Origin of the sequence: Cupriavidus sp. L7L, assembly GCF_004353535.1 — a bacterium.
Taxonomy (GTDB): domain Bacteria; phylum Pseudomonadota; class Gammaproteobacteria; order Burkholderiales; family Burkholderiaceae; genus Cupriavidus; species Cupriavidus oxalaticus_A.
In genome coordinates, this window is sequence record NZ_SMNY01000039.1 from 1 (window position 1) to 51,416 (window position 51,416).

Consider the following 51,416-nt stretch of genomic DNA (forward strand, 5'->3'; position numbering starts at 1 on the left):
TGCGGTCGAGTGCGCTCAGGCCGTCGCTGCGCAGCGGTGCGCGCGCCGTGCCGCGCGGCTGCGCGGCGCCGGGCTGGCTGGCGCCGCCGGCCCCGGGCCGTGCCGCCAGGGTCTGGCCGCCCTGCGCCGCCAGCAGGCTGCCCCCCACCAGCAAGCCCATCAGGCCCAGCATCTCGTTGAGTACCTGTCTGCGGCTGCGGGCGGCGGGGCGCGTCATGGCGGGAACCTCTCGGCTCAGACGGTTTCGCGAGGCCGGGCCGGCAAGGGCGGGACGTCGTCCGTGCGGGTGCCGGCCGTGCCAGCCTGGGCGGCGGCGCTTTCAGCGTCGGCGGCATCGTCCGCCTGGAGCTGGCGCCACAGCCGCCCCAGATAGGGGTCATCGACGCCGTTGGTGGCCAGCCCCAGCAGGGTTTGCTGCAGGTATTCGCGCGCCGGGCCGTACAGTCCGGCGGCGTGGCGTAGCCGCTCGACCACGCTGGTGTCCGGCAGCCGGCCGGCGTAGGACTCGTGCGTGCGGTTCATGACGAAGGCCAGGGCGCGTTGCCCGGGGCCCTGATCGCCATCGGCGCCGGTGCGGATGCGCAGCCAGCGCGGGTGGTACGCGCCGGTCAGCATCTCGCGGCGCCACAGCACGCGGAATTCCTGCTCGACCACGTGGCTGGGGATGCGGAACACCATGCCGTGGCAGCAGCCACCGCGATCCAGGCCCAGTACCAGCCCCGGATTGTCCCAGGTGCCGCGGTTGATGCGGGAGTAGAGGTAGAAGCCGCGGTGGTAGCCATGCACGGTCGCGCGCCGGCGCTCGGTGTGCACCACCATCGGGTTCCAGATCAGGGAGCCATAGCCGAACACCCAGACATCGCCGCCGAGCGCGGGATCTTCGGGCTTGCATGCCAGCGCGTCGCAGAGGGACTGCTCCAGCACGTGCTCGGGCAACAGCGAGGACGCGACCGGGGTACTGCACAGCGAGGTGCGCAGCCGGTCGGATTCGAGGTCCTGTCGCGTAATGGCCATGCTGCAAGCATAAATCAAAGCTGCGTCCCGGGCAGGTGGGGAAAATGACATAACTGCCAGTTTTTCCCGGAAATGCCTGAGCCGGCGGCAGCGGTGTGGGCGCTGGACAACGGTCGCGGCCGCGTGGCGGCCTTGCTACCCGGCGTGATGCCGGATCGATGCATGCACGCGCACGCTTGTCCGCCGTCAGCCCGGAGCGTTTTACTGGCCCGCGGTGGCGGCCAGTCTTTACAATGGGAGCCTCAATCCGACCAGGAGGAACCTGCGATGGCGCGTACGCTTACGGTGGTGTTCGGCAGCGGCAAGGAGTATGACTTCACGATCGGCGCGGACGAGCTGGCCGCGGTCGGCGAGGATGCGGCGTGGCGCTGGTTCGACCGGGAGTACACCGAACTCGATTGCCAGGCGTCGAGCCCGGTCGGCAAGGTGCTGGTGATCGACAAGATCCTGAACGTCGCCAAGTTTTCCGGAGAAGCGCGCTTCTCCGGCGATCCTGCCTGGGCGCAGGACTATGCGCGCCATGCGGCGCGTCTGCTGGACCGCGACAAGGTCCGCGTCGATGTCGGCAACGCCGCCATCGGTTTCTGAGTCCGCTAACGAGGCGCGCGGCGCGCGCGCCCGTTTTGCCGCTCCCGCCCGCGCGGGAGCGACGTGGCGGCGATCAGACCGCCAGCAGTTCCACTTCAAACAGCAGCGTCGCGTTAGGCGGGATCACGCCGCCGGCGCCGCGCGCACCGTAGCCGAGGTCCGCCGGGATCACCAGGCGGCGCACGCCGCCGACCTTCATGCCCTGCACGCCTTCGTCCCAGCCGCGGATCACATGGCCGGCGCCCAGCGGGAACACGAACGGGTCATTGCGGTCCTTGCTCGAATCGAACTTGCGGCCGGCCTGGCCGTTCTCGTACAGCCAGCCGGTGTAGTGCACGGTGACGTGCTTGCCGGCGGTGGCTTCGGCGCCGGAGCCGACGGTGGTGTCTTCGTATTGCAGGCCAGAGGGCGTGGTTTGCATGGTGATTTCCTTCCGATGAAAACTGGCAGGGACCAGTCGAGGTGAATCGGGAGCGCGGCGGTGGCCGCCTCGTTCAATCCTGGGCGCGCTGCAGCACGTCCAGTTGCAGTTGCACGTTGCGGTCGTCGTCGGCGACCCAGATATCGCCGTCCTGGATCGTCACCGACAGGCGCATCGCGCGCTGCGCCAGGGCGGCGAGCGCGTCGACCGCTTCTGTCGGGACATTGTAGACGGTGACGTTGCGCAGCTTGCCGGCCTTGCCCGCCATGCCCTTCCACCACTCGCGCGCGCTGGCGCCGCTGTAGGTGTACACGGTCACGCGCTCGGCGCGGGCGGCGGCGCGCTTCAGGCGCGCTTCGTCGGGCTGGCCCAGCTCGACCCAGTGGGCGATATCGCCGGTCAGGCGCTTGTCCCACAGGTCGGGCTCGTCGGGCTCATCCAGGCCGCGGGTGAAGGCCAGCGTCTCGGTGGCTTCGCAGGCGAAGGCGAGCACGCGCACCATCATGCGTGCGTCATTCTCGGACGGATGCTGGGCGATGGTGAGGCTGTGGCTGCCGTAGTAGGGCCGGTCCATGTCGGAGACGGCCAGCTCGGCTTTGAAGATGGTGGACTTGAGCGCCATGAAGTGAGGTGTGCGGCTGCGTCCGGGCGCGGTGGCGCGGTACGCGAAAGGCCGCATCATACGCGATTCGGCGGCGCCGCCGTATGCGCGTGGGCAGGGCAAGGTGGGCCAGCCGGCACAAATGGCCGGCCAGGGACGCGGCTGGGGAACGACCTCAGCGCTTGCGGTATTCCTTCAGGTAGAAGCGCAGCAGCGCCGACAGCAGCAGCGTGGCCAGGAAGCCGGCTGCCACCACCAGCGCCTGGCCGGCATCGGTATCGAGCTGGCCGGCCACGCCGAGGCGGAACAGCCAGGTGCCGACCATCATCGCCAGGAACGGCATCAGCAGGGCGCCGCGGCCGTAGGTGCGCACCGCCCACAGCGGGAAGCGGCGCAGGAATTCGCCCGGAATGCTGCACAGCAGGCAGGCGCCAGCGGCGGCCAGGGCGGCTGCGACGATGTCGCCGGAATGGATCTCGAACATGGTCTCTGTCTCGCGTTGCCGCACACGCGGCGGCGTGGCAGGGATTGAGCAAAGCGCTGATTCTACAAGAGAAAACTGCGCCGGAGGTGACGCGTTGGGCTAGCGCGCGGGGCTGGCCGCCGGCGATGCCTCTATCGCCACCTGAAGCGTCACGATGTCGCCCGCATCGGGCAGGAAGCGGGTCATGCCGAAGGCACTGCGCGGCACTTCGGCGCGGAAGTCGCCGCCGCACACCTGCCGCGCCACGCCGAACATCGTGACCTCGCCGCAGCGAAAGCGCTCGGCCTGCAGCCGCACCGGTTGGGTGACGCCGTGCAGGCTCAACTCGCCCTCTACCGCCACAAGCCGGCCGCCGTCGCTGATAAAGCGATCGGCACGCAGCCGCGCCACGGGAAACTGCGCGATATCGAAGAACTGTGCCGAGCGCAGCACGCCGTCGAGCGTGCGGTTGCCGGTGTCGACCGAGGCCAGGTCGACGGTCACGTCGACCGCGCCTGCACCGCTGTCGGCATCGTAGACGATGCGGCCGTCGATCTTGCCGAAGCGCCCGCGCACCGAGCTGCGCTCGAAATGGCTGGCGCCGAAATAGACGGTGGTGTGGACCGGGTCGAGCGTGTATTCCACCGGCGCGGCGCCGGCGCCGGCGCTGCCCAGCATGGTGATCGCAACGGCTGCCAGCAGGCGAACGGCTGCCGACATGGCTAGTGCACGAACACCGGCAGCAGGAAAATCCCCACCACCGACAGGTACCCGATGGTCCAGCACAGCGTGCGCAGCGTGGCCCGGTCGGTCAGGTAGCACACGGTATAGAGGATGCGGGTGAGGATGAAGACCATCGACAGTTCGTCGATGCGCGCCTGCGGCGCTTGCAGGAAGCTGGCGGTGAGCACCGCCGCGGCAAAGAAGGGGAAGGCCTCGAAATGGTTGCGGTGCGCCAGGTCGGCGCGCCGCGCGCGCCCGGTCTGCTTGTCGAGCCAGCCGCGCGGGTCATGGTTGTCGAAGCCGGGCGCGCTGGCCTTGGCGATGGCTACCGTGGCGAGCGGCAGCACGCCGGCCAGCAAGACGCACCAGAACGCGATCGGCATGGTTTCGGTCCTTTCCGTTGCAGTGCCGCAGCCGCAGCAGCCGGGGCGGCCGCTGCGGCCGGTAGCGCGGTCAGGCGGCGACCACGCGGATCTCGATGCCCGCCAGGCCCACCACCTGCCCGGCGCGAATCTTCGCAGTCTTGCGCGATTCGGGCGCGCCGTCCACCGAGACTTCGCCGGAGGCGACCAGCGCCTTGCCGGCGCCGCCGCTGTCGCACACGCCAGCCAGCTTGAGCAGGTCGTTAAGGGCGATGAACTCGCCCTCGAGCGGGAAGGTGATGGTCCGCACCGGAGTTGCCTTGCCCATCACTTGCCCCAGCTGTCCTTCAACCCGACGATGCGGTTGAAGACCGGCTTGCCCGGCTGAGAATCATTGCGGTCGGCAACGAAGTAGCCGTGGCGCTCGAACTGGAACCGGTCTTCCGGCTGCGCCTCGCGCAGGCCCGGCTCCAGGTAGGCTGTGACCACCTTCTTGGAATCGGGATTGAGCGCGTCCAGGAAGTTCTTGCCGCCGGCGTCCGGGTTGGGGTCGTTGAACAGGCGGTCATACAGGCGCACCTCGGCCTCGTAGCCGTGCGCGGCGCTGACCCAGTGGATCACGCCCTTGACCTTGACGCTGTCGGCGCCCGGCGTGCCGCTCTTGGTATCGGGCAGGTAGTTGGCATGCACGGCGACGACGTTGCCGTCGGCGTCCTTGTCCACGCCGGTGCACTCGACCACGTAACCGTATTTCAGGCGCACCTTGTTGCCCGGGAACAGGCGGAAATAGCCCTTGGGCGGGGTCTCGTTGAAGTCCTCGCGCTCGATCCACAGTTCGCGCGACAGCGGGAACACGCGCTTGCCCAGTTCCGGCTTCTTCGGATGGACCGGGGCCGAGCATTCCTCGCTCTGGCCTTCGGGGTAGTTGTCGATGACCAGCTTGAGCGGGTCCAGCACGGCCACGCCGCGCGCGGCCCGGCCGTCCAGGTCGTCGCGCACCGCGCCTTCGAGCGTGCTCATGTCGATCCAGCTGTCGGCCTTGGCCACGCCGACGCGGTCGCAGAACAGCTGGATCGATTCCGGCGTATAGCCGCGGCGGCGCACGCCGACCAGCGTGGGCATGCGCGGATCGTCCCAGCCGTCGACACGGTTCTCGTCGACCAGCTGCTTGAGCCTGCGCTTGCTGGTGATGGCGTAGGTCAGGTTCAGGCGCGCGAACTCATACTGGTGCGGCAGCGGGTCGCGGAACACGCCGGCGTCACGCAGGTGCTCCAGCACCCAGTCATACAGCGGGCGGTTGTTCTCGAACTCCAGCGTGCACAGCGAGTGCGAGATATTCTCCAGCGCGTCCGAGATGCAGTGGGTGAAGTCGTACATCGGATAGATGCACCACTTGTCGCCCGTGCGGTGGTGATGCGCGTGGCGGATGCGGTAGAGCACCGGGTCGCGCATCACGATGTTGGGCGCGGTCATGTCGATCTTGGCGCGCAGCACGTGCTCGCCGTCGCCGTACTTGTCGGCGCGCATGTCGCGGAACAGCTGCAGGTTTTCCTCGACGGTGCGGTCGCGGTAGGGCGAGGGCTTGCCCGGCTCGGAGAAGTTGCCGCGGCTGGCGGCGATCTGTTCGGCCGACTGGCTGTCCACGTAGGCGGCGCCGCGCTCGATCAGCGTCTCGGCAAAGGCGTAGAGCTGGTCGAAGTAGTCGCTGGCGTAGTACAGGTGCGGCTGCTTCTGGCCGTCCTTGCATTCGCTGTCCCAGGAGAAGCCGAGCCAGTGCACGGCGTCGATGATCGAATCGACGTATTCGGTGTCTTCCTTGACCGGGTTGGTGTCGTCGAAGCGCAGGTGGCAGCGGCCGCCATAGTCGCGCGCCAGCCCGAAGTTCAGGCAGATGCTCTTGGCATGGCCGATATGCAGATAGCCGTTGGGCTCCGGCGGGAAGCGGGTGATGACGGTCGGCAGCGGCTCGCCTTGCTTGTCCTGGCGGCCGGCATAGGTGCCGGCGGCGAGGTCCTGGTCGATGATGCTCCGCAGGAAGTTGGAGGCGGCTGGGGTGCTGTCGGTAGGCTTGTTGTCGTGGCTCATGGTGGCGCCGGTTGGCCGGCCGGATGGATCGACGGGTTGGATCGATACGGTGGCCGGTCGGGTCGTCAGATTGCGTGGCGGAATGCCAATACCGGGATTTTACCGTGCCGGCGGCGCCGCACGCGGTGAGCATCGGCTCATTTATGGTTTGTCGGTTGCCGGCGCCGGTTGGCCGCACCGAAAGTGACGCGTCGGAGTAGCATGGAGACCCGTGCCGGCCGGCCACGGCCGCCAGTCCTTCACCGCAGCAGGAACGCCCATGAACGCCCACACCGATGCGGCACAAGTGCCGCCCATGCCCCACGATGTCGTTGCCGCGCTGTGGCGCGATGCCGGCCTGCCCGCGGAGGCGCTGGCCCATCTGCGTCTGGACGGCGCCGAGCCGGTGCTGCCTTCAAGCTTTGCAGTAGGGACCGCGGCGCAGGCCAGCCTGGCCGCGTCGGCGCTGGCCGCCGCCACGCTGTGGCAGGGCCGCAGCGGCCGCTGGCAGGACGTCAGCGTCGACATGCGCCACGCGATCACCGAGTTCCGCAGCGAGCGCTACCTGCGCGTCGACGGCGGTCCCGCGCCGGAGCTGTGGGACAAGATTGCCGGCACCTACCGCTGCGGCGACGGCCGCTGGGTCCGGCTGCACACCAATTTCCCGCATCACCGCGATGGCGTGCTGCGCCTGCTGGGCTGCGCCTATGACAAGGCGGCGGTGCAGGCGGCGCTGGAAAAGTGGGAAGCCGAAACGTTCGAAACCGCCGCGTCCGACGCCGGCCTGGTGGTCGCTGCGCTGCGCAGCTTCGACGAATGGGACCGCCATCCGCAGGCCGCGGCGCTGCGCGGCCTGCCGCCGATGACGCTCGAACGCATCGGCGATGCGCCGCCACAGCCATGGCCGGCGCCAACGTCTGCCGATGCGCGGCCGCTGTCGGGCGTGCGCGTGCTCGACTTCACCCGCATCATCGCCGGCCCGGTCGCCGGGCGCACGCTGGCCGCGCATGGCGCGGACGTGCTGCTGGTAACCTCCGCGCACCTGCCGTCGATCGCGCCGCTGGTGATCGACACCGGCCGCGGCAAGCGCAGCTGCCAGCTCGACCTGCGCGACCCTGATGACAAGCGCACGCTGCACAAGCTGCTCCACGGTGCCGACGTGATGGTGCAGGGCTACCGGCCCGGCGGCCTGGCCGAGCTGGGCGTGGGCGCGGAAGCCGCGGCGCGGGCGCGGCCGGGCATCGTCTACGTGTCGCTGAGCGCGTATGGCCACGTCGGGCCGTGGGCGCACAAGCGCGGCTTCGATTCGCTGGTGCAGACCGCCACCGGCTTCAACCACGCCGAGGCCGAAGCGGCCGGCAGCGACACGCCGCGGCCATTGCCAGCGCAGGTGCTGGATCATGCCGCGGGCTACCTGCTGGCATTCGGCGCGATGGCCGCGCTGCACCGGCGCGCGCTGGAAGGCGGCAGCTGGCACGTGCGCGTGTCGCTGGCCCAGGTGGGGCAGTGGCTGCGCGGGCTGGGGCGGGTGCCGCAGGGGCTGAAGGCGCCCGAGCAGAAGATCGACGATGTCGCCGACCTGCTCGAAGCGGTGCCGTCCGGCTTCGGCATGCTGACCGTGGTGCGCCACGCGGCGCTGCTGTCCGGGACGCCGGCGCGCTGGACGCTGCCGTCCGAGCCGCTCGGCACGCACGCGCCGGAGTGGCTGCCGCGCTAGTACAGAGTATTACGCTGCCGTTCGGGCAGCTCGCGGTCATAGGCGGCCCCGTCGATGGCGTTCTCGCTCAGCGTGGCCAGGATCTCGCCGTTGCTCGGCAGCGTCTGCCGTGCGACCTGCGCGTCCGCGGACCACAGGCGCGAGCGGATCAGCGCGCGGGCGCACTGGAAGAACACCGACTGCACCTTGACCACCAGCACTGTGGTCGGCGCCTTGCCGTCGACCACGCACCGCGCGATCAGCGCCGGGTCGACGCTGATCTGCGCGGTGCCGTTGACACGGATGGTCTCGTTGACGCCGGGGATTACGAACAGCAGGCCGACGCGCGGATCGGCCACGATATTGCGCAGGCTGTCGATGCGGTTGTTGCCGCGCCGGTCGGGCAGCAGCAGCGTGCGCTCGTCCAGCACCTGCACGAAACCGGGCATGTCGCCGCGCGGCGAGCATTCGGCCCAGTCGTCGGCGACGGTCGACAGCAGGCAGAACGGTGCGGCCTCGATAAAGGCGCGGTAATGCGGGTGCAGGTAGTCGACTTCCTTGGACAGCGAAGGTGCCGCGGGCTGGGCGTAGAGCGCTTCCAGTTCGGCCAGGGAGGTGATGGCGTGCGAGGTCATGGCGGGGCGGGGCGGTTGGCGGGGCAAGCGACAATGTAGCGCAGCCGGCGGCGCTGCGCAGGGCGCTCAGAGTGTCACGGTGCCGCGGCCAATCTCCAGCACGCGGCCGCCCACGCGGATCGCGCCGTCCGGGCCGACCGACAAGCGCAGCCGGCACGGGCGGCCGACGGCCTCGCCCTGGTCGATGATGTATTCCGCCGGCAGCGCGCGGCTGGTGGCGAGCAGCCAGCCACCGAGGTTGGCGCAGGCCGAGCCCGTGCCCGGATCCTCGGCCACGCCGCCGCCCTGCTGGGCGAAGAAATAGCGCGACAGCACGCGGCCAGGCTGTTCGGGATCGAAGGCGAACACGTACGCGGTCTTGCGGCCCAGGCTGCTCTGCGGCCAGATGTCGAGCCGCGCGCTGTCGGGATTGGCGCGCCGCACGGCATCGGTGCTGTTCACGGCCACCAGCAACTGGTCGGCGCCGGTGTCGACCCACATCGGCGACCCCAGCAGGTCGCTCTCCTGCAGGCCGAGCAGGCTTGCCATCCCGGCATCGGGCAGGCCGGCCGGGGCGGTCTTCGGCATGCCGCTGTGCGGTGCGGTGAAAGTCCACACATCGCCCTGCGCCGTCACCGGGACCACGCCGGCGAGGAATTCGAGCGTCAGCGTGTCGCCGGTGCCGGCCAGTTCGCGCACCACGTGCGCGGTGCCCAGCGTGGGGTGGCCGGCGAAACGCATCTCATGGCCGGGCGTGAAGATGCGCACGCGCGCGCTGGCATTGTCCGACGGCAGGATAAAGGTGGTTTCCGACAGGTTGAACTGCAGCGCGAGCGCCTGCATGGTGGCCTCGTCCAGGCCGCGCGCGTGTTCGAACACGCACAGGGGATTGCCGCCGAAGGTGGATTCGGCGAAGACGTTGAGCAGGCGGAAGGCGTAGGTGGGCATGGTGCGGGCTCCGGAAGCATCCGTGCAGTGTACGGAGGCGGAGTCGGTGCGCCATGCACAGTTGGCGGGGTTGTGGGCGGGCCAGTTGCGGGGTTTGCTCCCTCTCCCGCGTGCGGGAGAGGGAGAACACCTTGCTTAGGCTAGCTCGGGCGGCTTGGGTGCACCCAAAACCGTTGGCTTCGTTTGGTGGCTCGGCTTCGTTTGGTGGCTCAGAACCCCACCGCCTGCCCGTCGCGCCGGCTGTCGCTGGCGGCCACGTACCCTTGCTCCGGATCGTCCGACAGGCGCCAGATAAACTGGCCCGAGCCAAAGTCCATGTACGGGTCTTCCACCGACTTCAACTGGTGCCCGCGCGCCTTCAGCCCTGCGACCGTGGCCGGGTCCATGGTGCCTTCCACGTCCAGTGTGAAATCGCGGTTGACCTTCCAGCGGGGCGCGCAGCATGCGGCCTGCGGCTGCTGGTTGTAGTCCAGCATGCGCACCACCGTCTGCAGGTGGCCCTGCGGCTGCATGTCGCCGCCCATCACGCCGAAGCTCATCACCGGATGGCCGTTTTTCGTCAGGAAGGCCGGGATGATGGTGTGGAACGGGCGCTTGCCGCCGGCCACGGCGTTGGCGGACCTGGGATCCATCGAGAAGCCCACGCCGCGATTCTGCAGGCTGATGCCGGTGCCCGGCACCACCACGCCAGAGCCGAAGCCCATGTAGTTCGACTGGATGAACGAGACCATCATGCCGCTCTCGTCGGCGGCGGTCAGGTAGATGGTGCCGCCCACCTTGGGCATGCCGAAGTTGAAATGCGTGGCGCGCTGCATGTCGATCAGCCTGGCGCGCGATTTCAGGTACGCGTCATCCAGCATCTGTTCCGGCGTGACCTCCATGCTGCGCGGGTCGGCCACGTAGCGGTACAGGTCGGCGAAGGCCAGCTTCATCGCTTCGATCTGCAGGTGCTGCGAATCGACGGAGTCGACCGGGATCGAGGCCATGTCGAACTGGCTGAGGATGCCCAGCGCCACCAGCGCGGCAATGCCCTGGCCGTTGGGCGGGATCTCGTGCAGCTCGTAGCCGCGGTAGGCCTTGCTGATCGGCTTGACCCAGTCGGGGCGATAGTTGCGCAGGTCGTCAAGCGTCATCGCGCCGCCGCACTGCTTGCTGAAGGCGGCGATCTTCTCGGCGATCTCGCCTTCGTAGTAGGCGCGGCCGCGGGTCTCGCCGATCTTGCGCAGCGTCTCGGCGGCAGCCTTCATGGTGAACTTCTCGCCGACCAGCGGCGCGCGGCCATTGGGCATGAAGGTCTCGGCGTAGCCCGGCTGGTCCTTCAGCTCGGGCACAGCGGCGGCCCACTTGTGCGCCACCACGGGCGGCACGGCGTAGCCGCGCTCGGCGATCTCGATCGCCGGCTCCATCAGGTCGGCGAACGGCAGCTTGCCGAAGCGCTCGTGCATCGCCGCCCAGCCGGCGATCACGCCGGGCACGGTGACCGAGTCCCAGCCGCGGATCGGGCGGTTGGCCAGGCCGTTGGCGTCAGTGCCGTACTTGTTCCTGAAGTACTCCGGGTTCCAGGCGGCCGGGGCCACGCCGGAGGAGTTCAGGCCATGCAGCTCCTTGCCGTCCCACAGGATGGCGAAGGCATCGCTGCCCAGGCCGCACGATACCGGCTCGACGATGGTGATCGCGGCCGCCGCGGCGATGGCCGCATCGACGGCATTGCCGCCCTTGAGCAGCATGCGCAGGCCGGCCTGCGCAGCCAGCGGGTGCGAGGTGGACACCACGTTGCGCGCAAACAGCGGGATGCGCACGGAGGGGTAGGGGTTGGTCCAGTTGAAGTTCTGCATGGCTTTGTCTGTCGTTTCAGTAAGCGGCCGGGCCGTCGTGGGCGCCGGCAGCGTTGGCACTCGCGGTGCCGTTATTCTGCCGTGATCTTGCGATCCTTGATCAGCTTGCCCCAGCGGGCGCTGTCCTTCTTCACCATGGCGGCAAACTGCGCCGGCGTGCCGCCGACCGGCTCGGCGCCCAGCTTGCCCAGGCGCTCCTTGACCTCGGGCGACTGGATGGCCTTGTTGAACTCGGCATTCAGGCGATTGACGATGTCCGCCGGCATCCCCTTGGGCCCGTAGATGCCGAACCACGTATCCGACTCAAAGCCGGGCAGCCCCGACTCGCTGGCCGTGGGGATCTCCGGTGCCAGCGGCGAGCGCCTGGCGCTGGTCACCGCCAGCGCCTTGAGCTTGCCGTCCTTCACATGCGGCAGCCCCGAGACGATGCTGTCGAACAGCACCTGCACCTTGCCCGAGATCAGGTCGGGCACGGCCAGCGCGGTGCCGCGGTAGGGGATATGGGTGATGAACACGCCGGCCTGCGCCTTGAACGCCTCGGCGGTCAGGTGCACCACGGTGCCATTGCCGCTGGAGGCGTAGTTGAGTTCGCCGGGATGCTTCTTGGCGTAGTCGACCAGCTCGCGCACGTTCTTCACCGGCAGGCTGTTCGGCACCACCAGCACGTTGGTGGCGATCGCCACCTGGCCGATCGGGGTGAAGTCGGTCTCGGTGTTGTACGGCAGGCGGGTGTTGATGTACGGGCCGATCGAGTGCGTGCTGGTGGTCGCGATCAGCAGCGTGTAGCCGTCCGGCGCGGCCTTGGCCGCCATGTCGGAACCGATCGCGCCGCCGGCGCCCGGGCGGTTGTCCACCACGATCTGCTGGCCGATGTCGGTGCCTACCTTCTGGGCGATGGCGCGCGCCAGCAGGTCGGTCGCGCCGCTTGCCGGGAAGGGCACGATCAGGCGGATCGGCTTGCCGGGATAGTTGTCGGCCAGTGCGGGCGTGGTGGCCAGGCACATGCCACAGGCAGCGGCGATGCCGGCGAGGCGCAGCCAGGATTTCATGCTTGTCTCCGGAGTCAGGCTTGGGGCGGGCATAAAGCGGGCAAGGATTGATGAGCCCGCTTAATTATTCCGTGCCGCCGGTCACAAAGAAAGCTAATATTTCTTTCCAATGTCACAAGAAAAATTTAAGTATCGACGCTGCTTTGCAGCATTGCGCACGGGCACCGATGAGCACGATCCGATTCCTTCGTACCTTCGTTTCCGTAGCCGACCAGGGCTCCTTTGCCGCAGCCGCCGGACAGGTGGCCCTGACCCAGGCCGCTGTCAGCCTGCAGATGCGCGCGCTCGAAAGCGAACTGCGGCGTGAACTGTTCGACCGCAACGGCCGCGTCGCGGTGCTCAATGCCGATGGCCGCGCGCTGTTGCCGCAGGCGCGGCGCCTGCTCGCCCTGTACGACGAGATGCGGCTGCCGCTGGCATCGGACCAGGCCATGGCCGGTGCCGTGGCCGTGGGCGCGGTGGTGTCGGTGATGGGCGGCCTGTCGCACGCGGTGGCCCGCATGAAGCGCACCTACCCGGCGCTCGACGTGCGCCTGGTCGGCGCCAAGTCGATCGAGCTGGCGGCACAGGTCGAGGCCGGCGAGCTCGACGCGGCGATCCTGGTGGAAGGCGCCACGCGGATCCCCGGCACGCTGCGCTGGACGCCGCTGTACCAGGAGCCGCTGGTGGCGATCGCCGCACGCGGCAGCCCCGGCCGCGATGCGCGCGAGGCGCTTGCCGGGAATCCTTACCTGCGCTTCGACCGCAGCCAGCGCACCGGTGTGCTGGTCGAGCGCGCGCTGCGCCGCGCGCACCTGAAGGTCAACGAGTTCCTCGAGCTGAACGCCATCGAGGCGCTGGTCGAGCTGGTGCGCCAGGAGGTGGGCGTGACCGTGGTGCCGCTGCTGCGGCGCGCGCGCTGGCACGACGACGAGGCGCTGCGCATCCTGCCGCTGCTGGTCAACGGCGAGCCGGTCATGCGCCACATCGGCATGCTCGAGCGGCGCGACCACGGGCGCGGGCAGGTAACGGCGGCGGTGCGGGCGGCGTGCAGCGAACTATTTGGCGCCTGAGTGGCACCAGAAGCCGGTCGCCATGGCGCCATAAGCGCGGTCTATCGGCCAGATAGACAGAATCGCATTCTCCTCGGGCCGAGCTGTGCATATATTTTGGTTGCGGACAGCCGCTGCGGAAGTCAGACAGCGCGGCTTCGCCCTGCGCGCGCCCCGATCGTCACGCCGGTGCTCGCCCGCGCGCGTCCGCGCACCGGCGGCAACCAGCCGGCTTGCGTTGCAAGAACGTCCGGCGAGTCGTGCCGGAGCGGGAATCTTCGAAGTCAGACAGCTATTCGGGCAATAACAGCAATCGAGCGACCGCTGACGCCATCGCGGCAGGCGTATGCAGTACGTCCCCCTAAGGAGAGAACGTATGTCTAACGAAGCAAAGTGTCCCTTCACGCATACCGCCGGCGGCGGTACGACCAATCGCGAGTGGTGGCCAAAGCAATTGCGGCTGGACCTGCTCAGCCAGCATTCCGGCAAGTCCAACCCGCTGGGCCCGGACTTCAACTACCGTAAAGCGTTCAAGGACCTGGACCTGGCCGCGGTGAAGAAGGACCTGGCGGCGCTGATGACCGACTCGCAGGACTGGTGGCCGGCGGACTTCGGCCACTATGGCCCGCTGTTCATCCGCATGGCCTGGCACGCCGCCGGCACCTATCGCATCGGCGACGGCCGCGGCGGCGCAGGGCGCGGCCAGCAGCGTTTCGCGCCGCTCAACAGCTGGCCGGACAACGTCAGCCTGGACAAGGCGCGCCGGCTGCTATGGCCGATCAAGCAAAAGTACGGCCAGAACATCTCGTGGGCCGACCTGCTGGTGCTGACCGGCAATGTCGCGCTGGAAACCATGGGCTTCAAGACCTTTGGCTTCGGTGGTGGCCGCGAAGACACCTGGGAACCTGACGGCGATGTGTACTGGGGCGATGAAAAGACCTGGCTCGGCGGTGACGTGCGCTACGGCAAGGGTGCCGCGGGCAAGTATGACGACGCCGGCGTGCTGGTTGCCGACGAGGACATGCATGGCGCCGAGGCCAGCCGCACCGACGACGGCCGCCACCTGGAAAACCCGCTGGCCGCCGTGCAGATGGGCCTGATCTACGTGAACCCGGAAGGCCCGGAAGGCAACCCGGATCCGCTTGCCGCGGCGCACGACATCCGCGAGACATTCGCGCGCATGGCCATGAACGACGAGGAAACCGTCGCGCTGATCGCCGGCGGGCATGCCTTCGGCAAGACGCACGGTGCCGGACCGGCGGACAACGTCGGCGCTGAACCGGAAGGCGCGGATCTCGAGCTCCAGGGCCTGGGCTGGTCGAGTAGCTTCCGCACCGGCAGGGGCGCCGATACCATCACCAGCGGGCTGGAGGTGACCTGGAGCAAGACGCCGACGCAATGGGGCAACAGCTACCTGGAAAACCTGTTCGGCCATGACTGGGAACTGACCAAGAGCCCTGCCGGCGCCAACCAGTGGGTGGCCAAGAATGGCGGCGAGACCATCCCGCATGCGTACGATCCGTCCAAGAAGCTGCGGCCGACGATGCTGACCACCGACCTGTCGCTGCGCTTCGACCCCGAGTACGAGAAGATCTCGCGGCGCTTCCTGGAGCATCCCGACCAGCTTGCCGACGCCTTCGCCCGCGCGTGGTTCAAGCTGACCCATCGCGACATGGGTCCGCGCGCGCGTTACCTGGGCCCGGAAGTCCCGCAGGAAGATCTGCTCTGGCAGGACCCGGTGCCGAAGGTTGACCATCCGCTGGTCAACGACCAGGATGTCGCCGCGCTCAAGCAGAAGGTGCTGGCTTCGGGCCTGCCGCTGTCGCAACTGGTGCAGACCGCGTGGGCGTCGGCATCGAGCTTCCGCGGTTCGGACAAGCGGGGCGGCGCCAATGGTGCGCGCATCCGGCTGGCGCCGCAGAAGGACTGGGCCGTGAATGAGCCCGGACAACTGGGCAAGGTGCTCAAGGTCCTCGAAGGGATCCAGGCCGAATTCAATGGCGCGCAATCCGGCGGCAAGAAGATCTCGCTGGCCGACCTGATCGTGCTGGCCGGCGGCGCGGCCATCGAGCAGGCGGCGCAGAAGGCGGGGCACAAGGTCACCGTGCCGTTCTCGCCGGGCCGCACCGATGCGTCGCAGGAACAGACCGACGTGGACGTAATGGCCGCGCTCGAGCCGAAGGCGGACGGGTTCCGCAACTTCGTCAAGGCGAAATACAGCATCCCGCCGGAGCACCTGCTGGTCGACAAGGCGCAGCTGCTGACGCTGACCGTGCCCGAGATGACGGTGCTGATCGGCGGCCTGCGCGTGCTGAACGTGCATACCGGATCCGATGCGCATGGCGTCCTGACTGACCGCCCGGAAACGCTGACCAACGACTTCTTCCGCAACCTGCTCGACATGCGTCTGGAATGGAAGCCGCTGTCGGACGAGCGCGAGTTGTTCGAAGGGCGCGACCGCAAGACCGGCGACAAGAAGTGGACCGGCACGCGTGTCGACCTGGTGTTCGGCTCGAACTCGCAGTTGCGCGCGCTCAGCGAGGTCTATGCCAGCGAGGATGCGCAGGAAAAATTCGTCAGGGATTTCGTCGCGGCCTGGGCCAAGGTGATGAACCTCGACCGCTTCGACCTGCTGGATTGACGCCTGCCGTTTGAGCGGCAGCTCGGCCCCCGTCACGGTGTCATGCCGTGGCGGGGGCCGGGCATGCGCGTCGTCATCAAGAGCAGCGCGCAAAAAAACGGCCGGCATGCGCCGGCCGCCAGATTGCTGACGTATGGCTTTGCCCTACATCATCCTGTGCGCGAAGTGCCCGCGCTTTGCATCGGCCATCAGTTCCAGGAACTGGTCGGTGCTCATGTGCACCAGTTCCTGGTGGTCGCCCGCTTCGAAATAGACGTCGGCGTGCGTCAGCAGGCTGTCGTCCAGCCAGGTCTGCGTGCCATACGCCATGCCGACCGGCGGGATCGCGCCGTGGTCGCAGTCCCTGAAGACTTCGCGCACGCCATCCTCGTGCGCCAGCGACAGGTTGCGTCCGGTCTGCTCGCGGATCTCGGCAAGTTTCAAATGGTGCGTGGAAGGAATCACCGCGGCGACATAGCCGCTGTCGTCTTCCAGCAGGACTGTCTTGGCCAGGCGGTCTCCGGGAATGTGTGCAGCGTGTGCAGTGGCCATGCTGCTCAGGCTGTAGGGGTGCCGAACGGTGTCGAACTGGCTGTGCTTGGTGCTCAGGCATTTCGCCAGCGTATTAGCCATGGTCATGATCTCAAACCTCCGACGCGCTCATCGCGACAGTTGTCCGGGTGCTAATACTATAGGTCGCTGCGGGCCCGGTGGAGGCGTGTCACCGCGTCAATTCCCGGCAACAAAAAAAGGGCACCTCGCGGTGCCCCCAGTGTTGCATTGCGAGCCGGCCCGCAGGCCGGCGGCAAGTCCTGCTTATTCTTCCTGGAACGCTTCTTCGCGCTTGGCCTTGATCGACGGCAGCGCCACGATCACCACCAGCACCGCCGCGGCGATCAGCAGGCCCATCGACAGCGGACGCGTCACGAACACGCTGAAGTCACCACGCGACAGCAGCAGCGAGCGGCGGAAGTTTTCTTCCATCATCGGCCCCAGCACGAAGCCGAGCAGCAGCGGAGCGGGTTCGCAGCGCAGCTTGATGAACAGGTAGCCGATCACGCCGAAGGCAGCGGTCTGGAACACGTCGAAGGTGGTGTTCTGGACCGAATACACGCCGATGCAGCAGAACGTCAGGATCGCCGGGTACAGGTAGCGGTAGGGCACCTTCAGCAGCTTCACCCAGATGCCGATCAGCGGCAGGTTCAGCACGATCAGCATCAGGTTGCCGATCCACATCGAGGCGATCAGGCCCCAGAACAGCGCCGGGTTGCTGGTCATCACCTGCGGGCCGGGCTGGATATTGTGGATGGTCATCGCGCCCACCATCAGCGCCATCACCGCGTTGGGCGGAATGCCCAGCGTCAGCAGCGGGATGAAGGAGGTCTGCGAAGCCGCGTTGTTGGCCGATTCCGGACCCGCCACGCCTTCGATCGCGCCCTTGCCGAATTCCTGCGGGTACTTGGAGGTCTTCTTCTCCAGCGAGTACGCCGCGAACGAAGCCAGCGAGGCGCCGCCGCCCGGCAGGATGCCCAGCGCCGAACCCAGTGCGGTGCCGCGCAGCACGGCCGGGAACATGCGCTTGAAGTCTTCCTTGGTCGGGAACAGGTTGGTGATGTGGTCGGTGAAGGTCTCGCGCTGCTCCTTCTGCTCCAGGTTGGCGATGATTTCAGCAAAGCCGAAGATACCCATTGCCACCGAGACGAAGTTCAGGCCGTCGGTCAGTTCCGGCACGTCGAACGAGAAGCGCGCGGCGCCCGAGTTCACGTCGGTACCCACCAGGCCCAGCAGCAGGCCCAGCACGATCATGGCGATCGCCTTGACCAGCGAGCCCGAGGCCAGCACCACGGCGCCGATCAGGCCCAGCACCATCAGCGAGAAATACTCGGCGGGGCCGAACTTGAAGGCCAGTTCCGACAGCGGCGCGGCGAACGCGGCCAGGATCATGGTGGCCACGCAGCCGGCGAAGAACGAGCCCAGGCCGGCGGTGGCAAGCGCCACCCCCGCTCGCCCTCGTCTTGCCATCTGGTAGCCGTCGATGGTTGTCACCACCGAGGACGATTCACCCGGCAGGTTCACCAGGATGGCCGTGGTCGAGCCGCCGTACTGGGCGCCGTAGTAGATGCCGGCCAGCATGATCAGCGCGGCCACCGGCGGCAGCGTGTAGGTCACCGGCAGCAGCATGGCGATGGTGGCCAGCGGCCCCAGGCCCGGCAGCACGCCGATCAGGGTGCCCAGCACGCAGCCCAGGAAGGCGTACGCCAGGTTCTGGAAGGTCAGGGCGGTGGAGAAGCCCAGGCCCAGGTTAGTGAGTAGTTCCATGTTGGCGGCCTCCTTAGCTTGCCAGGAAAGCCGGCCACACCGGCATCTGCAGGTTGATGCCGTACACGAACGCGCCCAGGCTGATCAGCACCAGGATGATGGCGTTCAGGATGGCACCCTTCCAGCTGAATTCGTGGCTGGCCATCGACGACACCAGCACCAGCACCAGCACCGACAGCACCATGCCCAGCGGCTTGAGCAGCAGGCCGAACAGCACCACCGAGCCCAGAATCCACAGCAGCGTCTTGATATCCCAGCGGGCCAGCTGGTCTTCCTCAGCCTTGGAAGACAGCGAGCCCCACAGCACCAGCACGCCCAGCAGGGCAAGCACGATGCCGAGCCAGAACGGGAAGTATCCGGGTCCCATTTTTGCGGCGGTTCCCATGGAATAGCCGCGTGCGACCCAGGAAAAGCCGAATCCGACCAGGATGAACATCAGGCCGGAGGCGAAGTCCTTTTGGCTACGTATGCGCAAAGTGAATCTCCTCGAAAAGACGCTTGAAATCTGCGGTTGACCCTTTGTTGCCCTGCATCAATGCGGTCTGCAACGAAGGGCCCTCCTGCGGGCAGGGTGGAAGTTAAGGGGGCGACCTTTCAGCTACCTTTCAGATGTCTGCAAACAGGGTCATGGTTCGGGTATCCCCTAGTGAGATGGCGCTTAAAAGGCGCCTGGCCGATCCGCAAAGCCAGTCTGGAGGCGGGCTGGCGGGTGGGGCGGCGAGAGGCGCTGCGCTATCATCCCGGGCATCTGTACTGCAGTCTCCGGGGGCGCCGGCCTGAAAGCCCTGTAAGGTTTGAAAGGTTCCGGCAAGGACCCATACGTGACGCAAGGAGCAGCTTGGAGAGCATCGACCACGTCATCCTGATCGGTGGCATCGTGATGTCGCTGGGCATCGTGCTGGGGGCGTTCTCGGCACGCTTCGGCGTGCCGTTCCTGCTGGTGTTCCTGGCAGTCGGCATGCTGGCCGGCGTGGACGGACCCGGCGGCATCCGCTTCAACGACACCTGGCTCAGCTTCCTGGTCGGCAACCTGGCGCTGGCGGTGATCCTGCTCGACGGCGGCCTGCGCACGCGCTTCGCCACCTTCCGGGTTGCGCTCAAGCCGTCGCTGTCGCTGGCGACCGTGGGCGTGCTGGTGACGGCCGGGCTGGTGGGCGTGTTCGCGGCGTGGCTGCTCGGTATCGACTGGCGGCTCGGGTTGCTGCTCGGCGCCATCGTCGGCTCGACCGATGCGGCGGCGGTTTTCTCGATGCTGCACAGCAGCGGCATCCGCCTCAAGGACCGGGTCGCGAGCGTGCTGGAGATCGAGTCGGGCATCAACGACCCGATGGCGATTTTCCTGACCCTGACGCTGATCGAATGGGTCACCGCACCCGGCGGGCTGACGCCGCTGGGGTTGGTGATGAGCCTGCTGGTGCAGTTCGGCGTGGGCGGTGTGCTTGGGCTGGCGCTGGGATACTGCCTGGCCCGTGTGCTGGAGCGCATCCACGTGGCCGAAGGCCTGCAGGCGATCCTGCTGTGCGCAGGCGGGGCCATGGTGTTCGCGCTGGTGCAGACCGCCGGCGGCAGCGGCTTCCTGGCGGTGTACCTGACCGGCATGCTGATCGGCAACCGCGAGCGCGCGGTCACCGCCGACGTCATGCGCGCGATGGACGGCATGGCCTGGCTGGCGCAGTCGGCAATGTTCCTGCTGCTGGGCCTGCTGGTGGCGCCGCATCGGATCCTGGAAGTGGCCGGGCCCGCGGTGGCGGTCGCCGCGTTCCTGATGCTGGTGGCGCGCCCTGTGGCGGTGTGGGTGGCGCTGCTGCCGTTCCGCTTCAATGCGCGCGAGAAGGGCTTTATCGCGTGGATGGGCCTGCGCGGCGCGGTGCCGATCGTGCTGGCGCTGTTCCCGCTGCTGCGCCAGGCGCCCGAGGCCGGCTTGCTGTTCCGCATCGCCTTTGCCGTGGTGCTGGCCAGCCTGCTGTTCCAGGGCACCACCGTATCGGTCGCGGCGCGGCTGGCGCGCGTGCGCCGGCCCGGCTATCCGGAGCCGGTGGCGCGTTCGCGGCTGCGCGGCACGCGCGCGCCGATCCTGGAGGTGATGCAGTTCTGCGTGGGGCCCAACGCGCCGGTGGAAAACGTGCGCGCCGACCAGCTCGAACTGCCGCCGCGCAGCCGCCTGCTGACGGTGGCGCGCGACGACGCGCTGGCCGAACCGAATCAGACCGTACTGCGCGCTGGCGATGCGGTTAGCGTGCTGGCACCGGCGACAACGCTGCCGAGGCTCTCGCTGTTGTTCCAGAGCCCTGGGCGCGCGCCCACCTGGGAGGAGGTCTCGCACGATTTCCTGCTGTCCGGCGATGCGCCGTTGGGCGACGTGGCGGCCATTTACGGCACGCGCGCGCTGACGCCGGAGGAAGAATCGTTATCGCTGGAAGCGGCGATGCTGCGGGTGTTCACCTCGCCGCCGGTGGAGGGCGACAGCGTCGAGATCGCGGGGGTGCCACTGACGGTGACGCGGATGGAGGGGGCGAAGATCCTGCAGGTGGGATTGCTGCTGCCGCGGCTGGAGGGGGATTCCGGCGGGAAGCTGTGGGTGAGGCGGCGCAGGGAGGAAGCGGGCCGCGAGCGCGCTTGATTTGCGTTGGTTTGCTTCCCCCACCCGCCTGCGGGAGAGGGGGAACACCTTGCTTTGGCTAGCTCGCGCGGCTTGGGAGCACCCAAAACCGTTGGTCCTGCGATGGTTTGGACTTCAGTCCACCTTCGCCCCCGACACCTTCACGATCTGCGCATACTTCTTCAGTTCCTTCTGCACCAACGCCCCAAACTGCTCGGGCGTGGTCGGCGCCGGCTGTGCGCCGATCCGGGCCAGGCGTGCCTTCATGTCGTCCGTCTTCAGGATCGCAACGATCTCGTGGTTCAGCTTGTCCACGATTTCTCGCGGCGTATTGGCCGGAGCGAACACGCCGAACCACGTCGAGATATCGAAGCCTTCCAGCCCCAGCCCCCTGCCGGCCTCGGCAATGGTCGGCAGTTCGGGGAACGCCGCGGCGCGGCTGGCGGTGGTCACGGCGAAGGCCTTGAGCTTGCCCGCCTTGATATTGGCGGATGCCGAAGCCAGGTTGTCGAAGATCAGGTCGGTCTGGCCCGACAGCACCGACAGCTGCGCGGGCGACGCACCGTTGTAGGGGATATGGACCATGCTGATCTTCGCCATGCTCTTGAACAGCTCGCCCGACAGGTGCCCGGCGCTGCCGTTGCCACCCGAGGCGTAGTCCAGCTTGCCCGGGTTCTTGCGCGCGTAGGCGACCAGGTCGCGTACGTTGTTGATGTGCAGGTCGGCGGCCTTGCCGGGGTGCATCACCAGCACGTTGGGCACGTCGGCAACCAGCGTGATCGGCGCGAAGTCCTTGACCGGGTCGTACGGCATCTTGCTGAACAGCGTCGGGTTGATGGCATGCGTGGCCACCGCGCCCATGACGATGGTGTAGCCGTCGGCCGGCTGCTTGGCGACGTAGTCCGCGCCCAGGTTGCCGCCGGCGCCCGGCTTGTTCTCCACCACCACGGGCTGGCCCAGGCTGTCGCGCAGCTTGTCGCCGATGGCGCGCGCCACGGTGTCGAGCGGGCCGCCGGCGGGATAGGGCACCACGAAGCGGACGGGCTTGGCGGGGTAGGCGTTGGTGGCCGCGGCGGCGGCGGCGGGCATCAGCGCCGCGGTCAGCGCGGCGGCAAGCAGTTTCTTCAGCATGTTGCGGATGACAGAGGGATTGGGATTCTTAGCGGGCCCCGATGCCGCGCGCCATCATCACGGCGCACAGCGGCAGCAGGATCACCAGGTGCGATTCGATCATGACCCAGCGCCGCGCCGCCTTGATCTCGGACGGAGGCGGCACGTAATCGGGCAACCTGCGCGCCTGCTTGCGCCAGCGCGCGATGGCAAAGGTCGGCGGCAGCGAGCACAGCGCGATCAGTACGAACACGCCCATCTTGGCGTGGAACCACGGATTGTGCAGGTAGAAGTCGACGCCCTTGGCGCCGTAGAACAGGCGCAGCAGGCCGGTCCCCAGCGCCAGCATCGCCGACAGGAAATAGAACAGGTCATACAGCGACAGGCGCCGAACGGTGGCCGGGGTCAGGTCCGGGCGCAGTGCCACGGCCTCGGCGGCCATCAGCGTGATCAGGACAAAGATCGCAAGGAAATGCAGGAAGGCCAGGATGGCGTCGGTCAGCATGGGTTCTCCTTTGCTTTGCGCAGGCCCGCGCGGGGGGCGCGGGCCCGTGGAAAGTACTTCAGTGGGAACTGAACTTCCGGAAAGCACCTGCGGCAGGGCAGGCCTGGCCTGCCGCGGTCAGGAGGAGAATCTTACAGCACACCTTTTGCGCGAAGTGCGGCGATCTGCCCGGCGCTGTAGCCCAGGGTCTCGCCCAGCACCGTGTCAGTGTGCTCGCCCAGCAGCGGCGGGTGGCGCAGCGCCTGCGGTGGCGTCGCGCTCATCTTGATCGGGCTGCCGACCAGCTTGACCTCGCCCGCGCTCGGGTGGGGCAGGTCCACGCGCAGGCCGCGCGCCTTGACCTGGTCGTCCTCGAACACGTCGTCGAGCGTGTTGATCGGGCCGCACGGCACGCCCGCGGCTTCCAGGTCGCGGATCCACTGCGCGCGGGTGCGCGGGCGCACCATCTCGGCCAGGATCGGCACCAGCACGTCGCGGTTGGCCACGCGCTGCGGGTTTTTGGCAAAGCGCGGATCGTCGGCCAGCTCTGGCCGGCCGCCGTCGGTGACGAACTTGCGGAACTGCCCGTCGTTGCCCACCGCGACGATGATCCAGCCGTCGGCGGCCTGGAAGGTCTGGTAGGGGACGATGTTGGGGTGCGCATTGCCCCAGCGGCGCGGCGCCTCGCCGCTGGCCAGGTAGTTGGTGTTCATGTTGGCGAGCATGGCCACCTGCACGTCGAGCAGCGCCATGTCGATGTACTGGCCCTCGCCGGTGCGGTCGCGGTGGGCGAGTGCCGCCAGTACCGCGATGGTGGCGTACTGGCCCGTCATCAGGTCGGAAATCGCCACGCCGGCCTTCTGCGGGCCGCCGCCGGGCAGGTCGTCGCGCTCGCCGGTCAGGCTCATGAAGCCGCCCATGCCCTGGATGATGAAGTCATAGCCGGGGCGCGCGGCGTACGGGCCGGTCTGGCCGAAGCCGGTGACAGAGCAGTAGATCAGGTCGGGCTTGACCTGCTTCAGGGAGTCGTAGTCCAGGCCATATTTCTTCAACTGGCCGACCTTGTAGTTCTCCAGCACCACGTCGCTCTGCGCGGCGAGGTCGCGCACGATCTGCTGGCCCTCGGGCGTGCTGATGTCGCAGGTGACCGAGCGCTTGTTGCGGTTGGCGGCCAGGTAGTAGGCGGCCTCGGCGGTGTCGCGGCCGTCTTCGTCCTTGAGCCAGGGCGGGCCCCAGGTGCGGGTGTCGTCGCCGGCGCCGGGGCGCTCTATCTTGATCACATCGGCGCCGAAGTCGGCAAGGTTCTGGGCGCACCAGGGACCGGCGAGGACGCGGGTCAGGTCGAGGACGCGGAGATGGCTTAAGGCTCCCATGGCTGTAGAAGAAATTCTTAGGTGATGCGGGGGGAAGGATCGGAAAACCGGCTGCCGGCGCCGTGGCGCGCAATGGCCGGCGCGGGGTGCCTGCACTGTATCACCCGGGCCCGGCGAGGCAAGCCATAAAGTGATGCAAACATCTCTCCGTGGTATTTGATTTGGGCGATAGCCGGCCGGTGCCGGGGCGCGTTGCCTGGTCTGCCTGCCATGCCACCGCCATGCCCCCGCCATGCCCTTTTGGGGCTGGCTTGCCCGTATAATCAACGGTTTGCAAATCCAAAACTGACTCGTCGCGCCCGGCCCAGCCGCAGCAGCGTCCGCCATCCCATGAAAGTCTCAGACATTCGCAGCAAGTTCCTGCAGTTCTTCGAATCGAAGGGCCATACCGTGGTCCGCTCGTCCAGCCTGGTGCCGGCGAACGACCCGACGCTGCTGTTCACCAACTCCGGCATGGTGCAGTTCAAGGACGTGTTCCTGGGCACCGACAAGCGGCCGTACACCCGCGCGACCTCGTCGCAGCGTTCGGTGCGCGCCGGCGGCAAGCACAACGACCTGGAGAACGTGGGCTACACCGCCCGCCACCATACGTTCTTCGAGATGCTGGGCAACTTCTCGTTTGGCGACTACTTCAAGCGCGATGCCATCCTGTACGCGTGGGAACTGCTGACCAGGACCTACCAGCTGCCGGCCGAAAAGCTGTGGGTGACAGTCTACGCGGAAGACGACGAGGCTTACGACATCTGGGCCAAGGAAGTGGGCGTGCCGACCGAGCGCATCGTGCGCATCGGCGACAACAAGGGCGCGCGCTACGCCTCGGACAACTTCTGGCAGATGGCCGACACCGGCCCGTGCGGCCCGTGCTCGGAAATCTTCTACGACCACGGCCCGGAGGTGTGGGGCGGCCCGCCGGGATCGCCGGAGGAAGACGGCGACCGCTACATCGAGATCTGGAACCTGGTGTTCATGCAGTTCAACCGCGACGAGCAGGGCAACATGACGCCGCTGCCCAAGCCGTGCGTGGATACCGGCATGGGCCTGGAGCGCATCGCCGCGGTGCTGCAGCACGTGCACAGCAACTATGAGATCGACCTGTTCCAGGCACTGATCAAGGCCGCCGCGCGCGAGACCCATATCGACAACCTGAACCAGAACTCGCTGAAGGTCATCGCCGACCATATCCGCGCGTGCTCGTTCCTGATCGTCGACGGCGTGATCCCGGGTAACGAAGGCCGCGGCTACGTGCTGCGCCGCATCGTGCGCCGCGCCATCCGCCACGGCTACAAGCTGGGCCGGAAGACCCCGTTCTTCCACAAGCTGGTGCCGGACCTGGTCGCGCAGATGGGCGAGGCCTATCCGGAACTGGCCGAAGCCCAGTCGCGCGTGACCGAAGTGCTGAAGGCCGAGGAAGAGCGCTTCTTCGAGACCATCGAGAACGGCATGTCGATCCTGGACGCCGCGCTGGCCGAGCTGAAGCTCAAGGGCGGCAAGACGCTGGACGGCGAACTGGCCTTCAAGCTGCACGACACCTTCGGCTTTCCGCTGGACCTGACGCAGGACGTGTGCCGCGAGCAGGAAATCGCCGTGGACGAGGCCGCGTTCGATGCCGCGATGAGCCGCCAGCGCGAGCAGGCGCGCGCCGCCGGCAAGTTCAAGATGGCTGCCGGCCTGGAGTACACGGGCGACAAGACCGTGTTCCATGGCTACGAAAAGCTGGAACTGCCGCGGGCGTTGGTCACCGCGCTGTATGTGGATGGCGCCTCGGTCGACACCATGCAGCCGGGCCAGACCGGCGTGGTGGTGCTCGACAACACCCCGTTCTACGCCGAGTCCGGCGGCCAGGCCGGCGACCAGGGCGTGCTGAAGGCTGGCAACGCTGTATTCGCGGTCGCCGACACCACCAAGGTCCAGGCCGACGTGTTCGGCCACCAGGGCACGCTGGCAGGCGGCGCGCTGAAGGTGGGCGACGCCGTCTCGGCGCAGGTCGACGCGCTGCGCCGCGCGCGCACCGTGCGCAACCACTCGGCCACCCACCTGATGCACAAGGCCCTGCGCGAAGTGCTGGGCAGCCACGTGCAGCAGAAGGGCTCGCTGGTGGATGCGGACAAGACCCGCTTCGACTTCTCGCACAACGCCGCGCTGACCGAAGAGCAGATCCGCAAGGTGGAAGAGATCGTCAACGCCGAGATCCTGCGCAACGACGATACGCACGCCGAGATCATGCCGTTCGACGATGCCGTCAAGAGCGGCGCGATGGCGCTGTTCGGCGAGAAGTACGCCGACGACGTGCGCGTGCTGTCGATCGGCACCTCGAAGGAACTGTGCGGCGGCACCCACGTGCATCGCACCGGCGATATCGGCCTGTTCAAGATCGTGGTGGAAGGCGGCGTCGCTGCCGGCATCCGCCGCGTGGAAGCGATCACCGGCGACAACGCGCTGCACTACCTGCAGAACCTGGATGCCAGGCTCAACGAAGCCGCTGCCGTGCTGAAGGCGCAGCCGTCGGAACTCGTGCCGCGCATTGGCCAGGTGCAGGACCAGGTGCGCGCGCTGGAGAAGGAGCTGGAGCGCCTGAAGAGCAAGCTGGCGGCTTCGCAGGGCGACGAGCTGGCGGCGCAGGCCGTCGACGTGAAGGGCCTGAAGGTGCTGGCTGCCCAGCTCGACGGCGCCGACGTGAAGACGCTGCGCGAGACCATGGACAAGCTCAAGGACAAGCTGCAGAGCGCGGCAATCGTGCTGGCGGCCGTGGCCGACGGCAAGGTCAGCCTGATCGCCGGCGTCACCGCCGATGCCACCGGCAAGGTCAAGGCCGGCGAGCTGGTCAACTTTGTCGCCCAGCAGGTGGGTGGCAAGGGCGGCGGCCGTCCGGACATGGCGCAGGCTGGTGGCACCGAGCCGGCCAAGCTGCCGCAGGCGCTGGCGGGTGTCAGCGAGTGGGTGGCGGCCAAGGTCTGATGGCCTGACCATTCCGCAAGCCGATTCGCAAGCCGATTCGCAAGCAGATGAAGAAGGGGCGCCAGTGGCGCCCCTTCTGCTTTCCTACTTCTCGGTGTTGCCCATGGCACTCCGCAGCGTCGTCAATAAATCCATCGGCAACGGAAACACGATCGTCGAACTCTTGTCCCCGGCGATCTGCGTCAGCGTCTGCATATAGCGCAGCTGCATCGCCTGCGGCTGCCGCGCCAGCATCTGCGCCGCTTCCAGCAGCTTCTCGGATGCCTGCAGCTCGCCCTCGGCGTGGATCACCTTGGCGCGCCGCTCGCGCTCGGCCTCGGCCTGCCGCGCAATCGCGCGCACCATCGACTCGTTCAGGTCGACGTGCTTGATCTCGACGTTCGAGACCTTGATCCCCCACGCATCGGTCTGCGCGTCCAGCACCTTCTGGATATCGAGGTTGAGCTTTTCCCGTTCGGCCAGCATCTCGTCCAGTTCATGCTTGCCGAGCACCGCTCGCAGCGTGGTCTGCGCGAGCTGGCTGGTGGCCTCGAGGAAGTTCGCTACCTGGATAATCGCCAGCTCAGGATCGACCACGCGGAAATACACCACCGCGTTCACCTTGACCGACACGTTGTCGTGCGAGATCACGTCCTGCGGCGGCACGTCCATCACCACCGTGCGCAGGTCCACCCGCACCATCTGCTGCACGGCGGGAATGATCAGCACCAGGCCCGGACCCTTCACCTTCCAGAAGCGCCCAAGCATGAAGACCACGCCGCGCTCGTACTCGCGCAGCACGCGGAACGACGTGATGATGAGCAGCGCCACCAGGAAGATCAATCCGCCGAAGCTGAATCCGAATGCCATGTTCACGCTCCCTTTTTTGGAGTCGGTTGAGCAGCAGAGGGCGCGGCGACCACTTCGAGCACCAGCCCGTGCCGCGCGGTCACCACCACCGGCGTGCCGCGCGCCAGCGGACTCGCGCTGCGCACGCGCCAGCGTTCGCCGCGCACCGAGGCCCAGCCTTCCTGGCCGGGTGCGTCAGGCACGTCGTCGAGCAGTTCGCCACGGCTGCCGACCAGCGTGTCGGCGCCGCTGACCACCGGCCGCCTGCGCGAGCGCAGCAGCAGCGCCGACATGCCGAATACAAAGAACGCCGACATCGCCGACAGCGCCGCCACCATCGGCAGCGGCACGCCGAAACCCGGCACGTCGGTGTCGATCAGCATCACTGCGCCGAAGGCAAAGGCAATGATGCCGCCCACGCCCAGCGCGCCGAAGGTCGGCAGGAACAGCTCGGCGACCATGCAGCCGATGCCGAGCACCACCAGCGCCAGCCCGGCATAGTTGACCGGCAGCATATGCAGCGCGAACAGCGCCAGCAGCAGGCAGATCGCGCCAACGATGCCGGGCACCACCATGCCTGGCGTGGAGAACTCGAAAATCAGCGCGTAGATGCCGATCATCATCAGCATCAGCGCCACGCTGGGCTCGGTGATGACGGCCAGGAAGCGGTTGCGCCAGTCAGGTTCCAGCGTCACCACCGGGGCATCGCGCGTGCGCAGTTCGCTGGTTTTGCCGCCGGCGGTGACCAGCTTGCGGCCTTCGACCTGGCGCAGCAGTGCGGGCAGGTCGGGCGCGACCACGTCGATCACCTTCTGCGCCAGGGCTTCGTCGGCCGACAGGCTGACGGCTTCGCGCACGGCGCGCTCGGCCCATTCGACATTGCGCCCGCGCAGCTGGGCCAGGCCGCGGATATAAGCCGAGGCATCGTGCATCTGCTTGCGCGCCATGGTGTCTGCCGCGGCAGGTTCGCTTGAGGGCGCCGAGGCCGGCGTTGCGCCCGGCAGGGCGTCCGGCTTCTGCGGCCCGCCGATGCCGATCTGCACCGGGCTGGCCGCCCCCAGGTTGGTGCCCGGCGCCATGGCCGCGACATGGCTGGCGTAGAGGATGTAGGTGCCCGCGCTGGCCGCGCGTGCGCCGCCCGGATAGACATAGCTGGCCACCGGCACCGGTGACGCCAGGATTGCCTGGATGATCTCGCGCATCGAGGCATCGAGCCCGCCCGGCGTGTCCATTTCCAGCACCACCAGCTGCGCACCGCCTTCGCGGGCGCGCGCAATGCCGCGCAGGATAAAGCTGGCGCTCGCCGGGCTGACCGCGCCTTTGAGCGGGATCACGTAGACCGGCGGGGTGGCCGTGGCGGCAGGCGCGGAGGCGGGTGCGGCGCGCGCATGCAGGTTGGCGAAGCTGACGGCCAGTGCAGCGCTGCATGCCAGCACCAGGCAGGCCAGCAGCCGAATCGCCCGCATAAACGCGGTGGCAGGTTTCATCGCAAGGGCGGGGCACGCAGGGTGCCGGGGTGGCGCCACTTTCAGTGTAGGCCACCGGGCACATCTTGCATGGCGGCGATGTGCCGACAGCCGGTCGCCGCGGGGGCGCTCAGGCGGCGACGAGCTCGGCCTCGCCTTGCGGTCCGGGTGCGTGCTTGCGCAGCATATCGACCAGCGCATGCAGCGCGGCGCCCGCCATGGCCGGATGCCAGGCCAGCATGGTGCGCACGCGGCCCGCAGGCCCCAGGCCGTGCTGGCTGATGGCGGGCAGGTCCCGGTACAGGCCCAGCACCGATCGCGGCACGATCGCGGCGCCGATGCCGGCCGCCGCGCAGGCGACGATGGCATGGTAGGAGCCCAGCTCCAGTACGCGTGGCGGCGGGGCCGAGTCGCCGCCGGCATACCAGGCCTCGACGCGCGCGCGGTAGTTGCACCCGGACTCGAACGCCAGCAGCGTCGGCACTTCCAGGTCGGCGGAGGAGCGGATCGGGCGATGCCCGGCACGCGCGATCACCACCAGCTCCTCCTCGAAGGCGGGAACGGCCGCCAGCCCCGGCTCGGAAAGCGGCTCGGCGACAAAGGCGCAATCGACCTCGAAGCGCGCCAGCGCATCAAGCGCCTGCCGCGTCGCCAGCGTCACCAGTTCCAGCTGGACCTCGGGCCACGCCTGGTGGTACGCCGCCAGCACATTGGGCAAGCGGCTGGCCGCGGTGCTTTCCATCGAGGCGATGCGCAGGCGGCCGCTGGGACGTGCCGGCAGCACCGCCTGGCGCGCTTCCTCGGTCAGCTGCAGGATGCGGCAGGCGTAGTCGAACAGGGTCTGTCCCGCCGGCGTCAGCACCATGCGCCGGCCATCGCGCACGAACAGCTCGACCCCAAGCGACTGCTCCAGCTGGCGGATGCGAGTGGTCACGTTGGATTGCACCCGGTGCAGCCGCTCGGCCGCACGGGTGATGCCGCCGGCTTCGACGACGGCACGGAAGATTTCAAGCTCGGCAAGGTCCATGGCCATGGTCTCCGGAACGGGAATCCGAAATCCATCTCAACTAATGATGCATTACATCTTGATAATTCATTTTTCGGGATGGAATTCACAGCGTAGCATACAGGGACTGCAATGCAACCGCTGCGCCCACAGCCAGAGCCATGTCCAAGCTCCACAGCCTCGATCCCGACCAGGTCGCCGCCGCCAGCCCCGCCACTTCGATACCGGCCGCGCCGTTGCGTCACGCCGGTCCGGTGGCGGTGGCGATGGCCGGCCTGGTGTCGCTGGCGGTGGTGATGGGAATCGGCCGTTTCGCCTTTACGCCCTTGCTGCCGATGATGCTGCACGACCGCATCGTCGACCTGCATCAGGGCGGCTGGCTGGCGACGGTCAACTACATCGGTTATTTCCTCGGTGCCGCGCTGTGCATGTTTATCCGCCCCGACGCCCTGCGCATGGTGCGCTGGGGCCTGGTGGCGACGGTGCTGCTGACGCTGGGCATGGCGCTGCCGGGTGGCATGCCGGCGTGGTCGCTGTGGCGCTTCGCCGCCGGCGTGGCCAGCGCGGTGGTGCTGGTCTATACCGCCGGCTGGTGCCTGCAGCGGCTGGCCGAACTGGGCAAGCCGCAACTGGGCGGGCTGATCTTCTGTGGGCCGGGGCTTGGCATCGTCGCCACGGGCCTGGGCGCCTCCGGCATGGTCGGCGCGGGCTGGCAGGCCGACCATGGCTGGCTGGCCTTCACCGTCTTGGCTGCGGTGCTTGTGGCTCTGGTGTGGCGCATATTCGTGGCGCCGCCGATCGCCGCGGACGCCGGCCAGGCGCGCGCCACTGGCGCCGCGCAGCCGGCCGGCGCCGCCGCGCGGCTCGACGCCCAGACCTGGACCCTGACGCTGGCCTACGGCCTGGCCGGCTTCGGCTACATCATCACCGCCACCTTCCTGCCTGTGATCGCGCGCGAGGCGCTGCCGGGCACGGTCTGGGCCGACCTGTTCTGGCCGATCTTCGGCGCCGGCGTAGCGGTCGGCGCCGTGCTGGCGACGCGGGTGAGCATGGCGCACGACAGCCGCAAGCTGCTGACGATTTCCTACGGCATGCAGGCGCTGGGCGTCGCGATTGCGGTGCTGTGGCCGACGGTGGCGGGGTTTGCGCTGAGCAGCCTGCTGGCCGGCCTGCCGTTCACCGCGCTGGTCGCCTTCGCCATGCGCGAGGCCCGGCGCCTGTGGGGCCCGCACGCGCCGCGGCTGATGGGGTTGATGACCGCGTCGTACGGCCTCGGCCAGATCGCCGGACCGCCACTGGCAACCGCGCTGGTGGCGCGCACTGGCGGCTTCGCCAGCTCGCTGGCCTGCGCGGCGGCGTCGCTGCTGGTGGGTGCGCTGGTGTTCGCCTGGATGCGCCGCGCCTGGCCGCTGGCGCCCGCACGGAGCGGAGCGTGAAGGTGCGCTACAGTATCGCCTTTGCCGCCTGACGCGCCACGCATCGCGGCTGGCGCGCCTGCGCCGCAGCCCGTGGCGCAGCACAAGGCCGGGGCCGACCCCGGCACGCGAGACCGGGCGGCGCAGGAGCGAGCCCCATGTCTTTTGCCTTGCAGCCCGCGCGTGCCGCGGGCGCCTCCCCGCAGCCTGTCTCCGCCGAAGAGCAGCGCGTGCGCGTCGACCTTGCCGCCGCCTACCGGCTGGCCGCGCGCGAGGGCTGGGATGACCTGATCTACACCCATATCTCGGCCACCGTGCCCGGCGAGCCGGACCATTTCCTGATCAACCCGTTCGGCTTTGCCTTCGACGAGATCCGCGCCAGCGACCTGGTCAAGATCAATGGCCGCGGCGAGGTCGTCGGCGAGACTGTCCACCCGGTCAACGTCACCGGCTTCGCGCTGCACGCCGCCGTGCACGCGGCCCGGCCCGACGCGATGTGCGTGATGCACCTGCATAACACCGCGGGCATCGCGGTGTCGGCGCAGGCAGCCGGCCTGCTGCCGCTGTCGCAGCACGCGATGCGCTTTTACGGCCGCATCGCTTATCACGACTACGAAGGGCTGGCCTTCAGCCCGGCCGAAGGCGGGCGGCTGACCGCTTCGTTGGGCGAGCACCCCGCCATGCTGCTGCGCAACCACGGCACGCTGACCGTGGGCCGCACCGTGGCCGAGGCCTATGTGCTGATGGCGACGCTGATCAAGGCCTGCGAGATCCAGATCGCTGCGCAGGCGGGCGGCGCGCTGGTGCAGCCGGATCACGGCGTCGCCCACAAGACCTCCGGGCAACTGTTCGACAACGGCGCCATCGAGGGTGTGATGGAGTGGCCCGCGCTGCTGCGCAAACTCGATAGAATCGATCCTTCCTACCGGGACTGATTGCCACGTCCCGTGGCGACTACCTAGAACACCAATCATCACAAGGAGCATTGCATGCCGACTTTCCACGTCGAAATGTTTGAAGGCCGTACCATCGATCAGAAGCGCAAGTTCGTCGAGGAAGTGACGCGCGTCACCTGCGAGACGCTGGGCTGCTCGGCCTCGGCCGTCGACATCATCATCACCGACGTCAAGCGCGAGAACTGGGCCACCGGCGGCGAGCTGTGGGCCGACAAGAAGTAAGGCACTGAACGGCCTGGACACCATGCAGCACTTCGCCTCCGACAACTATGCCGGCTTCTGCCCGGAATCGCTCAAGTATTTCCTGGAAGCCAATGCCAGCGGCCACGAGCAGGCCTATGGCGACGACAGCTGGACGCAGAAGGTCTGCGACCGCATCCGCGACCTGTTCCAGACCGATTGCGAAGTGTTCTTCGTGTTCAACGGCACGGCGGCCAACTCGCTGGCGCTGTCGGCGCTGTGCCAGTCGTACCACTCGGTGATCTGCCACGAACTGGCGCATATCGAGACCGATGAGTGCGGCGGCCCGGAGTTTTTCTCCAACGGCTCCAAGCTGCTGACCGCGCCGGGCGAGAACGGCAAGCTCACGCCCGATGCGATCGAGGCGCTGGTCACGCGCCGCTCGGACATCCACTACCCCAAGCCCAAGGTGGTGTCGCTGACGCAGTCGACCGAGGTCGGCACGGTGTACAGCGTGGAAGAGGTGCGCGCGATCGCGGCCATCGCCAAGCGCCGGCAGCTGCGCGTGCATATGGACGGCGCGCGCTTTGCCAATGCGGTGGCGTCGCTGGGCGTGCATCCGTCCGAGATCACCTGGCGCGCCGGCGTCGACGTGCTGTGCTTCGGCGGCACCAAGAACGGCTTGCCGGTGGGCGAGGCGGTGGTGTTCTTCGACCGCCGCCTGGCCGAGGATTTTGCCTATCGCGTCAAGCAGGCCGGGCAGCTGGCGTCGAAGATGCGGTTTATCTCGGCGCCATGGCTGGGCCTGCTCGAGAACGATGTGTGGCTGGCCAACGCGCGCCATGCCAACGCCATGGCGCGACTGCTGCAGCAGCGCATTGCCGACATCCCCGGCGTGCGCATCATGTTCCCGACGCAGTCCAACGCCGTCTTCGCCGAGCTGCCGCTGCCGGCGATCGAGGCGCTGCGCGCCAGGGGCTGGCGCTTCTATACCTTCATCGGCGCCGGCGGCTGCCGCTTCATGTGTTCGTGGGACCTGCAGCCGCAGACGGTGGAGGCGCTCGCCGCCGACATGCGCGCGGCATGTGGCGCCTCAAGGGGTGCCTGAGCAGGTGCTTGAACGAGGCGGCGCGATCATTCTGATAACGAGACACCTACAGGAGCCCCCCAATGCAATACCGATTCTGCCCGCAGTGCGGCGCGCCGCTCGAGGTGCTGCCGCTGTCCGGGCGCGAACGCCATGCCTGCGTGCAGCATGAATGCGGCTTCGTGCACTGGAACAACCCGCTGCCGGTGCTGGCGGCGGTGGTGGAGTACCAGGACAAGCTGCTGCTGGCGCGCAACGCCGCCTGGCCGGAGAAGATGTTTGCGCTGGTGACGGGGTTCCTGGAGCGCGACGAGCCGCCCGAGCTGGGCGTGGCGCGCGAGCTGAAGGAAGAGACCAACCTCGATACCGAGTCGGTCTCGCTGATCGGCGTCTACGAGTTCATGCGCAAGAACGAGCTGATCATCGCCTACCACGTCAAGGCGACCGGCACCGTCCAGCTGTCCGAGGAACTGGCCGAATACAAGCTGGTAGCGCCCGAGGACGTGCGCGTGTGGTCGGCAGGCACCGGCTTCGCCGTGGCCGACTGGCTGGCCGCGCGCGGCTACCCGGTGCGCTTCTTCGACCGGCAGACCGGCGCGGACATTCCGGACCCGCGCCGCCCGCATGACTTCAGCCAGGTCGGGGCTTCGCTACAATATCGCTGGTGAGAGTCCCCCGAATAGCCTCAGAACCCGAAGGAAGAGACGAATGGAGTTCCAGAAAGAAGTGGATGCGCGCGGCCTGAACTGCCCGCTGCCGATCCTGCGCACCAAGAAGGCGCTGGCCGACATGGCCAGCGGCGAAGTGCTGAAAGTGCTGGCCACCGATCCCGGCGCGACGCGCGATTTCCAGGCCTTCGCCAAGCAGACCGGCAACGAGCTGCTGTCGCATTCGGAAGTCGACAAGGTGTTCGTGTTCTACATGCGCCGCCGCTGATCGATCTCGACGAGAGACAAAGAAAAAGCCGCTTCAAGCGGCTTTTTCATTTGGTGAACGAGGCGAACGTTCAGCTGTTCGGCCGCGTCAGGTGCTCGCGCGATTCCAGATAGGCGCTGAATTCGGCGCCGACTTCCGGGTGCTTCAGCGCAAACTCGACCGTCGCCTTCAGGTAGCCCAGCTTGCTGCCGCAGTCATAGCGGCGCCCCTGGTATCGGTAGGCCAGCACCTGCTCCTGGCCCAGCAGCGACTGGATCGCGTCGGTCAGCTGGAACTCGCCGCCGGCGCCAGGCTTCAGCTCGCGCAGGTGGTCGAAGATGCGCGGCGTCAGGATGTAGCGGCCGACCACGCCCAGGTTCGACGGGGCGTCTTCCGGGGCAGGCTTTTCCACGATGCCCGATACCTTGATCACGCCTTCATCCCACTCGCGGCCATCGATCACGCCGTAGGAGCGGCTCTGCTCCGGCGAGATTTCCTCGACGCCCAGCACCGAGCAGTTGTAGTGGTTGAAGGTATCCACCATCTGCTTCATCACCGGCGGGTTGCCGTCGATCAGGTCGTCGGCCAGCATGATCGCGAACGGGGTGTCGCCGACCAGCTTGGCGGCGCACAGCACCGCGTGGCCCAGGCCCAGCGCCTCGGGCTGGCGCACGTAGTAGCACTCCACGTTGGCGGGCTTGATCGAGCGCACCACGTCCAGCAGCGCCTGCTTGTTCTTGGCTTCCAGCTCGACTTCCAGCTCGAAGGCCTTGTCGAAATGGTCCTCGATGGCGCGCTTGGAGCGGCCGGTGACGAAAATCATCTCGGTAATGCCGGCGGCCATGGCTTCTTCCACGGCGTACTGGATCAGCGGCTTGTCCACTACCGGAAGCATTTCCTTCGGGCTGGCCTTGGTGGCTGGCAGGAAGCGGGTGCCCAGGCCTGCGACCGGGAAGACGGCCTTGGTGACGCGATTTTCCATATCAGGTGTACCTCTCAGATGCTGGTTCATAACCCTGCCAGCCATTACCGGCGCCGTCTGTCCGGTTCCGTCCGACGCCGCTGGACGGAAACCAGACTGGCAGGGGCGTCATCGGCTGCCGGTCAGGCCGGCAGCCGTTGCAGCTGACCCTGCAGCTTGGCCAGCGTTTGCTCGAAATCAGCGAGTCGTTGCGTCTCTTGCGCCACCACGGCGGGCGGCGCCTTGGCGACAAAGCTCTCATTAGAGAGCTTGCCGCGGCACTTGCCGATCTCTGCAGCGATGCGTTCGACCTCTTTCGACAGGCGCGCGCGCTCGGCGGCGACGTCGATTTCGATCTTCAGCAGCAGGTGGTTGCCGCCGGCAATAGCTACCGGCGCACCTGCGCCTTCGGCCTGCAGGGTGCTCTCGTCTTCGAAGACGCGTACCTCGGAAAGTTTCGCCAGCGCCTGAATATGTGCGCTGGCCGCCTTCAGGAATTCGCTGTCGCCTTCGGCATAGAGCGGGATGCGCTGCGCCGGCGAGATGCTCATTTCGCCACGCAGGTTGCGGCAGGCATCGACCACTTCCTTCAGGCGCGCCACCCATTGCTCGGCGTCCTCGTCGATCTTGGCGACAGCCGGCAGCGGATAGGACTGCAGCGAGATGGTCTCGCTGCCGTCGCCCTTGGCGCGGCCGGCCAGCGGGGCCACCTTCTGCCACAGCTCTTCGGTGATGAAGGGAATGATGGGGTGCGCCAGGCGCAGCACGGTCTCGAGCACGCGCAGCAGCGTGCGGCGGGTGGCGCGCTGCTGGGCTTCGGTGCCGGTCTGGATCTGCACCTTGGCCAGTTCCAGGTACCAGTCGCAGTACTCGTCCCAGACGAACTTGTAGATCGCGTTGGCGATATTGTCGAAGCGGTACTCGGCAAAGCCCTTCTCGACCTCGGCTTCCACGCGCTGCAGCAGCGACACGATCCAGCGGTCGGCCTGCGAGAAGTGCAGGTAGCCGTCCGGGCCGCAGTCATTGTTGCACGGGCCCATGCCGCAGTCATGGCCTTCGGTGTTCATCAGCACGAAGCGGGTCGCGTTCCACAGCTTGTTGCAGAAGTTGCGGTAGCCCTCGCAGCGGCCGGTGTCGAAATTGATGTTGCGGCCCAGCGTCGCCAGCGAGGCGAAGGTAAAGCGCAGCGCATCGGCGCCGAAGGCGGGAATGCCCTCGGGGAATTCCTTCTTCGTCTTCTTCTCGATCTTGGGCGCGTCCTTGGGGCGGCGCAGGCCGGTGGTGCGCTTCTTCAGCAGCGTGTCCAGGTCGATGCCGTCGATCAGGTCCACCGGGTCGAGCGTGTTGCCCTCGGACTTGCTCATCTTCTTGCCTTCCGAATCGCGCACCAGGCCGTGCACGTAGACGGTATGGAAGGGCACCTTGCCGACGAAGTGCTTGGTCATCATGACCATGCGCGCCACCCAGAAGAAGATGATGTCGTAGCCGGTGACCAGCACCGACGACGGCAGGAAGTGCTTCATCTCCGGGGTTTCCGCCGGCCAGCCCAGCGAGGAGAAGGGCACCAGCGCCGACGAGAACCAGGTGTCGAGCACGTCTTCCTCGCGGCGCAGCGCGCCGGTGCTGCCGGCGGCGCGGGCCTTGGCGAGCGCTTCCTCTTCGGTGCGGCCGACGAAGCAGTTGCCGGCATCGTCGTACCACGCCGGGATCTGGTGGCCCCACCACAGCTGGCGCGAAATGCACCAGTCCTGGATGTTGCCCAGCCACTGGTTGTAGGTGCTGATCCAGTTTTCCGGCACCAGCTTGATCTCGCCGCTCTGTACGGCTTCGAGCGCCACCTCGGCGATCGAGCGGCCCGGGTTGAAGGTGCCTTCCGGCGCCGGCTTGCTCATGGCGACGAACCACTGGTCGGTCAGCATCGGCTCGATCGCGCTGCCGGTGCGCTCGCTGCGCGGGGTCATCAGCTTGTGCTTCTTGACCTCTTCCAGCAGGCCTCGCTTGTCGAGGTCCTCGACGATAGCCTTGCGCGCGTCGAAGCGGTCCAGGCCGGCGTAGGCGGCCGGCGCGTCGGCAACGACCTTTGCTTCCAGCGTCAGGATCGACAGCTGCGGCAGGTTGTGGCGCTGGCCGACGGCATAGTCATTGAAGTCGTGGCCCGGGGTCACCTTGACCACGCCGGTGCCGAACTCGCGGTCGACGTATTCGTCGGCGATCACCGGAATCTGGCGGCCGGTCAGCGGCAGGTGCACCGATTTGCCGATCAGGTGCGCGTAGCGCTCGTCTTCCGGGTGGACCATCACGGCCACGTCGCCCAGCATGGTTTCCGGACGCGTGGTGGCCACGGTCAGGTGGGTCAGGCCGCGCTTGGCGTCAGCCTCGACCAGCGGATAGCGGATATGCCACAGCGAGCCTTCTTCCTCGACGCTGTCGACTTCCAGGTCCGACACGGCGGTGCCCAGCACCGGATCCCAGTTGACCAGGCGCTTGCCGCGGTAGATCAGGCCCTGCTCGTACAGGCGCACGAACGCTTCGGTCACCGCCTTCGACATCTCCGGCGACATGGTGAAGTACTCGCGGCTCCAGTCGATCGACGCACCCATGCGGCGCACCTGGCGGGTGATGGTCGAGCCCGACTCTTCCTTCCAGGCCCACACCTTCTCGGTGAACTTCTCGCGGCCGAGGTCATGGCGCGACACGCCCTCGCCCTCGAGCTGGCGTTCCACCACGATCTGGGTGGCAATGCCGGCGTGGTCGGTGCCCGGCACCCACAGCGTGTTGGCGCCCAGCATGCGCGCGTGGCGCGCCAGGCCGTCCATGATGGTCTGGTTGAAGGCATGGCCCATGTGCAGCGTGCCGGTCACATTCGGCGGCGGCAGTTGGATCGCGAAGTCCGGGCGGGCAGGGTCGAAGGTCGGCTTGGCGATGCCGCGGCTCTCCCACTCGGGGGCCCATTTCGCCTCGATGGCGGCGGGTTCGAAGCTCTTGGCAAGCGATTGGTCTTGGGCGGTCATGCTGGGATGTCGAGGTTGGCGTCTGGATGCGTCGCAGGGCTGTAGCGGGGTGCGGCGGCCTGCGCCTGGCGGCCTTGCGCCAGTGAAACCCCAAATTATACGGGGGCGGGCCGGTCGCTGCCTATTTTGCGGACAGCGGCCCCGGGCGGGAAAGGCTGGCTAAGGCAGGTGCGCGCCTGCATGCAGGGCAGTTTTCGCCGCTCGGATGTGACGGCTCGGACATGGGCCGACCGGTATAATTGGCGCCATTCCACAAGGCCCCTCCGATGTCCGACCTGCTCGCCAACCTGAACGCCGAACAACTTGCCGCCGTCACCCTGCCCGACGAGCCGGCGCTGATCCTGGCGGGCGCGGGCAGCGGCAAGACCCGCGTGCTGACCACGCGCATCGCCTGGCTGCTGCAGAACGGCCGGGTCTCGCCGGCGGGCATCCTGGCGGTGACCTTCACCAACAAGGCCTCGAAGGAAATGCAGACGCGGCTGCAGTCGATGCTGCCGATCAACACCCGCGGCATGTGGATCGGCACCTTCCACGGCCTGTGCAACCGCATGCTGCGCGCGCATTTCCGCGACGCCGGCTTGCCGCAGACCTTTGCCATCCTGGACAGCCAGGACCAGCTTTCGGCGCTCAAGCGGCTGCTCAAGTCGCTCAACGTCGACGACGAGAAGTACCCGGCCAAGAACCTGCAGTACTTCATCAACAACGCCAAGGAGCAGGGCCTGCGCCCGGCCGACGTCGAGGCCAACGACGACTTCAACAAGCGCTTCGTCGACCTCTACGCCGCCTACGACATGCAGTGCCAGCGCGAGGGCGTGGTCGACTTTGCCGAGCTGCTGCTGCGCTGCTACGAACTGCTGCGCTATAACGACGCGATCCGCCAGCACTACCAGCACCGCTTCCGCCATGTGCTGGTCGACGAGTTCCAGGACACCAACGTGCTGCAGTACCAGTGGCTCAAGCTGCTGGCCGGCCACGGCACGCAGAACCCGGCCGCGGTCTTTGCCGTGGGCGACGACGACCAGAGCATCTACGCCTTCCGCGGTGCCAACGTCGGCAATATGCGCGACTTCGAGCATGAGTTCCGCGTGCGCCGGCTGATCAAGCTGGAGCAGAACTACCGCTCGCACGGGCATATCCTGGATTCTGCCAACCACCTGATCTCGCACAACGCGCGCCGCCTGGGCAAGAACCTGCGCACCGACGCCGGCCATGGCGAGCCGGTGCGCGTGTACCAGGCCGGCACCGACGGCCAGGAAGCGGGCTGGATCATCGAGGAAATCCGCGACCAGATCGCGCAGGGCACCAGCCGCGCCGAGATTGCCATCCTGTACCGCAGCAACGCCCAGTCGCGCGTGATCGAACACGCGCTGTTCTCCGCCGGCATCCCGTACCGCGTCTATGGCGGCCTGCGCTTCTTCGAGCGCGCCGAAATCAAGCACGCGCTGGCGTATATGCAGCTGCTGGAAAATCCGCGCAACGATGCCGCCTTCGGCCGCGTGGTCAACTTCCCGGCGCGCGGCATCGGCGCGCGTTCGCTCGAGGTGCTGCAGGACATGGCGCGGCAGTACGATTGCGCGCTGTCCGAGGCCGTGGCCTACGTGCCCGGCGCGGCCGGCAGCAAGCTTGCCGCGTTCACGCGCCTGATCGACAAAATGCGCGACGACACCCGCCGCATGACGCTGGCCGAGACCGTCGAGTACATGATCAACACCAGCGGCCTGATCACCCACTACCAGGGCGAGAAGGAAGGCCAGGACCGCATCGAGAACTTGCAGGAACTGGTGACTGCCGCGCAGGCCTTCGTGGTGGAAGAGGGCTACGGGCTGGATGCGCTTGCTGCGGTGATTCCCGCGGATCGTGCGCCCGCCATGCCGGTGCTGGCCGACGGCGACCAGTCCCAGCAGGTGCTCGACCCCGAGGCGCTGCCGGTGGTGATGACGCCGCTGGTCGCGTTCCTGACGCATGCCTCGCTGGAAGCCGGCGACAACCAGGCCCAGGCCGGCCAGGACGCGGTGCAGATGATGACCGTGCACGCGGCCAAGGGGCTGGAGTTCGATGTGGTCTTCATCACCGGGCTGGAAGAAGGCCTGTTCCCGCACGAGAACAGCATGATGGACCCCGACGGGCTGGAAGAAGAACGCCGCCTGATGTACGTGGCGATCACGCGCGCGCGCGAGCGCCTGTTCCTGTCGTTCGCGCAGAGCCGCGTGCTGCATGGCCAGACCAAGTACCACGTGCGCTCGCGCTTCTTCGAGGAACTGCCCGAGGAAGCGCTCAAGTGGCTGACGCCCGCGGTGCAGGGCTACGGCGGCGTACGCCGCCAGGAACGCGACAATGCCTGGGGCCGCGACTGGTTCCGCAAGCCGGAGGATGTTCCCTACACCGGCACGCGCCCGACCGGCGGCATGGACAAGGGCAACGGCTATGCCGACGCCAAGCGCGAGGCGGGCACCGGCTTGCGCGTGGGCCAGTCGGTGTTCCACAACAAGTTTGGCGAAGGCGTGATCACCGCGCTGGAGGGCGAAGGCAACGACGCCCGCGCCAATATCAAGTTCAAGCGCCACGGCGCCAAGTGGCTGGCGCTGTCGGTGGCGAAGCTGGACGCGATCGACTGAGCGGCGCCAGCCTTCCCGCCGCCGCTCACCGGGCTCAGGACAGGGCGTGCCGCACTTCGCCGGCCTTCGGGTCGGGAGTGTCCACGGTCAGCAACGGATTGATGAACAGCGACGCCACCGCGCCAACGCCCAGCAACGCCCCCGAGATCATGAACGGCAGGTCATAGCTGCCGGTCCGCTCGATCAGGTAGCCGAACACCACCGGCGACACCATGCCGGCCAGCCCGAAGCCGGTGTTCATCATGCCGCCCGCGGTGCCGGCGTACTTGCCGGCAATGTCCAGCGGCAGGCTCCACAGCACGGCATTGGTCAGCTCCAGGAAGAAGAACGACAGCGACAGCAGGATCACCGCGTTGACGGCATCGGCCGTGAAGGTCATCGGCGCGATGAACATCAGCGAGCCGGCCAGCCCGACGAACAGGATCGCGCCGCGCGCCAGGCGCAGGTTGCCGGTGCGCCGGTAGATGCGGTCCGACAGCACGCCGCCGAGGGTGTCGCCGACCACCCCCGCCATCAGCGGCAGCGCGGTGAACAGCGCCAGCTGCTTCAGGTCGAAGCCGCGCGCTTCCTTCAGGTACGACGGCAGCCAGGTCAGGTAGACCCACAGCGACCAGCCGTAGCAGAAGTCGACGAAGGTCACCAGCCACATGCGGCGGAACAGCCGGCGCCACGGCGTGGGTGCCTTGGCCGCCTGCTGCGAATCGCCGCACCGGTAGCCGATCTCCTGCAGTTCTTCCGGCGTGACCCGCTTGTGCTTGTCGGGCGAGTCCTTGAACGTCAGCGCGTACAGCACGGTCCAGCCCAGGCTCACCGCACCCAGCACGACGAAGGCCTCGCGCCATCCCGCCGCGGCGACGATGGCCAGCACGATCGGCGGCGTGATCGCACCGCCCAGCCGGGCGAAGCTGTGGGTAATGCCCTGCGCGAAGCCGCGTTCGGCCACCGGCATCCAGTAGGTGAAGGCGCGCGTGGCGGTCGGGAACGCGCCGCCTTCGCCGATGCCCAGCACGAAGCGCAGCACCACCAGCATCATCACGCTGCCGGCAAAGCCGGTCAGCACCGTGGCCACGCCCCAGATCAGCGACAGCACGATCAGCACCTTCTTGGGCCCGAACTTGTCGGACATCCAGCCGCCCAGGATCTGCATGGCGGCATAGGGATAGGCAAAGGCCGAGAACACCAGCCCCAGCTGCGAGGACGTCAGCCCCATCTCCTCGCGGATCAGCGGGGCGGCAACCGAGATGTTGACGCGGTCGATATAGGCGATGAAGTACATCAAACACATGACGCCGAGGATCATGTGCCGGGTCTTGATGCGTTGCTGCATAACCACCTCCTATGCGCGGCGGGCGCGCGTGGCGTTGACGGGGCGGCGGCCGGCGCGTGGTCCATTGCCATGCGCTTGCGGCTCGCCGGAGCGCGCCAGCGATAAGTCCTGGCTGCGCTGCCCCGTCCTTGAGCAAACAGCTGTGTGTCTCTGTGCGTGTCTCCGGATGTCGTGGTAGCGGGGTGAGCGGGCTCCTTGGCGAAAGTTGGGGGAAGGGATGGGGTGTCAGCTCATGCAGCGTCCAGCAGCTTCAGCCGCTGCACCTTGCCGGAGGGCCCGCGAGGCAATTCCGCGATGAAGCGGAATTCCCGGGGCGTCTTGTAGCGGCCCAGCTCGCGCAGGCAGTGCGCGCGCAGCGCGGCGTCGTCGCAGGCCACGGCTTCGCGCCTGACGACGAAGGCGACGATCTCCTGCCCGTAGGCCGGGTCGGGCACGCCCACCGCCGCCGCTTCCAGCACGCCCGGATGGCGCAGCAGCGCTTCGTCGATCTCGCGCGGGGCGATGTTCTCGCCGCCCTTGATGATCAGTTCCTTGGCGCGGCCGGTGATGTAGAAGTAGCCCTCCGCATCGCGGTAGCCGAGGTCGCCGGTGCGCAGCCAGCCGTCGGGCGTGAAGGCTTCGCGCGTGACCTCGGGCGCCTTGTAGTAGCCCGCCATCACGCTCTCGCCTTGCAGCACGATCTCGCCGACCTCGCCGTCGGGCAGCGGTTGCCCGTCGCGCCCGAGCACGCGAGCCTGCGTGCCGGAGGGCCGGCCGATGCTGCCGATGCGCCGCTGCTGCGGATCGAGCGGATTGCTGAACGCCGGCGCCGCGGTCTCGGTCATGCCCATGGTCTCGATCACGCCGATGCCGAAGCGCTGCTCGAACGCGCGGTGGTGCTCCGGCGGCAACGCGGCGGAAGCGGAGCGGCAGAAGCGCACGCCGGCCGGCGCACGGCCATCGGGATCGTTGAGCAGGTAGGCGATGATGGTCGGCACCACGTTGAGCCAGGTGCAGCCGTGGCGGGCAATGTCGTGCCAGAACGCACTGGCCGAGAAGCGCATCGGCATCACCACTGAGCCGCCATGTACCAGCGGCGCGATCGCGGTCACCACCAGCCCATTGATGTGGTACAGCGGCAGCGTGGCCAGCACGCGATCGCCCGCGCCGAGCGCATGCTCGCGGCTGACGCTGGCGCCGTTGGCGGCGAGGTTGCGGTGGGTCAGCAACACGCCCTTGGGTGTGCCCGTGGTGCCGGAGGTGTACATCAGCAGCGCCGGATGATGCGGCTGCGGTGGCGGAAGCGGAGCGGCACCGGCCTGCACTACCGGCAGCGCGGGCAGGGCGGTGTCGTCGGGCGCGGTGACCACCACTGGCACTTCCACGCCGCCTTCGGCCAGCGCCGTGCGGATCGCGGCTTCGCCTTCGGGGGAAGTGAAGACCAGCCGCGTGTCCGCGTGCCCGAGGATGTAGCGCAGCTGCGCGGGCTGGCACAGCAGGTTGATCGGATTGGCCACCAGCCCGCAGGCCATGGTGCCGAGCAGCAGCCGCGCGGTCTGCTCGCCGTTGGGCAGGTACACCGACACCGTCTGGCCGCTGCCGAGGCCGGCCTCGGCGTAGCGGCGGCCGAGCGCATCCGCATCGGCGGCCAGGTCGCCGAAGCTGAGCGCGCGGCCGCTGTCGGGAGACAGCAGATAGGCCTTGTCGGAAGCTTGCGCGGCACGGGCGGCCAGCAGCGTGGCCACAGTGTCGAGCACTTCAGGTCGGATGCGCGCGTTCATTGGCCGACCCTCGCAAAATAGTCGCCCAGCAGCTCGCGCTCGTCCGGCACGCACTCGGCGATGGGTTCGGCGATGCGGGTGATGTTGAGGTATTGCCGCCAGCCTAGGTTGTCCGAGAAATTGTTGCCGCCCCAGGTGCCGCAGCCCATCGACAGCGAAAACGGCAGGCCATTGTCGAAATTGCCGCCGGTGGCGAAGCAGTGCGCCTGGTTCACGATCACGCGCGCCACCGGCAGTTCCTGCCCGAGTTGCAGCGCCTGCCGCGGATCGGCCGTATGCAGCCCGACCGAGTGGCCCGCGCCCATGTAGTCGTAGAGGCTCGCCACGCGCGCCACGGCGGCGTTGTAATCGGCGGCGCGATAGAGCGTGAGCACCGGCGAGAGCTTTTCGCCGGAGAAGGGATAGTCGCTGCCGACGCCGGTCTCAGGCACCAGCAGCATGGTCGGCTGCAGCGCACGCACGCGCGCCAGGCCCGCCAGCTCGGCAATGCGCGGCGCGCTCTGGCCGGTCATGTCGCCGGCGAGCTTGCCGTGCCGCCACATCAGCGCCTGCAGCCGCGCCTTTTCCTCGGCGGTGAGCAGCACGCCGCCGACGGCGGCAAGCGCTTCGAGCATGGGCTGGTAGACCGCGTCGAGGATCACCAGGCTGTTCTCCGACGAGCAGCTGGTGGCGTTGTCGAAGGTCTTGGAGCGGACGATCTTTGCGGCCGCATCGCCCAACGCCGCGCTGGCATCGACGATGGCGGCCACGTTGCCCGCGCCGACGCCGAACGCCGGCGTGCCGCAGGTGTAGGCCATGCGCACGTTCGCCTGCGAGCCGGTGGCCACCACCAGGTCGGCCTGGCGCATCAGTTCGGCGGTCGAGGCCTTCGACACCGGCGCGGGCAGCATCTGCACCAGGTCGGCGGGCAGGCCGGCGCGCGCGAACTCGGCGTGGATGAACGACAGCAGCAGCTCGCATGTGCCCTGTCCCTTGGGAGAGGGCGCGACCACCACGCTGTTGCCGCACTTGAGCGCGTTGATGATCTTGTTGGCCGGCGTCGCCCCGGGGTTGGTCGACGGCGTGATCGCGGCGACCACGCCGACCGGCCGCGCGATCTCGGTGATGCCGGTGGCGGCGTCACGCGCGATCACGCCGACGGTCTTGCGTCCGTGCAGGTCGCGCAGCAGGCCCAGCGTCTTGCGATGGTTCTTGCGGATCTTGTCGTCGACGTTGCCAAGGCCGGTGTCGGCCACGGCCCGCTCGGCCAGTTGGCGGTTGCGCGCGGGCTCCATGATGGCCCACGCGGCGGCGGCCGCGGCGGTGTCGACGATGGCCTGGCCGGCACGCGCGAACGCGCGCTGCGCCTGCCGGGCGCGCGCCATGATCGCATCGACCTGGTCTTCCGGCATGGGCACATCGGTGGAATGGGACTGCTGGCGCTGCAGTATCTGCACACTCATGGATCGGCTCCGGGGTTGGGTCAGGTAGGTCCGCCGCGGCGGCCCCGAGTCGAATCTAGTGAACCCAAACCGGCATGCCGTCCCAATTTGTGCGCTTTCGCGAGCACGGCTGCGGGTTGCATCCGGTAGTGCAGATTTCGGGACGCCAGGGCGTCCCGGAATCCGCTAAATTGCATCCATGAGTAATCACTCGAACGCCGCCGCGGTGCGCGCCTTCCGCATCCTGGAGATCCTGTCCGCCGCCGACGGGCCCATGCCGCTGTGCGCCATCGTTGAGGAAATCGGACTGCCCAAGCAGACCGTGCACCGCATCCTCAAGCAGCTGGAAAGCACCTGGCTGGTGTCGCGCACGGCGGGCAGCCCCGGCTATGAATGTTCGTCACGCGTGCGCCAGCTCGCGGTCAATGTGCTGATGCAGGCGGGGCCGGCCGCGGCGCGGCACGCGATCCTGCAGCAACTGGTCGACAAGGTCGGCGAGACCTGCAACCTGACCATGCTGTCGGGCGACGACGTGGTTTATCTGGACCGGGTCGAAACGCAATGGCCGCTGCGCATGCACCTGCAGCCGGGCTCGCGTGTGCCGCTGCATTGCTCCGCCAGCGGGAAGCTGCTGCTGGCCTTTCTGCCGAGCGCGCAGCGCGAACGCCTGGTGGCCAACCTGCCGCTGCGCGCGCATTCGGCGCGTACCATCACCGACGCCGCGGCACTGCACGCAGAGCTGGCCGAGACGCGGCGGCGGCGCCTGGGCATCAACAACCAGGAAAACCTAGAGGGGATGATTGCGGTGGCGGTGCCGGTGATGCGCAACCGCAGCCGCGCCTGCGCGGCGATCGCGGTGCAGGCGCCGCTGGCGCGGATGACGATGGACCGGCTGATGGGATTCGTGCCCGACCTGCGCATGGCGGCAGACGCGATGGTGAAGACGTTTGGGGAGTAGACCGCGCTGCGGTGGTTTGCTCCCCTCTCACGCTTGCGGGAGAGGGAGAACACCTTGCTCAGGCTTGCTCGGGCTGCTTGGGAGCAACCAAAACCGCTCGCTCTTGCTTGGGTTTCAAACCGCCGGCGCCGTCGGTTCGACGCCCGGCGGCGTCACGTTGAAGCAACCGCGGTACGTCGCATAGAACGAGCAATACAAGATCGCCAGCATCAGCAGCGAATACGGCGTCACCAGGAACGACAGCACCGTCTCCGCCCCGAACGCGCTGAATACCGCCTCCAGGATAAACGGGATCGCCACCAGCAGCATCGCGAACAGCACGATATAGGTGAAGAACGCCCCGCGATTGCGCCAGCACGCGGTCCAGCTGAAGAACAGCGCCTTGACCGGTGGTACCCCGTGCCAGGCCGCCAGCAGCGGCGCGAACCAGAACATCATCGCGATCGGCGTGTACAGCAGCGCGCCGATCATCATCGCGTAGTAGAGCTGCCGCACCGCTTCGGCCGAGGGCGCTTCTTCCTTCAGCACGATCGGCACCAGCGCGCTCATGTCGACCACCGCGCCGGCGATCAGCCCCAGCATGAACACCAGCCCGGCGTAGATGCCGCCCAGCACCAGCAGGTTGCGCGTGGCTTCCTTGCCGTTGGCGCGAAAGCCCGCCAGCAGCACGGTGGGCAGCACGCGCTTGTTCTGGATCACGTCGCGGCACGCGGTCATTACGCCGACCGACAGGCCCGGCGTGACCACCAGCAGCGCGATGATGCCGATCAGCGGCACCACGATGGCCAGCTGCGCGGCGATCAGGTAGACGAACAGCAGCATCAGGAAAGTCAGCGGATTCTTGCGGAACAGCCAGATACCCTGGCGGAACCAGACGTAGCCTTCCTTGGCAGGAACTTCCAGTAGTTGCATGACGGATCAGATCCAGGGGAGCGGGCGCGCGGGACTGGTGTCCAGGCGCCGGCGCAGGATGCGTTCGAAATGAGTGGGATCGTGCGGCTGCAGCATGTCGGCCTCGCGCGGCAGGTAGAAGTCCCACAGCCGCGACACCCAGAAGCGCAGCGCACCCGCGCGCAGCATGTCCTGCCAGTGCGCGGCCTCGGTGTCGCTCAGCGGCCTGACCGCATGATAAGCGCGCAGCATTGCCTGCGCCCGCGCGTGGTCGAGTTCGCCGCTGGCCAGGTCGATGCACCAGTCGTTGACGGTGACCGCCAGGTCGAACAGCCACTTGTCGTTGCCGGCGAAATAGAAATCGAAGAAACCGCCCAGACGGTGGCGTCCGCTGCCGTCTTCCTCGAACAGCACGTTGTCGCGGAACAGGTCGCAATGGCACGGGCCTTCGCCCAGGCTGGCGTAGTCGGCGCTGGCGAAGAACGCCGCCTGGTGCGCGATTTCCTGTTGCAGCAGGGTACGCTGGCCGGCGTCGAGGAAAGGCAGGATCTCGGGCTCGGTCTGCTGCCACCAGGCCAGGCTGCGCAGGTTGGGCTGGCGGCGCGGGTAGTCCTGGCCGGCCAGGTGCATGCGCGCCAGCATGTCGCCGACTTCGGCGCAGTGCTGCGCGTCCGGCGCCAGCTGCGAGGCGCCGGGCAGGCGCGTGACGATGGTGGCGGGCTTGCCCTTGAGCGGGCGCAGGATCTCGCCGTCGCGCGCCGGGATCGGCGCCGGCACGCGGATGCCGCGCTCGGCCAGGTGCGCCATCAGGTGCAGGTAATAGGGCAGCTGCGCGAACGACAGGCGCTCGAAGATGGTCAGCACGTACTGGCGTGCCTGGCCATCCTGCTCCATGGTAAGGAAGAAATTGCTGTTCTCGATGCCCGAGGCGATGCCGCGCAGTTCGCGCACTTCGCCAAGGTCGAAATCAAGCAGCCAGCTGGCGATCTCGTCCTGCGAGACCGTGGTGAATACGGCCATACTCGTTGTGTGAAGCGAATCGGAAAGCGGCGGCAAAACCAGGGCCGCCGCCGCGGCATGACTGCCGGAGGGCCGGCGCGGCCCGCTTACGCCGGGCCGTGGGTCAGCGTCCCGCCGCCGCTGCGGCAGGGCGCTTGCGTGGTCAGAATTTCAGGTTGACCGATGGTACGCGGTTGACATCGTGCTCGCGGATGCGCGGCGAGCTGTCTTCCGGCTTGCTCATCTCGTACTTGGTGCCGAAGCCGGACTTGACCTGGATATCGGTGGCGCGGCCCTTGTCGCGGTACTCGCGCACCTGCGTGCCGTCGCGCTCGTTGAGCTGGAAGCTCGGCTGGCGCGGCTGGTTCAGCTGCGTCTTGGCTGCCGGCGCGATCGGCTGGTTGTTGATCTGGTTCAGTTCCTGCTGCGACAGTGCGCTGCTTTCCTGGTTGCCCTGGGCCAGCACGGGCGCCGCCAGCGCAAATGTGGCGGCAGCCGCGGCCAGCAGGCGCAGGCCCGCGGGCAGGGGGTCGTCGGACCGGGCAGAACGGCACGACCGGGTGGAACGGGAGGTCATCAGGGGCTCCTGTGCGGCGTCGCGGCGCCCCAAGGGCAATAAGGGGCGGCGGGCGACGCCGCGGCATGCGGCGGTTGGCTGCAACCCGGCGGCGCCGGGCTTGGCAGAACGGACAGGTTCCATTCTAGCAATTCTGCCGTGCCCGGAGGCCGGGCCGTGCCCCGCGGCGCACCCGCGCAACGGCAGGAGTGCCTGACGCGTGGCTTGCGGCGCAAGCCGGCCGGGCCCGGGCCCGGCGGCGCGCTTACAGGTAGAACATCTCTTCCTTGGGCGGGATCGGCTTGTCGCCGCCACGGCGCTCGTAGTAGTCGTAGACCGCTTCGAGTACTTCATGCGGCTCGTCGACGATCTTCATCAGGTCGAGGTCGTGCTCGGCGATCAGGCCCATCGGCAGCAGCGTGAAGCGGAACCAGTCGAGCAGGCCCTTCCAGAAGCGGCTGCCGAACATGACCACCGGCACCGAGCGCGACTTGCCGGTCTGCACCAGCGTCAGCACCTCGGCCAGCTCGTCCAGCGTGCCGAAGCCGCCCGGCATCACGATAAAGGCGTCGGAGTTCTTGACGAAGGTGACCTTGCGCGTGAAGAAGTGGCGGAAGCGCATGGCAATGTCCTGGTACGGATTGCCCTGCTGCTCGTGCGGCAGTTCGATGTTCAGGCCCACGCTGGCAGACTTGCCGGCGTGCGCGCCCTTGTTGGCCGCTTCCATGATGCCGGGGCCGCCGCCCGAGATGACGGCGAAGCCGGCATCGGAGAACAGCCGCGCGATCTCGATGGTGCGCTGGTAGTAGGGCGAATCCTCGCGCAGGCGCGCGCTGCCGTAGATCGACACGGCCGGGCGGATCTCCGAGAGGTACTCGGTCGCCTCGATGAACTCTGCCATAATCGTGAACATTTGCCACGATGCGCGCGCCTTCTTCGCGGTCGCGCGGTCTTCGTCGGCCAGCGCACGCAGGCTGGGGATCATCTTGCGCGGATTGGCACGCGCCGCGGCGGCGGCGGCTTTTTCTGCGGCCACTTCAGGCGGATGGCCAGCGGCGGCGGCATCGGCCGCGGCGGCTACGGCTGCGGCGTGTTCGGACGCTGCCTCCGGCGGGGGTTGTACGGTATCGCCGGAGATATCGGAAACATCCGGATCAGCAAGGGGGGCGGTCGAAGCACCGCCCGCAGCGGCACCAGTCAATTTTGAGTCCATGGGAATGTCGGATAGTCCAAAAACACTCTTGCTCGTCGACGGATCGAGCTATCTGTATCGCGCTTATCACGCTCTGCCGGACCTGAGGAATGGAGAGGGCCTGCCCACAGGGGCAATCTACGGCATGATCAACATGCTGCGCAAGCTGCGCAACGATTACCCGGCAGAGTATAGCGCCTGCGTGTTCGACGCAAAGGGCAAGACCTTCCGCGACGACATGTATCCGGCCTACAAGGAACACCGCCCGTCCATGCCGGAAGACCTGGCCCGCCAGATCGAGCCGATCCACGAGGCCGTGCGCGCGCTGGGTTGGCCGATCGTGGTGGTCGACGGCGTCGAGGCCGACGACGTGATCGGCACGCTGTCGCGCCAGGCCACCGAGCAGGGCGTGCGTACGGTTGTATCCACCGGCGACAAGGACCTGGCGCAGCTGGTCAACGACCAGGTCACGCTGGTCAACACCATGAGCGGCGAAGTGCTCGATCCCCCGGGCGTGGCGGCCAAGTTCGGCGTGCCGCCCGAGCGCATCATCGACTACCTGTCGCTGATCGGCGATGCGGTCGACAACGTCCCCGGCGTGCCCAAGGTGGGTCCCAAGACCGCGGTCAAATGGCTGGCCGAGCATGGCTCGCTCGACGGCGTGATGGCCGCCGCGCCGGGCATGAAGGGCGTGGTCGGCGAAAACCTGCGCAATACGCTCGACTGGCTGCCAATGGCGCGCAAGCTGGTCACGGTCAAGACCGACTGCGACCTGAGCAAGGCGGTGGCGGATTTCCACGCGCTGCGCGAGACCGGCGAGGACAAGGACAAGCTGGTCGAATTCTTCCAGCGCTACGGTTTCAAGACCTGGCTGCGCGAAGCCACGGGAGAACGCTTACCTGACGCGCGCGCGCAGGCCCGCGCCCGCGCGGCCGCGGCGCCGGCGCCGGCGCAGGGCGGCCTGTTCGATGCGCCGGCGGCGGCCACCGGCAATGTGGTCGAG

General features: G+C 67.7%; 45 protein-coding genes and 1 pseudogene. 15 read left to right on the top strand and 31 right to left on the bottom strand.

Features of this window, described 5'->3' with window-relative positions:
• Both E1J61_RS29125 and E1J61_RS29130 read right to left on the bottom strand, forming a co-directional pair.
• Positions 1–217 (bottom strand): annotated as a pseudogene (locus E1J61_RS29125) (ankyrin repeat domain-containing protein); the annotation flags it as partial.
• A 17-nt stretch (positions 218–234) separates the two neighbouring features.
• Positions 235–1,014 (bottom strand): gamma-glutamylcyclotransferase, encoded by a 780-nt coding sequence (locus tag E1J61_RS29130; protein WP_133097386.1) that lies wholly within the window; start codon positions 1,012–1,014, stop codon positions 235–237.
• 267 nt (positions 1,015–1,281) lie between these two features.
• Between E1J61_RS29130 and E1J61_RS29135 the strand changes: the two genes are divergently transcribed.
• The gene (locus tag E1J61_RS29135) at positions 1,282–1,602 is read left to right on the top strand and encodes a hypothetical protein (RefSeq protein ID WP_133097387.1); all 321 of its coding nucleotides are present in this window, start codon (positions 1,282–1,284) and stop codon (positions 1,600–1,602) included.
• A 73-nt stretch (positions 1,603–1,675) separates the two neighbouring features.
• On the opposite strand, the gene E1J61_RS29140 is transcribed toward E1J61_RS29135, so the two are convergent.
• The 7 genes from E1J61_RS29140 to E1J61_RS29170 form a co-directional block, all read right to left on the bottom strand.
• On the bottom strand, positions 1,676–2,023 hold the full coding sequence (locus tag E1J61_RS29140) for an FKBP-type peptidyl-prolyl cis-trans isomerase (protein ID WP_018008195.1): 348 nt from the start codon (positions 2,021–2,023) through the stop codon (positions 1,676–1,678).
• Between the two features lie 73 nt (positions 2,024–2,096).
• Positions 2,097–2,645: a YaeQ family protein gene (locus tag E1J61_RS29145; protein ID WP_063240456.1), complete on the bottom strand. Its 549-nt coding sequence runs from the start codon at positions 2,643–2,645 to the stop codon at positions 2,097–2,099.
• Between the two features lie 154 nt (positions 2,646–2,799).
• Entirely contained in the window at positions 2,800–3,108 is a 309-nt protein-coding gene (locus E1J61_RS29150) for a hypothetical protein (protein WP_133097388.1), read from the bottom strand.
• Positions 3,109–3,207: 99 nt separating this feature from the next.
• A complete protein-coding gene (locus tag E1J61_RS29155) occupies positions 3,208–3,807 on the bottom strand; it encodes a YceI family protein (RefSeq protein ID WP_165971571.1) in 600 nt (199 codons plus the stop codon).
• 2 nt (positions 3,808–3,809) lie between these two features.
• The gene (locus E1J61_RS29160; RefSeq protein ID WP_133097389.1) at positions 3,810–4,193 is read right to left on the bottom strand and encodes an MAPEG family protein; all 384 of its coding nucleotides are present in this window, start codon (positions 4,191–4,193) and stop codon (positions 3,810–3,812) included.
• Between the two features lie 70 nt (positions 4,194–4,263).
• Entirely contained in the window at positions 4,264–4,500 is a 237-nt protein-coding gene (locus tag E1J61_RS29165; protein WP_207951276.1) for an RNA-binding S4 domain-containing protein, read from the bottom strand.
• Positions 4,500–6,257: a glutamine--tRNA ligase/YqeY domain fusion protein gene (locus tag E1J61_RS29170; protein ID WP_133097390.1), complete on the bottom strand. Its 1,758-nt coding sequence runs from the start codon at positions 6,255–6,257 to the stop codon at positions 4,500–4,502. The genes E1J61_RS29165 and E1J61_RS29170 overlap by 1 nt, the downstream gene beginning before the upstream one ends.
• Before the next feature lie 259 nt (positions 6,258–6,516).
• On the opposite strand from E1J61_RS29170, the gene E1J61_RS29175 reads away from it, so the two are divergent.
• A complete protein-coding gene (locus E1J61_RS29175; protein ID WP_133097391.1) occupies positions 6,517–7,953 on the top strand; it encodes a CoA transferase in 1,437 nt (478 codons plus the stop codon).
• Here E1J61_RS29175 and E1J61_RS29180 read toward each other — a convergent pair.
• The 4 genes from E1J61_RS29180 to E1J61_RS29195 form a co-directional block, all read right to left on the bottom strand.
• Complete coding sequence (locus tag E1J61_RS29180; RefSeq protein WP_133097392.1) at positions 7,950–8,567, bottom strand: pyridoxamine 5'-phosphate oxidase family protein; 618 nt, start codon at positions 8,565–8,567, stop codon at positions 7,950–7,952. The two genes, E1J61_RS29175 and E1J61_RS29180, sit on opposite strands and share 4 nt — an antisense overlap.
• 66 nt (positions 8,568–8,633) lie before the next feature.
• Positions 8,634–9,494: a PhzF family phenazine biosynthesis protein gene (locus E1J61_RS29185; protein WP_133097393.1), complete on the bottom strand. Its 861-nt coding sequence runs from the start codon at positions 9,492–9,494 to the stop codon at positions 8,634–8,636.
• Between the two features lie 209 nt (positions 9,495–9,703).
• Complete coding sequence (gene ggt / locus E1J61_RS29190; RefSeq protein ID WP_133097394.1) at positions 9,704–11,329, bottom strand: gamma-glutamyltransferase; 1,626 nt, start codon at positions 11,327–11,329, stop codon at positions 9,704–9,706.
• A 71-nt stretch (positions 11,330–11,400) separates the two neighbouring features.
• Complete coding sequence (locus E1J61_RS29195; protein WP_133097395.1) at positions 11,401–12,378, bottom strand: tripartite tricarboxylate transporter substrate binding protein; 978 nt, start codon at positions 12,376–12,378, stop codon at positions 11,401–11,403.
• Between the two features lie 167 nt (positions 12,379–12,545).
• Between E1J61_RS29195 and E1J61_RS29200 the strand changes: the two genes are divergently transcribed.
• Together E1J61_RS29200 and katG are read left to right on the top strand one after the other, a co-directional pair.
• Positions 12,546–13,430 (top strand): LysR substrate-binding domain-containing protein, encoded by an 885-nt coding sequence (locus E1J61_RS29200; RefSeq protein ID WP_133097396.1) that lies wholly within the window; start codon positions 12,546–12,548, stop codon positions 13,428–13,430.
• Between the two features lie 355 nt (positions 13,431–13,785).
• A complete protein-coding gene (gene katG, locus E1J61_RS29205; protein ID WP_133097397.1) occupies positions 13,786–16,050 on the top strand; it encodes a catalase/peroxidase HPI in 2,265 nt (754 codons plus the stop codon).
• Positions 16,051–16,194: 144 nt separating this feature from the next.
• Here katG and E1J61_RS29210 read toward each other — a convergent pair whose 3' ends face one another.
• The 3 genes from E1J61_RS29210 to E1J61_RS29220 form a co-directional block, all read right to left on the bottom strand.
• A complete protein-coding gene (locus tag E1J61_RS29210; protein ID WP_133097398.1) occupies positions 16,195–16,668 on the bottom strand; it encodes an aminoacyl-tRNA deacylase in 474 nt (157 codons plus the stop codon).
• Positions 16,669–16,845: 177 nt separating this feature from the next.
• A complete protein-coding gene (locus tag E1J61_RS29215; protein WP_133097399.1) occupies positions 16,846–18,348 on the bottom strand; it encodes a tripartite tricarboxylate transporter permease in 1,503 nt (500 codons plus the stop codon).
• Between the two features lie 13 nt (positions 18,349–18,361).
• A complete protein-coding gene (locus E1J61_RS29220; RefSeq protein ID WP_029045514.1) occupies positions 18,362–18,823 on the bottom strand; it encodes a tripartite tricarboxylate transporter TctB family protein in 462 nt (153 codons plus the stop codon).
• 363 nt (positions 18,824–19,186) lie between these two features.
• On the opposite strand from E1J61_RS29220, the gene E1J61_RS29225 reads away from it, so the two are divergent.
• Positions 19,187–20,968, top strand: a complete 1,782-nt coding sequence (locus E1J61_RS29225) for a potassium/proton antiporter (RefSeq protein ID WP_133097400.1) — start codon at positions 19,187–19,189, stop codon at positions 20,966–20,968.
• 114 nt (positions 20,969–21,082) lie between these two features.
• On the opposite strand, the gene E1J61_RS29230 is transcribed toward E1J61_RS29225, so the two are convergent.
• From E1J61_RS29230 to E1J61_RS29240, 3 genes are all read right to left on the bottom strand, one after another.
• Entirely contained in the window at positions 21,083–22,078 is a 996-nt protein-coding gene (locus tag E1J61_RS29230; protein ID WP_133097401.1) for a tripartite tricarboxylate transporter substrate binding protein, read from the bottom strand.
• A 28-nt stretch (positions 22,079–22,106) separates the two neighbouring features.
• Positions 22,107–22,562 (bottom strand): DUF2214 family protein, encoded by a 456-nt coding sequence (locus tag E1J61_RS29235; RefSeq protein WP_133097402.1) that lies wholly within the window; start codon positions 22,560–22,562, stop codon positions 22,107–22,109.
• Between the two features lie 131 nt (positions 22,563–22,693).
• Positions 22,694–23,914 carry a CaiB/BaiF CoA-transferase family protein gene (locus tag E1J61_RS29240; protein ID WP_133097403.1) on the bottom strand — a complete coding sequence of 407 codons (1,221 nt, stop codon included), beginning with the start codon at positions 23,912–23,914 and terminating at the stop codon, positions 22,694–22,696.
• Between the two features lie 330 nt (positions 23,915–24,244).
• Here E1J61_RS29240 and alaS point away from each other — a divergent pair, with 330 nt between their 5' ends.
• Positions 24,245–26,869 carry an alanine--tRNA ligase gene (gene alaS, locus E1J61_RS29245; protein WP_133097404.1) on the top strand — a complete coding sequence of 875 codons (2,625 nt, stop codon included), beginning with the start codon at positions 24,245–24,247 and terminating at the stop codon, positions 26,867–26,869.
• A gap of 84 nt (positions 26,870–26,953) precedes the next feature.
• Here alaS and E1J61_RS29250 read toward each other — a convergent pair whose 3' ends face one another.
• The 3 genes from E1J61_RS29250 to E1J61_RS29260 form a co-directional block, all read right to left on the bottom strand.
• The gene (locus E1J61_RS29250; protein WP_133097405.1) at positions 26,954–27,718 is read right to left on the bottom strand and encodes a slipin family protein; all 765 of its coding nucleotides are present in this window, start codon (positions 27,716–27,718) and stop codon (positions 26,954–26,956) included.
• Positions 27,719–27,720: 2 nt separating this feature from the next.
• Positions 27,721–29,184, bottom strand: coding sequence for a nodulation protein NfeD (locus E1J61_RS29255; protein ID WP_133097406.1), 1,464 nt, complete (start codon positions 29,182–29,184; stop codon positions 27,721–27,723).
• A gap of 109 nt (positions 29,185–29,293) precedes the next feature.
• A complete protein-coding gene (locus E1J61_RS29260) occupies positions 29,294–30,190 on the bottom strand; it encodes a LysR substrate-binding domain-containing protein (RefSeq protein WP_133097423.1) in 897 nt (298 codons plus the stop codon).
• Positions 30,191–30,330: 140 nt separating this feature from the next.
• Between E1J61_RS29260 and E1J61_RS29265 the strand changes: the two genes are divergently transcribed.
• The 6 genes from E1J61_RS29265 to E1J61_RS29290 all read left to right on the top strand — a co-directional run bounded on the left by E1J61_RS29265 (position 30,331) and on the right by E1J61_RS29290 (position 34,743).
• Entirely contained in the window at positions 30,331–31,605 is a 1,275-nt protein-coding gene (locus tag E1J61_RS29265; RefSeq protein ID WP_133097407.1) for a YbfB/YjiJ family MFS transporter, read from the top strand.
• 137 nt (positions 31,606–31,742) lie between these two features.
• Positions 31,743–32,519, top strand: coding sequence for a class II aldolase/adducin family protein (locus E1J61_RS29270; protein ID WP_133097408.1), 777 nt, complete (start codon positions 31,743–31,745; stop codon positions 32,517–32,519).
• A 54-nt stretch (positions 32,520–32,573) separates the two neighbouring features.
• Positions 32,574–32,762: a 4-oxalocrotonate tautomerase gene (locus E1J61_RS29275; protein WP_029045525.1), complete on the top strand. Its 189-nt coding sequence runs from the start codon at positions 32,574–32,576 to the stop codon at positions 32,760–32,762.
• Between the two features lie 22 nt (positions 32,763–32,784).
• Positions 32,785–33,828: a low specificity L-threonine aldolase gene (locus E1J61_RS29280; protein ID WP_133097409.1), complete on the top strand. Its 1,044-nt coding sequence runs from the start codon at positions 32,785–32,787 to the stop codon at positions 33,826–33,828.
• Between the two features lie 62 nt (positions 33,829–33,890).
• On the top strand, positions 33,891–34,475 hold the full coding sequence (locus E1J61_RS29285; protein WP_133097410.1) for an NUDIX domain-containing protein: 585 nt from the start codon (positions 33,891–33,893) through the stop codon (positions 34,473–34,475).
• A gap of 40 nt (positions 34,476–34,515) precedes the next feature.
• Positions 34,516–34,743, top strand: a complete 228-nt coding sequence (locus E1J61_RS29290) for a sulfurtransferase TusA family protein (RefSeq protein ID WP_029045528.1) — start codon at positions 34,516–34,518, stop codon at positions 34,741–34,743.
• Between the two features lie 70 nt (positions 34,744–34,813).
• On the opposite strand, the gene galU is transcribed toward E1J61_RS29290, so the two are convergent.
• Positions 34,814–35,704 carry a UTP--glucose-1-phosphate uridylyltransferase GalU gene (gene galU / locus E1J61_RS29295; RefSeq protein WP_133097411.1) on the bottom strand — a complete coding sequence of 297 codons (891 nt, stop codon included), beginning with the start codon at positions 35,702–35,704 and terminating at the stop codon, positions 34,814–34,816.
• Between the two features lie 122 nt (positions 35,705–35,826).
• On the bottom strand, positions 35,827–38,694 hold the full coding sequence (locus E1J61_RS29300) for a valine--tRNA ligase (RefSeq protein ID WP_133097412.1): 2,868 nt from the start codon (positions 38,692–38,694) through the stop codon (positions 35,827–35,829).
• Positions 38,695–38,960: 266 nt separating this feature from the next.
• Here E1J61_RS29300 and E1J61_RS29305 point away from each other — a divergent pair, with 266 nt between their 5' ends.
• A complete protein-coding gene (locus tag E1J61_RS29305; protein ID WP_133097413.1) occupies positions 38,961–41,309 on the top strand; it encodes a UvrD-helicase domain-containing protein in 2,349 nt (782 codons plus the stop codon).
• 34 nt (positions 41,310–41,343) lie between these two features.
• Here the strand turns inward: E1J61_RS29305 and E1J61_RS29310 are convergent, their stop codons facing one another.
• The 3 genes from E1J61_RS29310 to E1J61_RS29320 form a co-directional block, all read right to left on the bottom strand.
• Positions 41,344–42,636 (bottom strand): MFS transporter, encoded by a 1,293-nt coding sequence (locus E1J61_RS29310; RefSeq protein ID WP_133097414.1) that lies wholly within the window; start codon positions 42,634–42,636, stop codon positions 41,344–41,346.
• 230 nt (positions 42,637–42,866) lie between these two features.
• Entirely contained in the window at positions 42,867–44,396 is a 1,530-nt protein-coding gene (locus E1J61_RS29315; protein WP_133097415.1) for an acyl--CoA ligase, read from the bottom strand.
• A complete protein-coding gene (locus E1J61_RS29320; protein WP_133097416.1) occupies positions 44,393–45,838 on the bottom strand; it encodes an aldehyde dehydrogenase family protein in 1,446 nt (481 codons plus the stop codon). Before E1J61_RS29320 ends, E1J61_RS29315 begins: the two co-directional genes overlap by 4 nt.
• Before the next feature lie 178 nt (positions 45,839–46,016).
• Here E1J61_RS29320 and E1J61_RS29325 point away from each other — a divergent pair, with 178 nt between their 5' ends.
• Positions 46,017–46,775: an IclR family transcriptional regulator gene (locus tag E1J61_RS29325; RefSeq protein WP_133097417.1), complete on the top strand. Its 759-nt coding sequence runs from the start codon at positions 46,017–46,019 to the stop codon at positions 46,773–46,775.
• 114 nt (positions 46,776–46,889) lie between these two features.
• Here E1J61_RS29325 and E1J61_RS29330 read toward each other — a convergent pair whose 3' ends face one another.
• The 4 genes from E1J61_RS29330 to E1J61_RS29345 all read right to left on the bottom strand — a co-directional run bounded on the left by E1J61_RS29330 (position 46,890) and on the right by E1J61_RS29345 (position 50,434).
• Positions 46,890–47,687 (bottom strand): BPSS1780 family membrane protein, encoded by a 798-nt coding sequence (locus tag E1J61_RS29330; protein WP_133097418.1) that lies wholly within the window; start codon positions 47,685–47,687, stop codon positions 46,890–46,892.
• 6 nt (positions 47,688–47,693) lie between these two features.
• Entirely contained in the window at positions 47,694–48,686 is a 993-nt protein-coding gene (locus E1J61_RS29335) for a homoserine kinase (RefSeq protein WP_133097419.1), read from the bottom strand.
• 142 nt (positions 48,687–48,828) lie between these two features.
• On the bottom strand, positions 48,829–49,242 hold the full coding sequence (locus tag E1J61_RS29340) for a hypothetical protein (RefSeq protein WP_133097420.1): 414 nt from the start codon (positions 49,240–49,242) through the stop codon (positions 48,829–48,831).
• A gap of 244 nt (positions 49,243–49,486) precedes the next feature.
• The gene (locus tag E1J61_RS29345) at positions 49,487–50,434 is read right to left on the bottom strand and encodes a TIGR00730 family Rossman fold protein (RefSeq protein ID WP_232353319.1); all 948 of its coding nucleotides are present in this window, start codon (positions 50,432–50,434) and stop codon (positions 49,487–49,489) included.
• Between the two features lie 4 nt (positions 50,435–50,438).
• Between E1J61_RS29345 and E1J61_RS29350 the strand changes: the two genes are divergently transcribed.
• A partial coding sequence (locus E1J61_RS29350) for a 5'-3' exonuclease H3TH domain-containing protein (protein ID WP_305791067.1) occupies positions 50,439–51,416 on the top strand: 978 nt, incomplete at its 3' end.

Coding starts and splice junctions, on each gene's coding strand:
- E1J61_RS29310 (WP_133097414.1), bottom strand. CDS start 42,636: ATGCAGCAACGCATCAAGACCCGGCACATGATCCTCGGCGTCATGTGT.
- E1J61_RS29135 (WP_133097387.1), top strand. CDS start 1,282: ATGGCGCGTACGCTTACGGTGGTGTTCGGCAGCGGCAAGGAGTATGAC.
- E1J61_RS29155 (WP_165971571.1), bottom strand. CDS start 3,807: ATGTCGGCAGCCGTTCGCCTGCTGGCAGCCGTTGCGATCACCATGCTG.
- E1J61_RS29285 (WP_133097410.1), top strand. CDS start 33,891: ATGCAATACCGATTCTGCCCGCAGTGCGGCGCGCCGCTCGAGGTGCTG.
- E1J61_RS29230 (WP_133097401.1), bottom strand. CDS start 22,078: ATGCTGAAGAAACTGCTTGCCGCCGCGCTGACCGCGGCGCTGATGCCC.
- E1J61_RS29275 (WP_029045525.1), top strand. CDS start 32,574: ATGCCGACTTTCCACGTCGAAATGTTTGAAGGCCGTACCATCGATCAG.
- E1J61_RS29325 (WP_133097417.1), top strand. CDS start 46,017: ATGAGTAATCACTCGAACGCCGCCGCGGTGCGCGCCTTCCGCATCCTG.
- E1J61_RS29180 (WP_133097392.1), bottom strand. CDS start 8,567: ATGACCTCGCACGCCATCACCTCCCTGGCCGAACTGGAAGCGCTCTAC.
- E1J61_RS29170 (WP_133097390.1), bottom strand. CDS start 6,257: ATGAGCCACGACAACAAGCCTACCGACAGCACCCCAGCCGCCTCCAAC.
- E1J61_RS29290 (WP_029045528.1), top strand. CDS start 34,516: ATGGAGTTCCAGAAAGAAGTGGATGCGCGCGGCCTGAACTGCCCGCTG.
- alaS (WP_133097404.1), top strand. CDS start 24,245: ATGAAAGTCTCAGACATTCGCAGCAAGTTCCTGCAGTTCTTCGAATCG.
- E1J61_RS29130 (WP_133097386.1), bottom strand. CDS start 1,014: ATGGCCATTACGCGACAGGACCTCGAATCCGACCGGCTGCGCACCTCG.
- E1J61_RS29330 (WP_133097418.1), bottom strand. CDS start 47,687: ATGCAACTACTGGAAGTTCCTGCCAAGGAAGGCTACGTCTGGTTCCGC.
- E1J61_RS29340 (WP_133097420.1), bottom strand. CDS start 49,242: ATGACCTCCCGTTCCACCCGGTCGTGCCGTTCTGCCCGGTCCGACGAC.
- E1J61_RS29265 (WP_133097407.1), top strand. CDS start 30,331: ATGTCCAAGCTCCACAGCCTCGATCCCGACCAGGTCGCCGCCGCCAGC.
- E1J61_RS29305 (WP_133097413.1), top strand. CDS start 38,961: ATGTCCGACCTGCTCGCCAACCTGAACGCCGAACAACTTGCCGCCGTC.
- ggt (WP_133097394.1), bottom strand. CDS start 11,329: ATGCAGAACTTCAACTGGACCAACCCCTACCCCTCCGTGCGCATCCCG.
- katG (WP_133097397.1), top strand. CDS start 13,786: ATGTCTAACGAAGCAAAGTGTCCCTTCACGCATACCGCCGGCGGCGGT.
- E1J61_RS29235 (WP_133097402.1), bottom strand. CDS start 22,562: ATGCTGACCGACGCCATCCTGGCCTTCCTGCATTTCCTTGCGATCTTT.
- E1J61_RS29260 (WP_133097423.1), bottom strand. CDS start 30,190: ATGGACCTTGCCGAGCTTGAAATCTTCCGTGCCGTCGTCGAAGCCGGC.
- E1J61_RS29215 (WP_133097399.1), bottom strand. CDS start 18,348: ATGGAACTACTCACTAACCTGGGCCTGGGCTTCTCCACCGCCCTGACC.
- E1J61_RS29300 (WP_133097412.1), bottom strand. CDS start 38,694: ATGACCGCCCAAGACCAATCGCTTGCCAAGAGCTTCGAACCCGCCGCC.
- E1J61_RS29315 (WP_133097415.1), bottom strand. CDS start 44,396: ATGAACGCGCGCATCCGACCTGAAGTGCTCGACACTGTGGCCACGCTG.
- E1J61_RS29145 (WP_063240456.1), bottom strand. CDS start 2,645: ATGGCGCTCAAGTCCACCATCTTCAAAGCCGAGCTGGCCGTCTCCGAC.
- galU (WP_133097411.1), bottom strand. CDS start 35,704: ATGGAAAATCGCGTCACCAAGGCCGTCTTCCCGGTCGCAGGCCTGGGC.
- E1J61_RS29270 (WP_133097408.1), top strand. CDS start 31,743: ATGTCTTTTGCCTTGCAGCCCGCGCGTGCCGCGGGCGCCTCCCCGCAG.
- E1J61_RS29200 (WP_133097396.1), top strand. CDS start 12,546: ATGAGCACGATCCGATTCCTTCGTACCTTCGTTTCCGTAGCCGACCAG.
- E1J61_RS29240 (WP_133097403.1), bottom strand. CDS start 23,914: ATGGGAGCCTTAAGCCATCTCCGCGTCCTCGACCTGACCCGCGTCCTC.
- E1J61_RS29345 (WP_232353319.1), bottom strand. CDS start 50,434: ATGGACTCAAAATTGACTGGTGCCGCTGCGGGCGGTGCTTCGACCGCC.
- E1J61_RS29335 (WP_133097419.1), bottom strand. CDS start 48,686: ATGGCCGTATTCACCACGGTCTCGCAGGACGAGATCGCCAGCTGGCTG.
- E1J61_RS29165 (WP_207951276.1), bottom strand. CDS start 4,500: ATGGGCAAGGCAACTCCGGTGCGGACCATCACCTTCCCGCTCGAGGGC.
- E1J61_RS29195 (WP_133097395.1), bottom strand. CDS start 12,378: ATGAAATCCTGGCTGCGCCTCGCCGGCATCGCCGCTGCCTGTGGCATG.
- E1J61_RS29210 (WP_133097398.1), bottom strand. CDS start 16,668: ATGACCATGGCTAATACGCTGGCGAAATGCCTGAGCACCAAGCACAGC.
- E1J61_RS29185 (WP_133097393.1), bottom strand. CDS start 9,494: ATGCCCACCTACGCCTTCCGCCTGCTCAACGTCTTCGCCGAATCCACC.
- E1J61_RS29320 (WP_133097416.1), bottom strand. CDS start 45,838: ATGAGTGTGCAGATACTGCAGCGCCAGCAGTCCCATTCCACCGATGTG.
- E1J61_RS29160 (WP_133097389.1), bottom strand. CDS start 4,193: ATGCCGATCGCGTTCTGGTGCGTCTTGCTGGCCGGCGTGCTGCCGCTC.
- E1J61_RS29140 (WP_018008195.1), bottom strand. CDS start 2,023: ATGCAAACCACGCCCTCTGGCCTGCAATACGAAGACACCACCGTCGGC.
- E1J61_RS29280 (WP_133097409.1), top strand. CDS start 32,785: ATGCAGCACTTCGCCTCCGACAACTATGCCGGCTTCTGCCCGGAATCG.
- E1J61_RS29175 (WP_133097391.1), top strand. CDS start 6,517: ATGAACGCCCACACCGATGCGGCACAAGTGCCGCCCATGCCCCACGAT.
- E1J61_RS29250 (WP_133097405.1), bottom strand. CDS start 27,718: ATGGCATTCGGATTCAGCTTCGGCGGATTGATCTTCCTGGTGGCGCTG.
- E1J61_RS29255 (WP_133097406.1), bottom strand. CDS start 29,184: ATGAAACCTGCCACCGCGTTTATGCGGGCGATTCGGCTGCTGGCCTGC.
- E1J61_RS29150 (WP_133097388.1), bottom strand. CDS start 3,108: ATGTTCGAGATCCATTCCGGCGACATCGTCGCAGCCGCCCTGGCCGCC.